This window comes from Salirhabdus euzebyi (genome assembly GCF_014207435.1).
Lineage (GTDB): Bacteria > Bacillota > Bacilli > Bacillales > Alkalibacillaceae > Salirhabdus > Salirhabdus euzebyi.
This window is the reverse complement of record NZ_JACHGH010000008.1, coordinates 57,672-115,342: the sequence shown is the minus strand read 5'-3', so window position 1 is coordinate 115,342 and position 57,671 is coordinate 57,672. Positions and strand designations below refer to the sequence as shown.

The 57,671-nt window shown below is 34.8% G+C and carries 62 protein-coding genes and 7 tRNA genes (2 of these 69 cut by a window edge); 52 read left to right on the top strand and 17 right to left on the bottom strand.

What is annotated here, in order from left to right:
- The 20 genes from HNQ94_RS13770 to HNQ94_RS13675 form a co-directional block, all read left to right on the top strand.
- Nucleotides 1–91: the end of an NfeD family protein gene (locus HNQ94_RS13770; RefSeq protein WP_246199913.1), read on the top strand. Its footprint begins 1,235 nt before the window's first position; the window shows 91 of its 1,326 coding nt (coding positions 1,236–1,326); the start codon falls outside the window, past its left edge; it ends in the stop codon at nt 89–91.
- Between the two features lie 25 nt (nt 92–116).
- Complete coding sequence (gene floA / locus HNQ94_RS13765; protein ID WP_174494750.1) at nt 117–1,121, top strand: flotillin-like protein FloA; 1,005 nt, start codon at nt 117–119, stop codon at nt 1,119–1,121.
- A 26-nt stretch (nt 1,122–1,147) separates the two neighbouring features.
- On the top strand, nt 1,148–1,591 hold the full coding sequence (locus HNQ94_RS13760) for a YqfB family membrane protein (RefSeq protein WP_174494623.1): 444 nt from the start codon (nt 1,148–1,150) through the stop codon (nt 1,589–1,591).
- Between the two features lie 77 nt (nt 1,592–1,668).
- A complete protein-coding gene (yqfC, locus tag HNQ94_RS13755; RefSeq protein ID WP_174494624.1) occupies nt 1,669–1,950 on the top strand; it encodes a sporulation protein YqfC in 282 nt (93 codons plus the stop codon).
- Between the two features lie 23 nt (nt 1,951–1,973).
- Nucleotides 1,974–3,203: a sporulation protein YqfD gene (yqfD, locus tag HNQ94_RS13750; RefSeq protein WP_174494625.1), complete on the top strand. Its 1,230-nt coding sequence runs from the start codon at nt 1,974–1,976 to the stop codon at nt 3,201–3,203.
- A gap of 3 nt (nt 3,204–3,206) precedes the next feature.
- Entirely contained in the window at nt 3,207–4,163 is a 957-nt protein-coding gene (locus HNQ94_RS13745; protein WP_174494626.1) for a PhoH family protein, read from the top strand.
- A 70-nt stretch (nt 4,164–4,233) separates the two neighbouring features.
- Nucleotides 4,234–6,387: an HD family phosphohydrolase gene (locus HNQ94_RS13740; RefSeq protein WP_174494627.1), complete on the top strand. Its 2,154-nt coding sequence runs from the start codon at nt 4,234–4,236 to the stop codon at nt 6,385–6,387.
- Nucleotides 6,387–6,854: an rRNA maturation RNase YbeY gene (gene ybeY / locus HNQ94_RS13735; RefSeq protein WP_174494628.1), complete on the top strand. Its 468-nt coding sequence runs from the start codon at nt 6,387–6,389 to the stop codon at nt 6,852–6,854. The genes HNQ94_RS13740 and ybeY overlap by 1 nt, the downstream gene beginning before the upstream one ends.
- A complete protein-coding gene (locus tag HNQ94_RS13730) occupies nt 6,829–7,215 on the top strand; it encodes a diacylglycerol kinase family protein (RefSeq protein WP_174494629.1) in 387 nt (128 codons plus the stop codon). The genes ybeY and HNQ94_RS13730 overlap by 26 nt, the downstream gene beginning before the upstream one ends.
- 325 nt (nt 7,216–7,540) lie before the next feature.
- The gene (gene era, locus HNQ94_RS13725; protein ID WP_174494630.1) at nt 7,541–8,449 is read left to right on the top strand and encodes a GTPase Era; all 909 of its coding nucleotides are present in this window, start codon (nt 7,541–7,543) and stop codon (nt 8,447–8,449) included.
- A 212-nt stretch (nt 8,450–8,661) separates the two neighbouring features.
- The gene (locus HNQ94_RS13720) at nt 8,662–8,805 is read left to right on the top strand and encodes a YqzL family protein (protein ID WP_174494631.1); all 144 of its coding nucleotides are present in this window, start codon (nt 8,662–8,664) and stop codon (nt 8,803–8,805) included.
- A gap of 32 nt (nt 8,806–8,837) precedes the next feature.
- On the top strand, nt 8,838–9,596 hold the full coding sequence (gene recO / locus HNQ94_RS13715; RefSeq protein ID WP_174494632.1) for a DNA repair protein RecO: 759 nt from the start codon (nt 8,838–8,840) through the stop codon (nt 9,594–9,596).
- A gap of 176 nt (nt 9,597–9,772) precedes the next feature.
- On the top strand, nt 9,773–10,402 hold the full coding sequence (gene ccpN / locus HNQ94_RS13710; protein ID WP_221452574.1) for a transcriptional regulator CcpN: 630 nt from the start codon (nt 9,773–9,775) through the stop codon (nt 10,400–10,402).
- Between the two features lie 21 nt (nt 10,403–10,423).
- Nucleotides 10,424–11,233: a pyruvate, water dikinase regulatory protein gene (locus tag HNQ94_RS13705; RefSeq protein ID WP_174494634.1), complete on the top strand. Its 810-nt coding sequence runs from the start codon at nt 10,424–10,426 to the stop codon at nt 11,231–11,233.
- Between the two features lie 601 nt (nt 11,234–11,834).
- On the top strand, nt 11,835–13,646 hold the full coding sequence (gene dnaG / locus HNQ94_RS13700) for a DNA primase (protein WP_174494635.1): 1,812 nt from the start codon (nt 11,835–11,837) through the stop codon (nt 13,644–13,646).
- Nucleotides 13,647–13,671: 25 nt separating this feature from the next.
- Nucleotides 13,672–14,790, top strand: a complete 1,119-nt coding sequence (gene rpoD / locus HNQ94_RS13695) for an RNA polymerase sigma factor RpoD (RefSeq protein WP_174494636.1) — start codon at nt 13,672–13,674, stop codon at nt 14,788–14,790.
- Between the two features lie 192 nt (nt 14,791–14,982).
- Nucleotides 14,983–15,522, top strand: a complete 540-nt coding sequence (locus HNQ94_RS13690) for a hypothetical protein (protein ID WP_174494637.1) — start codon at nt 14,983–14,985, stop codon at nt 15,520–15,522.
- Between the two features lie 114 nt (nt 15,523–15,636).
- Nucleotides 15,637–16,017 (top strand): cytochrome c550, encoded by a 381-nt coding sequence (gene cccA / locus HNQ94_RS13685; protein ID WP_174494638.1) that lies wholly within the window; start codon nt 15,637–15,639, stop codon nt 16,015–16,017.
- 394 nt (nt 16,018–16,411) lie between these two features.
- The gene (locus HNQ94_RS13680) at nt 16,412–17,119 is read left to right on the top strand and encodes a tRNA (adenine(22)-N(1))-methyltransferase (RefSeq protein WP_221452573.1); all 708 of its coding nucleotides are present in this window, start codon (nt 16,412–16,414) and stop codon (nt 17,117–17,119) included.
- The gene (locus HNQ94_RS13675) at nt 17,112–18,233 is read left to right on the top strand and encodes a Nif3-like dinuclear metal center hexameric protein (protein WP_174494639.1); all 1,122 of its coding nucleotides are present in this window, start codon (nt 17,112–17,114) and stop codon (nt 18,231–18,233) included. The genes HNQ94_RS13680 and HNQ94_RS13675 overlap by 8 nt, the downstream gene beginning before the upstream one ends.
- Nucleotides 18,234–18,288: 55 nt before the next feature.
- On the opposite strand, the gene HNQ94_RS13670 is transcribed toward HNQ94_RS13675, so the two are convergent.
- The gene (locus tag HNQ94_RS13670; RefSeq protein WP_174494640.1) at nt 18,289–19,236 is read right to left on the bottom strand and encodes a 4-hydroxy-3-methylbut-2-enyl diphosphate reductase; all 948 of its coding nucleotides are present in this window, start codon (nt 19,234–19,236) and stop codon (nt 18,289–18,291) included.
- A gap of 168 nt (nt 19,237–19,404) precedes the next feature.
- Here HNQ94_RS13670 and HNQ94_RS13665 point away from each other — a divergent pair, with 168 nt between their 5' ends.
- The gene (locus HNQ94_RS13665; RefSeq protein ID WP_174494641.1) at nt 19,405–20,733 is read left to right on the top strand and encodes a DEAD/DEAH box helicase; all 1,329 of its coding nucleotides are present in this window, start codon (nt 19,405–19,407) and stop codon (nt 20,731–20,733) included.
- 23 nt (nt 20,734–20,756) lie between these two features.
- Nucleotides 20,757–21,650 (top strand): deoxyribonuclease IV, encoded by an 894-nt coding sequence (locus HNQ94_RS13660; RefSeq protein ID WP_174494642.1) that lies wholly within the window; start codon nt 20,757–20,759, stop codon nt 21,648–21,650.
- Nucleotides 21,651–21,688: 38 nt separating this feature from the next.
- Here the strand turns inward: HNQ94_RS13660 and HNQ94_RS13655 are convergent, their stop codons facing one another.
- Nucleotides 21,689–21,970: a DUF2624 domain-containing protein gene (locus HNQ94_RS13655; protein ID WP_174494643.1), complete on the bottom strand. Its 282-nt coding sequence runs from the start codon at nt 21,968–21,970 to the stop codon at nt 21,689–21,691.
- 184 nt (nt 21,971–22,154) lie between these two features.
- Between HNQ94_RS13655 and HNQ94_RS13650 the strand changes: the two genes are divergently transcribed.
- Together HNQ94_RS13650 and HNQ94_RS13645 are read left to right on the top strand one after the other, a co-directional pair.
- Nucleotides 22,155–22,862 (top strand): lytic transglycosylase domain-containing protein, encoded by a 708-nt coding sequence (locus HNQ94_RS13650; protein ID WP_174494644.1) that lies wholly within the window; start codon nt 22,155–22,157, stop codon nt 22,860–22,862.
- Between the two features lie 122 nt (nt 22,863–22,984).
- Nucleotides 22,985–23,446, top strand: coding sequence for a hypothetical protein (locus tag HNQ94_RS13645; RefSeq protein WP_174494645.1), 462 nt, complete (start codon nt 22,985–22,987; stop codon nt 23,444–23,446).
- 45 nt (nt 23,447–23,491) lie between these two features.
- On the opposite strand, the gene ispG is transcribed toward HNQ94_RS13645, so the two are convergent.
- Nucleotides 23,492–24,589: a flavodoxin-dependent (E)-4-hydroxy-3-methylbut-2-enyl-diphosphate synthase gene (gene ispG, locus HNQ94_RS13640; protein ID WP_174494752.1), complete on the bottom strand. Its 1,098-nt coding sequence runs from the start codon at nt 24,587–24,589 to the stop codon at nt 23,492–23,494.
- A 184-nt stretch (nt 24,590–24,773) separates the two neighbouring features.
- Nucleotides 24,774–25,151 (bottom strand): protein YqfZ, encoded by a 378-nt coding sequence (gene yqfZ / locus HNQ94_RS13635; protein ID WP_174494646.1) that lies wholly within the window; start codon nt 25,149–25,151, stop codon nt 24,774–24,776.
- Between the two features lie 90 nt (nt 25,152–25,241).
- Between yqfZ and HNQ94_RS13630 the strand changes: the two genes are divergently transcribed.
- Together HNQ94_RS13630 and HNQ94_RS13625 are read left to right on the top strand one after the other, a co-directional pair.
- Nucleotides 25,242–25,874, top strand: coding sequence for an NfeD family protein (locus tag HNQ94_RS13630; protein WP_174494647.1), 633 nt, complete (start codon nt 25,242–25,244; stop codon nt 25,872–25,874).
- 89 nt (nt 25,875–25,963) lie between these two features.
- The gene (locus HNQ94_RS13625; RefSeq protein WP_174494648.1) at nt 25,964–27,628 is read left to right on the top strand and encodes a methyl-accepting chemotaxis protein; all 1,665 of its coding nucleotides are present in this window, start codon (nt 25,964–25,966) and stop codon (nt 27,626–27,628) included.
- Nucleotides 27,629–27,676: 48 nt separating this feature from the next.
- Here the strand turns inward: HNQ94_RS13625 and HNQ94_RS13620 are convergent, their stop codons facing one another.
- Nucleotides 27,677–28,441 (bottom strand): DUF1189 domain-containing protein, encoded by a 765-nt coding sequence (locus tag HNQ94_RS13620; RefSeq protein ID WP_174494649.1) that lies wholly within the window; start codon nt 28,439–28,441, stop codon nt 27,677–27,679.
- A gap of 241 nt (nt 28,442–28,682) precedes the next feature.
- Here HNQ94_RS13620 and HNQ94_RS13615 point away from each other — a divergent pair, with 241 nt between their 5' ends.
- From HNQ94_RS13615 to phoU, 15 genes are all read left to right on the top strand, one after another.
- The gene (locus tag HNQ94_RS13615; RefSeq protein ID WP_376697751.1) at nt 28,683–30,296 is read left to right on the top strand and encodes a Na/Pi cotransporter family protein; all 1,614 of its coding nucleotides are present in this window, start codon (nt 28,683–28,685) and stop codon (nt 30,294–30,296) included.
- Between the two features lie 231 nt (nt 30,297–30,527).
- A tRNA-Asn gene (locus HNQ94_RS13610) sits at nt 30,528–30,602 on the top strand.
- 3 nt (nt 30,603–30,605) lie between these two features.
- Nucleotides 30,606–30,682: transfer RNA gene (locus tag HNQ94_RS13605), tRNA-Met, on the top strand.
- A gap of 53 nt (nt 30,683–30,735) precedes the next feature.
- Nucleotides 30,736–30,811: transfer RNA gene (locus HNQ94_RS13600), tRNA-His, on the top strand.
- A 10-nt stretch (nt 30,812–30,821) separates the two neighbouring features.
- Nucleotides 30,822–30,898 (top strand) — tRNA-Ile (locus tag HNQ94_RS13595).
- A gap of 19 nt (nt 30,899–30,917) precedes the next feature.
- Nucleotides 30,918–31,010, top strand: a tRNA-Ser gene (locus HNQ94_RS13590).
- Nucleotides 31,011–31,080: 70 nt separating this feature from the next.
- Nucleotides 31,081–31,156, top strand: a tRNA-Phe gene (locus HNQ94_RS13585).
- 377 nt (nt 31,157–31,533) lie between these two features.
- Nucleotides 31,534–32,145: a superoxide dismutase SodA gene (gene sodA / locus HNQ94_RS13580; RefSeq protein WP_174494651.1), complete on the top strand. Its 612-nt coding sequence runs from the start codon at nt 31,534–31,536 to the stop codon at nt 32,143–32,145.
- Nucleotides 32,146–32,278: 133 nt separating this feature from the next.
- Nucleotides 32,279–33,565: an MFS transporter gene (locus tag HNQ94_RS13575; RefSeq protein WP_174494652.1), complete on the top strand. Its 1,287-nt coding sequence runs from the start codon at nt 32,279–32,281 to the stop codon at nt 33,563–33,565.
- An 80-nt stretch (nt 33,566–33,645) separates the two neighbouring features.
- The gene (locus HNQ94_RS13570) at nt 33,646–35,796 is read left to right on the top strand and encodes a peptidoglycan D,D-transpeptidase FtsI family protein (RefSeq protein ID WP_311771632.1); all 2,151 of its coding nucleotides are present in this window, start codon (nt 33,646–33,648) and stop codon (nt 35,794–35,796) included.
- A 403-nt stretch (nt 35,797–36,199) separates the two neighbouring features.
- Nucleotides 36,200–37,207: a PstS family phosphate ABC transporter substrate-binding protein gene (locus tag HNQ94_RS13565; RefSeq protein WP_174494654.1), complete on the top strand. Its 1,008-nt coding sequence runs from the start codon at nt 36,200–36,202 to the stop codon at nt 37,205–37,207.
- A 204-nt stretch (nt 37,208–37,411) separates the two neighbouring features.
- Nucleotides 37,412–38,356 (top strand): phosphate ABC transporter permease subunit PstC, encoded by a 945-nt coding sequence (pstC, locus tag HNQ94_RS13560; RefSeq protein ID WP_174494655.1) that lies wholly within the window; start codon nt 37,412–37,414, stop codon nt 38,354–38,356.
- Nucleotides 38,356–39,234: a phosphate ABC transporter permease PstA gene (gene pstA, locus HNQ94_RS13555; RefSeq protein ID WP_174494656.1), complete on the top strand. Its 879-nt coding sequence runs from the start codon at nt 38,356–38,358 to the stop codon at nt 39,232–39,234. Before pstC ends, pstA begins: the two co-directional genes overlap by 1 nt.
- A 21-nt stretch (nt 39,235–39,255) precedes the next feature.
- Nucleotides 39,256–40,068, top strand: coding sequence for a phosphate ABC transporter ATP-binding protein PstB (gene pstB, locus HNQ94_RS13550; protein ID WP_174494657.1), 813 nt, complete (start codon nt 39,256–39,258; stop codon nt 40,066–40,068).
- A gap of 22 nt (nt 40,069–40,090) precedes the next feature.
- On the top strand, nt 40,091–40,756 hold the full coding sequence (gene phoU / locus HNQ94_RS13545; RefSeq protein WP_221452571.1) for a phosphate signaling complex protein PhoU: 666 nt from the start codon (nt 40,091–40,093) through the stop codon (nt 40,754–40,756).
- A gap of 42 nt (nt 40,757–40,798) precedes the next feature.
- On the opposite strand, the gene HNQ94_RS13540 is transcribed toward phoU, so the two are convergent.
- Nucleotides 40,799–41,269, bottom strand: a complete 471-nt coding sequence (locus HNQ94_RS13540; RefSeq protein ID WP_174494658.1) for an endolytic transglycosylase MltG — start codon at nt 41,267–41,269, stop codon at nt 40,799–40,801.
- 12 nt (nt 41,270–41,281) lie between these two features.
- On the bottom strand, nt 41,282–41,650 hold the full coding sequence (locus tag HNQ94_RS13535) for a hypothetical protein (protein WP_174494659.1): 369 nt from the start codon (nt 41,648–41,650) through the stop codon (nt 41,282–41,284).
- 200 nt (nt 41,651–41,850) lie between these two features.
- On the opposite strand from HNQ94_RS13535, the gene rpmG reads away from it, so the two are divergent.
- The 4 genes from rpmG (at nt 41,851) to HNQ94_RS13515 (ending at nt 44,911) form a co-directional block, all read left to right on the top strand.
- The gene (gene rpmG, locus HNQ94_RS13530; RefSeq protein WP_174494660.1) at nt 41,851–42,000 is read left to right on the top strand and encodes a 50S ribosomal protein L33; all 150 of its coding nucleotides are present in this window, start codon (nt 41,851–41,853) and stop codon (nt 41,998–42,000) included.
- Between the two features lie 82 nt (nt 42,001–42,082).
- On the top strand, nt 42,083–42,649 hold the full coding sequence (locus tag HNQ94_RS13525) for a 5-formyltetrahydrofolate cyclo-ligase (RefSeq protein WP_174494661.1): 567 nt from the start codon (nt 42,083–42,085) through the stop codon (nt 42,647–42,649).
- 443 nt (nt 42,650–43,092) lie between these two features.
- Nucleotides 43,093–43,281, top strand: a complete 189-nt coding sequence (yqgO, locus tag HNQ94_RS13520; RefSeq protein WP_174494662.1) for a protein YqgO — start codon at nt 43,093–43,095, stop codon at nt 43,279–43,281.
- Between the two features lie 70 nt (nt 43,282–43,351).
- Entirely contained in the window at nt 43,352–44,911 is a 1,560-nt protein-coding gene (locus HNQ94_RS13515) for a rhomboid family intramembrane serine protease (protein WP_174494663.1), read from the top strand.
- Here the strand turns inward: HNQ94_RS13515 and HNQ94_RS13510 are convergent.
- Nucleotides 44,882–45,751, bottom strand: a complete 870-nt coding sequence (locus HNQ94_RS13510) for a hypothetical protein (protein ID WP_174494664.1) — start codon at nt 45,749–45,751, stop codon at nt 44,882–44,884. The genes HNQ94_RS13515 and HNQ94_RS13510 overlap by 30 nt on opposite strands.
- 129 nt (nt 45,752–45,880) lie before the next feature.
- Between HNQ94_RS13510 and HNQ94_RS13505 the strand changes: the two genes are divergently transcribed.
- The 5 genes from HNQ94_RS13505 (at nt 45,881) to HNQ94_RS13485 (ending at nt 52,276) form a co-directional block, all read left to right on the top strand.
- Nucleotides 45,881–47,335, top strand: coding sequence for a spore germination protein (locus tag HNQ94_RS13505; RefSeq protein ID WP_174494665.1), 1,455 nt, complete (start codon nt 45,881–45,883; stop codon nt 47,333–47,335).
- Between the two features lie 68 nt (nt 47,336–47,403).
- Entirely contained in the window at nt 47,404–47,622 is a 219-nt protein-coding gene (locus HNQ94_RS13500) for a YqgQ family protein (protein ID WP_174494666.1), read from the top strand.
- Entirely contained in the window at nt 47,619–48,587 is a 969-nt protein-coding gene (locus HNQ94_RS13495) for an ROK family glucokinase (RefSeq protein WP_174494667.1), read from the top strand. The genes HNQ94_RS13500 and HNQ94_RS13495 overlap by 4 nt, the downstream gene beginning before the upstream one ends.
- Before the next feature lie 533 nt (nt 48,588–49,120).
- Nucleotides 49,121–51,022, top strand: a complete 1,902-nt coding sequence (locus HNQ94_RS13490) for an LTA synthase family protein (protein ID WP_174494668.1) — start codon at nt 49,121–49,123, stop codon at nt 51,020–51,022.
- 135 nt (nt 51,023–51,157) lie between these two features.
- Nucleotides 51,158–52,276: a YqgU-like beta propeller domain-containing protein gene (locus HNQ94_RS13485; RefSeq protein ID WP_174494669.1), complete on the top strand. Its 1,119-nt coding sequence runs from the start codon at nt 51,158–51,160 to the stop codon at nt 52,274–52,276.
- Nucleotides 52,277–52,322: 46 nt separating this feature from the next.
- On the opposite strand, the gene HNQ94_RS13480 is transcribed toward HNQ94_RS13485, so the two are convergent.
- A complete protein-coding gene (locus HNQ94_RS13480) occupies nt 52,323–52,499 on the bottom strand; it encodes a DUF2759 domain-containing protein (RefSeq protein WP_246199914.1) in 177 nt (58 codons plus the stop codon).
- Nucleotides 52,500–52,651: 152 nt separating this feature from the next.
- On the opposite strand from HNQ94_RS13480, the gene HNQ94_RS13475 reads away from it, so the two are divergent.
- A complete protein-coding gene (locus HNQ94_RS13475; RefSeq protein WP_174494670.1) occupies nt 52,652–53,281 on the top strand; it encodes an MBL fold metallo-hydrolase in 630 nt (209 codons plus the stop codon).
- Nucleotides 53,282–53,614: 333 nt separating this feature from the next.
- Nucleotides 53,615–54,517 (top strand): SAM-dependent methyltransferase, encoded by a 903-nt coding sequence (locus HNQ94_RS13470; RefSeq protein ID WP_174494671.1) that lies wholly within the window; start codon nt 53,615–53,617, stop codon nt 54,515–54,517.
- Nucleotides 54,518–54,582: 65 nt separating this feature from the next.
- Here the strand turns inward: HNQ94_RS13470 and HNQ94_RS13465 are convergent, their stop codons facing one another.
- The 8 genes from HNQ94_RS13465 to comGC all read right to left on the bottom strand — a co-directional run.
- Entirely contained in the window at nt 54,583–54,825 is a 243-nt protein-coding gene (locus HNQ94_RS13465) for a DUF2626 domain-containing protein (protein ID WP_174494672.1), read from the bottom strand.
- 195 nt (nt 54,826–55,020) lie between these two features.
- On the bottom strand, nt 55,021–55,722 hold the full coding sequence (locus tag HNQ94_RS13460; protein WP_174494673.1) for a helix-turn-helix transcriptional regulator: 702 nt from the start codon (nt 55,720–55,722) through the stop codon (nt 55,021–55,023).
- A gap of 115 nt (nt 55,723–55,837) precedes the next feature.
- Nucleotides 55,838–55,909, bottom strand: a tRNA-Gln gene (locus tag HNQ94_RS13455).
- Nucleotides 55,910–55,962: 53 nt separating this feature from the next.
- On the bottom strand, nt 55,963–56,349 hold the full coding sequence (locus HNQ94_RS13450) for a hypothetical protein (RefSeq protein WP_174494674.1): 387 nt from the start codon (nt 56,347–56,349) through the stop codon (nt 55,963–55,965).
- Complete coding sequence (locus HNQ94_RS13445; protein ID WP_174494675.1) at nt 56,321–56,710, bottom strand: competence type IV pilus minor pilin ComGF; 390 nt, start codon at nt 56,708–56,710, stop codon at nt 56,321–56,323. The genes HNQ94_RS13450 and HNQ94_RS13445 overlap by 29 nt, the downstream gene beginning before the upstream one ends.
- A 16-nt stretch (nt 56,711–56,726) precedes the next feature.
- A complete protein-coding gene (locus HNQ94_RS13440) occupies nt 56,727–57,062 on the bottom strand; it encodes a hypothetical protein (RefSeq protein WP_174494676.1) in 336 nt (111 codons plus the stop codon).
- Nucleotides 57,049–57,576, bottom strand: a complete 528-nt coding sequence (gene comGD, locus HNQ94_RS13435) for a competence type IV pilus minor pilin ComGD (protein ID WP_174494677.1) — start codon at nt 57,574–57,576, stop codon at nt 57,049–57,051. Before comGD ends, HNQ94_RS13440 begins: the two co-directional genes overlap by 14 nt.
- A protein-coding gene (gene comGC / locus HNQ94_RS13430) for a competence type IV pilus major pilin ComGC (protein WP_174494678.1) crosses the window boundary here: on the bottom strand, nt 57,494–57,671 show its 3' portion. 134 nt of this gene lie beyond the right edge of the window; only the last 178 of its 312 coding nucleotides appear in the window; the start codon falls outside the window, past its right edge; its stop codon occupies nt 57,494–57,496. The genes comGD and comGC overlap by 83 nt, the downstream gene beginning before the upstream one ends.

Below are 57,671 nucleotides of genomic sequence, written 5' to 3'. Positions count from 1 at the left end.
GACAGAAGGTGGTTATGTACAAGCTGGAAAAAGTGTTAAAATTGTCAAGGTTGAAGGTTCACGGATCGTAGTAAGAGAATTATCTAGTTAACTTTTAAGGAGGAAAAGAAATGGAAATGACATTAGAACAATTATTGCCAATTATTTTTATTGGTATTATCGTAATTGCAGTTGCAGTACTTTTTACTTTTATTCCAGTAATGCTATGGATTAGTGCCATTGCAGCTGGTGTGAAAATTAATATCTTCTCACTAGTTGGTATGCGCTTACGTAGAGTTGTACCGAGAATGGTAATTAACCCGTTAATTAAAGCACATAAAGCGGGTGTTGATGTAAATACGAATCAACTAGAGAGTCACTACTTAGCTGGTGGTAATGTTGACAGAGTTGTAAACGCTCTAGTTGCTGCTCAGAGAGCAAATATTGAATTAAGCTTTGAACGTGCTGCGGCAATTGACCTTGCTGGTCGTGACGTATTAGAAGCTGTTCAAATGAGTGTAAATCCGAAAGTAATTGAAACACCATTTATTGCTGGTGTGGCGATGGATGGTATCGAAGTAAAAGCGAAAGCTCGTATTACTGTTCGTGCTAATATAGATCGACTTGTCGGTGGTGCTGGTGAAGAAACGATTATTGCCCGTGTTGGGGAAGGTATTGTTTCGACAATTGGTAGCTCCACGAGTCATACAAAAGTGTTAGAAAATCCGGATTTGATTTCCCAAACTGTTTTAACAAAAGGGTTAGATGCAGGTACAGCCTTTGAAATTCTATCGATTGATATTGCTGATATTGATATCGGTAAAAACATTGGTGCAGCATTGCAAATTGACCAAGCGGAAGCTGACAAAAACATTGCACAGGCTAAAGCCGAAGAACGTCGTGCGATGGCTGTTGCGAAAGAACAAGAAATGGCAGCACGTGTAGAAGAAATGCGTGCAAAAGTAGTGGAAGCAGAAGCAGAAGTACCTCTTGCTATGGCGGAAGCTCTTCGTTCAGGAAATATCGGTGTCATGGATTATCAAAACTTGAAAAACATTATGGCTGATACAGATATGCGTGATATGATTGGTAAATTAAGCAAAACAGAGGACGAGGATTCTAATGGTCCGAAGAAGAAATAAGTTGAACAAAGAGAGGGGGCGTTAACATGGACGGTTTAGCTATTATCATTGCGCTCATCATTGGTGCAATTAGTGCCTTTTCAGGTCAAAAGGATAAAGATCAAAAACAACAAAAACCAAGACCTGTTAATCGACCTAAACCAACCCCTACTCCGTCAGGGAGAACCTATCCTGAAGAAGCTTCTCATGAGAAAACCTCTAGGGAAGTGTATCAGGAGCAGGCGAGAACGACACATCAATACAGCGATGAAATCCAATCATTAGAAATTGGTTCAGGTGAAATAACAGATAAAGGGAGAAAGACCCCCCGCAAAAAAGTCGTTCAACAAAAGAAGGCAAGCGCTTCTATATCGATGAAAAAACAGTTAACAAAGAAACGTATCGCCGAAAGTATTATTATGAGTGAAGTACTAGGACGACCTAGAGCTCATAAACCTTATGATTTTAATTATAAAAATAAATTTAAATAATTAAGAGAGAAGCACGAAATGTAGTGATACATTTCGTGCTTTTTTCATACATATAATTCGAGAAGGGGGCCGTTTCGATGAACAAGTGGCAAGGTCGAATGAAACAATGGGTAGTGAAACAGTTTAATCTACCTGAAGACGTGTTATTTGAACTTCCAAGGATCACAACGATAGGCCAATTGCATGCTTATATTGAGAACCATAAGGGCCTCGTAACATTTACCGAGAAGGAAATATTGCTCAAAATGAAAAAGGGATATGTACGATTAAGAGGAGAGAATTTTGTATTGAAAACAATGCTCCAAGAGGAGATTATCGTTGAAGGTAAGATTAGAGAAGTTCAATACTTAGATGAATAAAAGGCCATTCATGGGGGGATAAAATGAAATTCAAACAAGGATTATTTTTTAAAGGGTATATTACGTTTTATGTGGAGGGAAAAAGGCCTGAAATTTTTTTGAATAAATGCCTAGCAGAAAATATCCCTATATGGGATATTCGTAGGATCAAATCGGACAAGTGTGAAGCAAAGGTACATTTAAAACATTTACGGGATGTAAAAAAAATTAGGAGAATGTTAGGGTACAAAATTTCCTTTAAAGATAAATTTGGACTTCCTTTCATCCTCTCGAAATTAAAAATAAAAAAGCCATTAGTAGTGGGACTTTTTTTAAGTATACTTCTTGTATTTATCCTTTCTAATATTGTTTGGCAAGTTAAAATTGTAGGTGTTTCACCAGAAATGGAGTATAAAATTGAGGAAAGACTTGATGCATATGGCTTGAAAAAAGGGATATTTAAATTCTCCATTGGTTCTATTGATGATATTGAACGAAACATAACAAATGAGTTAAAAGATGTTATGTGGATTGGTATAGAGGAAAAAGGGACAACTTATGTTGTCCAAGGGGTGGAAAAAACAATCGCTGATAAAGAGCAAGACAATACACCACAACACTTAGTTGCAAGAGTGGAAGGAAATATTGTGAGAATGCTTGTGGAAACAGGGGCCCCTCAAGTTTCAGTTGATCAATTTGTGAATAAAGGAGATATTCTTGTTTCTGGAATCATTGGACAAGATCAGTCAGACAATGAGGATGATGATGATGAAAAAGAACAGGATGGGAACCAACAATATGTGCATGCAGAAGGAACCGTTATTGCAGAAACATGGTATACAAGTGAAACAACGGTACCATTGACCTATCAACACGAAACACTTACTGGAGAACAAGATAATCAATATCGTTTAGGTATAGGGAATTTATCATTACCTATTTGGGATATTTTTGCTCCTGATTATAGTCATACGTTAGTGGAAAAAGAAGAGAAGCCCCTCTATTTTCTGAATATGAAACTGCCATTTTCCATTTTGAAAAAAACTATTCATGAAAAAGACATAATTAAGGGGGAGCGTACGGAAAAAAAGGCAATTCAGGAAGGAATAGAGCAAGCAAAAAGAGAACTTAAAAAGCATATAGACTTTGAAGCAAAGATTATCGAAGAGAGAATTTTGCACCAAACTCTCGAGAATGGTAAAGTTAAGTTGAATATTTATTTCAGAGTGCAAGAAAATATTGCTGTACCTCAACCCATTTATCAAGGAGAGTAAAATATGCAGGAAGCTTTACACACAATTGATATTCAACTTGACGATTCCAGTGAAGCAATGGCTTTATTTGGTACTGAAGATCGTCACCTAAAACAAATGGAAGAACTATTACCTATTACGATAGTAACACGTGGACAGAATGTACAAGTATCGGGTAAAGAAGATTATATTAAATTGGTGGAAGAAGTTTTACATGCTACACTAAAAGTGATTAGAAAAGGAATAACTGTATCTGAAAGAGATATCATTTATGGTTTGGAATTAGCTAAATCAGGGAAAATGGAGCAATTTGAAGCTTTGTTTGAAGATGAATTAGCTAAAAATGCAAAAGGAAAATCAATCCGTGTTAAGACTCTAGGTCAACGGGACTACATCACTTCAATCAAAACGAATGATTTAGTATTTGGGATTGGACCTGCTGGTACAGGAAAAACATATCTAGCAGTCGTTATGGCTGTTCAAGCATTAAAAGCTGGGAATGTGAAAAGAATTATTTTGACACGCCCTGCTGTGGAAGCAGGAGAAAGTTTAGGGTTTTTGCCTGGCGATTTAAAGGAAAAGGTCGATCCATATTTGCGTCCATTGTATGATGCCCTACATGATGTAATGGGGACCGAGCACACTGCCAGGTTAATGGAGCGTGGAACAATAGAGGTTGCCCCTTTGGCATATATGCGAGGGAGAACACTAGATGATGCTTTTGTTATTTTAGATGAGGCACAAAACACGACACCTGAGCAAATGAAAATGTTTTTAACAAGACTTGGTTTTGGTTCTAAAATGATCATTAATGGGGATATAACACAAATCGATTTACCTAAAGGGGTTAATTCCGGTTTGAAAGCAGCGGAAAGCCGACTTAGAGAAGTTAAGGGAATTGCTTTTTCATACATGAAACAATCAGACGTAGTAAGGCATCCGTTAGTACAAAAAATAATTGCTGCATATGAACAAGGATAAAAATAGAGAGTAAGACCCTTTAACTGGGTCTTATTTCTATATAAAGACAGTTGAACAGGGGAAGAGGGAAATGAAAAAACAATGGTTTAAGCAAATGAAAAAGCAAGTAAATAAAAGACATTCTTTTATGTGGATGGTTGCGATTATAATAATCATTGGATTGTTCTTTTTTATTATGGCAGCACCTAATGTTCAGCCGAAAGCATATGAAATCGAACGTTTTATGGAAGCAAAAGAAACAATATATTCACCTATCACGGTAGAAGATGAAAAAGAAACCAATGCGAAAATACAAAAAGCAGTACAAGCAGTGGAAGAACAGTATACCGTTTCAAGTAGCATTACAGACGAAAGAGTAGAATATATCCATGAAGTTTTTGAAGCAGCAGACAAAGTGATGGAACGTAAGGTAGACGGGGACGCGGAAGAGAATAAAGAGACAGTAACCGTTTTGAGTCCGTCAGAGAATTTAAAAAAATATGAGGAATTACTCTCGGATGAAATAATAACAAACATTAGCTCAGATGTACTGACAACGATATTAATGACCCCTAAACCAGAAAGAGACGAAGCAGAACGATTTTTGGAAGAAAGTATTAAAGCAGTTATGGTTGATGGGGTGAAGAGTGATAATTTAAACCAAAAGCAAATTGAAATGCGAAGAATTATTTTATACTCTAATTTCACAGGTTCACTACAAAAGGCTTTAACCGATATTGGTGTTTTTGCCATTGAAGAAAATGCGTTTTTTGATGCTGAAAAAACAATGCAGCAACGAAGAGAAGCTGCTAGTCTAGTAGAACCAGTTATGATTCGTGCTGGGGATAAATTGGTCGACAAAGGTGAAACAATTACGAGTGAAATATACGAAGATTTAGGATTAGCAGGTGTATTAAAGGATCAACGAAATTATCTACCATACATAGGTCTAGGGCTATTCACCTTACTATTATGTGGTTTGTTATTATTTGAGTGTTTTAGACAAGAGGATTGGGATAAAAACACCCTCTTTACCGTTTTGTTTATTAGTATTGGATCTATTGCAATCATGAAGGTTTTTAGTTATTTTGACACGAATGAACTTCAGCTTTATTTGGCTATACCGGCAGCTGCTTCCGTGATGATCATAAAGTGGCTTGTCAACGAGAGATTTGCCATTGTAATCGCAACTATATACGCACTGATGGGTACAATCTTATTAAACTTTCAAATGCCTGGTTATTTCAATGTGGAGGCAGGGATTTATATATTAGCTTCCCAATGGGCAGGGATTTATTTCTTTAAGAACAGTAAAGATCGAGGGGAAATTTTAAGAGTCGGATTTGGTGTATTTATGGTAAATGCTATTACCATTACGACTTTCTTACTTATATCCTTTACCCAGATAAACATAAGGGAGCTACTTATTTTATTAGGTTTTGCCCTATGTTCAGCATTTTTGTCTACCGTTCTTACCCTAGGATTAATGCCATTTTTTGAAGCGGGACTAAATATTTTATCAGAATCGAAGCTTTTATCTTTATCTAATCCGAATCATCCTCTACTAAGAAAAATTTTAGTAGAAACACCAGGAACATACCACCACAGCATTATGGTTGCAAACTTGAGTGAAGCTGCTTGTGAAGCAATCGGTGCAAATGGTTTATTAGCAAGAGTTGCGTCCTATTATCATGATATTGGGAAATCCGTCAATCCTCAATATTTCATTGAGAATCAAATGGGTGAGAAAAATCCCCATGATTTACTAAAGCCGGAGCAAAGTGCTAAAATTATTATCAATCACCCATATGATGGTGCATTTTTACTAAAAGAATATAAATTGCCAAAGGAAATAATTGATATCGCCGAACAACACCATGGCAAAACGTTATTAAAGTATTTTTATTATAAAGCAAAAGAGAATAACCCTAATGTAAAGGAAGAACAATATCGTTATCCTGGACCTAAACCTCAAACGAAAGAAGCGGCAATTGTTTGTATTTGTGATTCTGTAGAAGCAGCAGTAAGGTCAATGGGTCAACCATCAATGGATAAAATAGAGGACGTTGTAAAAGCGATCATACATGACCGGCTGACTGATGGACAATTAAATGAATGTCCATTGACTTTACAAGATTTATCACTTATTCAAACAGCTGTTTGTGAAATGCTTAAAGGTATCTTCCATTCTAGAATTGAATACCCAGGAGCAAAATTAGATGAAGTGAAGAAGGAGGCTAATTAATGCAAATTGATTTTCGAGATGACACGAAAGAAGTTCATGAAGATCATGTTAACCTACTAGAGCAATTGTTACAGTTTGCCGCTAAACAAGAAAAACTCCCATTAAGTGCGGAAATGTCTTTATCCTTTGTGGATAATGAGCAAATACAAAGTATTAACCGAAATTATCGACAAAAAGATACACCGACAGATGTTATTTCTTTTGCTATGCAAGAAGAGGGAGAAGGAGAAATGGAAATAGTTGGTGTTGACATGCCTCTCGTTCTTGGAGATATCATTATTTCTGTTGATAAGGCGAAAGAGCAAGCCGAGGAATATGGTCATTCTTTTGAAAGAGAATTAGGATTTTTAGCCTTACATGGTTTTTTACACTTATTAGGATTTGATCATCAAACAGTAGAACAGGAAAAAGAAATGTTTGGGAAGCAAGAGGAAATTTTACATGAGTTCGGGCTTAAAAGAAACTAAAAAAAAGAAAAAAGGAATAGGCTTACGTTATGCTTTAAAAGGCGTTAATTTTGTATGGGCTGAGGAAAAAAATTTTAAAATTCATAGCCTTTCTGCTGTGTGCGTTATCCTTTTAGGATTTCTTTTCCGTTTAAGCAATACCGAGTGGTTATTTTTAATGTTTAGTATTACGATTGTTTTCGTGACCGAAATGCTGAATTCAGCTTTCGAAAGTCTTGTAGACGAGTTATATCCTCATTATCATCCTATAGCAGGAAAAGTGAAGGACATTGCTGCGGGTTCTGTTTTAATTGCAGCAATTGGCGCTGCAATTACTGGTTTCATCATTTTTGTCCCAAAAATAATCTTTCTAATCTTTTAAGGCCTTTTTATAAGGTCTTTTTTTATTACTACTATAAAATGGATTGTAAGACGTTATTGGAAGGCTTCATACGACATTGGTGGGACAAAGGGCTCTGTGGTGCACTACAAAGTTTTTTGCGTCTAAGAGGCTCTCTGTAAGTTCTTAGAGGTTAGCTTATTTTAGAATAAATAAATGTACTTGAAAAAAACTAACTTTATCGAAATATATATTCGAGGATAAATTTTGTTCTAAAAAATGGAGATTTTGTCGATTATATGAAATCAGTTTCAATATGGTGTAAAATAAATGTAGACAAGCAAATGAATGCTGGAGGACTTAATACATGGACAATCAAGAATATCGTTCAGGCTTTATTGCAATAGTTGGGAGACCAAATGTAGGAAAATCAACCTTTATGAATCATGTAATTGGTCAAAAAATTGCCATTATGAGTGATAAGCCACAAACAACTCGCAACAAAATTCAAGGGGTTTTAACGAAAAAGGATGCACAGCTGATTTTTATTGATACACCAGGAATCCATAAACCAAAGCATAAACTTGGTGACTTTATGGTTAAAACCGCAGAACACACATTAAATGAAGTAGACGCGGTATTATTTATGGTTAATGCTGAAGAAGGTTATGGAGCAGGGGATCAATATATTATCGAACGTCTTCAATCTGTAAAAAATCCAGTTTTTCTTGTAATAAATAAAATTGACCAAATACATCCTGACAAGTTATTAGGCCTTATTGACCAGTATCGGGGGAAATTTGACTTTGCTGAAATAGTACCTATTTCTGCCTTAGAAGGAAATAATGTAGAACATTTATTAGAGGTTGTAACTGGTTACCTTCCGGAGGGACCACAATATTATCCTGAAGATCAAATTACGGATCATCCGGAGCGGTTTATTATTAGCGAGCTAATTCGAGAAAAAGTATTACATTTAACCCGTGAAGAGATACCGCATTCTATCGCTGTGGTGATTGATTCTATTGAAGCTCGTGAAGATAAAAAAGTTGTATATGTACAAGCGACCATTATTACAGAAAGACCATCTCAAAAAGGTATTATTATTGGGAAGCAAGGTAGCATGTTAAAACAAGTTGGAAAAATGGCGCGGGAAGATATAGAAGCGTTACTCGGTTCTAAGATTTATTTAGAACTATGGGTAAAGGTCCAAAAAGACTGGAGAAATAAAATGAATCAGCTTAGAGAATATGGTTTTAATCAAGATGAGTATTGATTTTCATAATAGAATGGAAAAATTTTTAATTCATGAACCTGTATTAGTTGGTCAACCTATTAGTAAACCAATTTAAATACTTTACATCATTTACTTAGAATTTAAAGTATAGGTAAGCGTGAGTGGAGTCATTATGATTTAGATTGACTCTGGACTGAAACGTTTTCCAACTAAATTTGGTTCAAAAAAGCAGAAAGGGTGGGTTTCGACATATGATTGATTTTACATGGAAGGTATTCAGTCAAACAGGTAATATAGAAACCTATTTGCTTATGAAAGAATTAGAAGATAATCATAAAGGGACGAATGAACCAAACGGTGATAACAATATGGTGGAATTTGACTCAAATTTTTAGTAGTTAATTGAATAAAGCCAGGTGACAAATAAGTGGAAAAAGTCGAAGGAATTATATTAAAAACTAGGGATTACGGAGAAACACATAAGATAATTTCATTATTTACAAAAGAAAAAGGAAAAATAGGAGTAATTGCACGTGGAGCTAAAAAACCACGAAGTAGAATGGCTGCGTTAACGCAGCCATTCGTTTATGGTACTTTTTTAATACAACCTAGTAAGAACTTAGGAACCCTTTATCAAGGTGAAGTAATAGACTCAATGAGAAAAATTAAAGAAGACATTGTGAAGACAGCCTATGCAGCATATTTAGCGGAATTAACGGATAAAGTCTTAGAGAATCATGTCCCCGATTCTTTTCTATGGGAGCAATTTTTACATACGTTAGAGCGAATGGAAACAGAAGAACATCCAGAAATTATCTCGATGATTTATGAATTGAAAATATTCCAAAAGGGTGGGTTTGCACCAGAACTCAGGCACTGTGTTAGCTGTGGAAGAGAAGATAATATCACCCATTTCTCTGTTGTGGAAGGTGGCTTTTTATGTGCAAGTTGTCACCAGTTAGATTCCAGTGCTACGTTTTTAAACGAACGTTTGTTTAACATTCTGCGAACAATTCGTTTTTCGAAAGTAGAAAACATTGGAAAGGTATCGATGAAAGAAGATAACAAAATAAAGCTAAGAATATTACTGAATGATTACTATGATCGTTATGGTGGTTTTTACTTAAAATCTAGGAAGTTTCTCCAACATTTAGATATGTTCCAAATAAAAAACGAAGATGAATAAGCAAAAGCCTGAAACTATATGTCGGTTTCAGGCTTTTATTTATAAATTTACCATGTTTAAAGTAATTGGAAACCTACTATTTACCCTTATATAAACTTTCTTTTGTGACTAATAGCTATTTAAGCTATAATAATGAAATAAAGTATAACATTATTATTGTAATGAGGGTGAATGATATGGAACTAACACCTCGCCAGGAGCAGATAATACAAATTGTAAAAGATAATGGGCCTATTACAGGAGAAAATATAGCAGAGAAACTTAATCTAACTCGTGCTACCCTTAGACCTGATCTTGCCATTTTAACTATGTCTGGTTTCTTAGATGCAAGACCTAGAGTAGGGTATTTTTTCACTGGTAAATCTGGGACAGAGCTGTTAACAGAAAAACTAAAAAAGATTAAAGTAAAAGACTTTCAATCTATTCCGGTAGTAGTAAGTGAGAATGTGTCTGTTTATGATGCCATTTGTACAATGTTCTTAGAGGATGTTGGTACTTTGTTTGTGGTGAATGAAAAATCACATTTAGTAGGTGTCCTTTCAAGGAAAGACTTACTAAGAGCGAGTATGGGCAAGCAAGATCTTTCCGAAATACCGGTACATATCATAATGACGAGAATGCCAAATATAACAATTTGCGAAAAGGAAGATTTATTGTTAGAGGCTGCACAAAAACTAATTGAAAAACAAATAGATGGCCTACCAGTGGTGCATAAAGTAGAAGATGGATGGGAAGTTGTCGGTAGGCTAACAAAAACAAACGTAACAAAAGTATTAGTTAATATTGGGAGAGATGGACTTATATAATTTTTGGTAAGGAGGAATAGTATGCTAAAACCAATTGTGTATGTCGTATCGGATTCAGTTGGAGAAACAGCTGAGCTAGTTGTGAAAGCATCTTTAAGTCAATTTAACAATAGTAGTTTTCATATTCAACGGATACCATATGTTGATGATGAAGGGACAATATTAGAAACTATAGAACAAGCACAAGCAATTAAAGCGATGATTGGTTACACCCTTGTCAAGCCAGAATTAAGGGAATTTATAAGATTAGAGACCCAAAAACGTAATATTGTATCCATTGATATTATGGGACCAATGATTGATGGGATGACAAGACACCTTAACCAAGTGCCTAGGTTAGAGCCGGGGTTGGTACATAAACTAGACGAAGATTATTTTAAACGCATTGAAGCGGTTGAGTTTGCTGTTAAATATGATGATGGTAGGGATCCAAGAGGTATTTTACGTGCAGATATAATATTAATAGGTGTTTCAAGAACATCAAAGACACCCTTGTCACAGTTTTTAGCACATAAAAAATATAAGGTCGCTAATGTTCCGATTGTACCTGAGGTAGAGCCACCTGAAGAATTATTTAAAGTGGATCCGAATAAATGTATTGCCTTAAAAATTAATCCTGAAAAACTAAATCACATTCGTAAAGAGCGACTTATAGCGTTGGGATTAAATGCAACTGCTACTTATGCAAATATGGAAAGAATAAAAAATGAATTAGAATTTTTTAATCGAGTAGTAGATAAATTAGGTTGTAAGGTAATTGATGTTTCAAACAAAGCCGTGGAAGAAACAGCAACAATTGTCCAAGAAATGCTAAGAAACCAAGGACAGTAAAAGAAGTTTGGTTAGGATTATTCCTGCCAAACTTCTTTTATTTATATTAGATGGTAAAAGGAAAATGATAGCTTTTTTCACTTAACTATATTATAATTATTTTTTGTGAAAAAAAGTAATACGTTTAGAATTCATCTTACTCGAATAAAATAATAGTAATTAAAAAATAATGTATAAAGGAAGGAATCAACCTATATTTGTCGAAGTAAATTATGGTATGATGAAAAATCTTGTAAAGATGAAGTGAAAATTGAATAAAAGATTTATGCCTTAGAAACCTTCTATTACCAGTTCACTACATAATATTCAAGCCCTTAACATACTAATAAACATAAAAATCTGTAAATAGAAGTTAATTGGTTATAGTTTTGTTATTATCTTAATTTGTTCCATACAGTTACCTCAATGTTTGTCCATTCAACAGAAAGGGTAAAATAATCAATAAAACGAACAAAATAAGCAGTTATATCGATGAACAACCAGGTCCATCATCTTTAAAAAACATAAATAGTGAAAGTTTTTTCGACTTTTTCAAAAAAAATGTCGATAAATGAAGGGATTTAATTTAATTTCTAGAATAACTTAGAACATGGTGATGGAAATGCCCGAACAAGTTCCTGAAAAGTTTATAGATGAACTTAGGTCTGATAGTGATATCGTTGAGGTTGTAAGTGAGTTTGTACAACTAAAAAAGCAGGGGCGTAACTATTTAGGGTTATGTCCTTTTCATAGTGAAAATACTCCATCTTTTTCTGTTTCTCCTGATAAGCAAATTTTTCGCTGCTTTGGATGTGGGAAAGGTGGTAATGTAATAACTTTCATTATGGAAATAGAAGGAGTTTCTTTTTTTGAAGCTCTTTCCATCCTTGCTACTCAAACAGGAAAGACGATGCCTGAAAATATCGCATCAAATCAAAAACCTTCCTTAAGTGAAGAAGCACAAAATATTTTAGATGCTCATGAATGGGTGTCAAAATTATACCATCATTTACTTAAACATACAAAAGAAGGTAAGCAAGGCAATGAGTACATGAGAAATCGAGGTATTTTAGATGAAACAATTGACGCATTCCAAATAGGTTTTGCTCCAAATGTTGAAAATTTCACCGCCTCATTTCTAGAAAAAAAAGGCTTTCATTTGCAAACAATGGTGAAAGCAGGTTTATTAACTGCTCAGATGGAACAAGTTTATAAAGATAGGTTTCGCGGAAGAGTTATTTTTCCAATTCGAAATCACCAAGGAAAGACAGTGGCTTTCGGTGGCCGAATTATAGATAATGGTGAACCAAAATATTTAAACAGCCCCGAAACAGAAATTTTTCATAAAGGGAAAATATTTTACAACTTTGATCTTGCCCGGAACCATATCCGTAAAACTGGGGAAGTCATATTATTTGAAGGCTATTTGGATGTTATAGCTGCCTACCAAGCAGGTATAAAAAATGGGGTTGCAACTTTAGGGACTTCTTTAACAGAAGCACAGGCAAAATTGTTAAAGCGATATGTTGACACTGTAATCATTTGTTATGATGCCGATCGAGCAGGTTTGGAAGCAACAAATAAGGCAGCGAAGCTTCTTCAACAATCTGGCTGTACTGTAAAAGTTGCAAAATTAAAACAAGGCATGGACCCAGACGATTATATTAGAGCATATGGTAATGAAAGTTTTCATAAACACGTTATTGAAGCCAGTGTAACGTATATGTCCTTTCACCTTGATTATTTAAAGAAAGATTTTAACCTTCAAGTAGATAGTGACCGATTAGAGTATATAGAAAGGGCACTAGATGAAATTGCGAAAATTCAAAAACCAATTGAAAGAGATCACTATGTAAAAGATTTAGGAGAAAGTTTTGAAATTTCCAATGAAGTATTACAGCAGGAAATTGCATATAGAAGAAGGAAGATAGATAAACACAAGGATAAACAGGAAGTTCAAAGACATACTATTGATAAGAAAAATATACGAACTTCTGAAAAATTGTATCCGGCGTACCAAAATGCAGAACGTCATCTTCTAGCATTAATGTTAAAAAATAGCAGCATTGCCGAAAAAGTGCAAAATGAACTGGGAAGCACATTTTCCCTTACAAATCATCAGGTATTAGTTACTTATCTTTACGCATATTATGAAGAAAATCACGAACCAGATGTGAGTCGCTTTATTGAGTATCTCCCTGAATCAGATTTGAAAAATTTAGCCGCACAAATAGCAATGTTAGCCGTTTCTGAAAATGTTTCTGACCGGGAAATTAATGATTATATCAATGCCGTCAAAGGTGAACACCTTAACAAAGAAATACACCTTCTAGAAAAAGAACAAAAAGAGGCAGAAAGAACTAATGATCCGGTTGAAGCAGCAAAAATTGCAATGAAAATACTAAACATCAAAAAAGAATGGAAGCATAGGTGAAGGAAGTTTGGAAGGAGGGGTACCTATGGCAGAAAAGCCATCTCGTTCAAAAGCTGCAGATCAAGAATTGACAGTAGAACAAGTAAAAGAACAATTAGTGGAAGTTGGTAAAAAACGAGGCGTTTTAGCCTATGAAGAAGTGGCAGATCGTCTTGCACAATATGAACTAGATTCCGATCAAATGGATGAATTTTACGAATTTTTAGGGGACCAAGGTATCGAAGTGATAGGTGATAATGAAGAGGATCCTAATATGCAACAAATAGCAAAAGAAGAAGAGTTTGATTTAAATGATTTAAGTGTACCACCTGGAGTGAAAATAAACGATCCTGTTCGAATGTACCTAAAAGAGATTGGCCGAGTTGATTTATTATCAGCTGAGGAAGAAATAAACTTAGCAAAGAGAATTGAACAAGGCCAAGACGAAGCAAAACGTCGGTTAGCTGAAGCTAACTTACGATTAGTTGTTAGTATTGCAAAAAGATATGTTGGTCGCGGAATGTTATTCTTAGACTTAATCCAAGAAGGTAATATGGGCTTAATTAAAGCCGTAGAGAAATTTGATTATAGAAAAGGTTACAAGTTCAGTACCTATGCAACTTGGTGGATTCGTCAGGCAATTACAAGAGCGATTGCTGACCAGGCACGTACAATCAGGATTCCAGTTCACATGGTAGAGACTATTAACAAACTTATTCGTGTACAAAGACAATTGTTGCAGGATTTAGGACGTGAACCTTTACCAGAAGAGATTGCGAAAGAAATGGATTTAACTCCAGATAAAGTTCGTGAAATTTTGAAAATTGCTCAAGAGCCAGTTTCATTAGAAACGCCAATTGGGGAAGAAGATGATTCCCATTTAGGTGACTTTATTGAAGACCAAGAGGCGACATCGCCTTCTGATCACGCTGCATATGAACTCTTAAAAGAACAGCTTGAAGACGTATTAGATACTTTAACAGATAGAGAAGAAAACGTTTTAAGACTACGTTTTGGTTTAGATGACGGACGAACACGCACATTAGAAGAAGTAGGGAAAGTATTCGGTGTAACACGTGAACGAATTCGTCAAATTGAAGCCAAGGCTTTAAGAAAACTAAGACACCCAAGTCGTAGCAAACGATTAAAGGATTTTCTTGAATAAGGATATGATTTTCCTCACAGTCGTTATACAAATTGTTGTGTAACGGCTGTGCGTTTTTTATTTGGTTTTTCGTATCTCGTGAAGTGTTTTTCATGAAATCACGATTAGGAATATACATAAGGCTATTAGGCAATTACCAGTGCCTAAAGGCTAGGAAGCCAGCCAAGTTTTTTTACCTTAAGGGGCGAGAATATGAATCAAGAACGTAAAAAGGTCATTCTTGATGAAATTCAGTACTGGAAAAGTAATCGGCTTTTACCGAAAGAATACTGTGACTTCCTACTTGCACTTTATACGCAAGGTGAAGGTGTGAAAACAAATGCGAAACAAAAAAGTTTTCTTTCCAACAATATCTTTCTTTTATTAGATATACTTTTATTGTTGATTTTGTTACCGGTTTCATTTCTTATTATTTATTTTACTGAAATTAATATCGGTTTGCAAATGGCCATAATATTTTTATTTCTACTCATATCAATCACACATTTTTATTTTTTCAATAAGAAAAACTCAATTTATTCCCAGCTCGCACTTATAGTTACGTTATTAATTTTATTTTTAGTCACTGTTTTTGTTTCCCAAAGATACGTATTGATTGATTTTGTAGTATATGCTACTGTATCTTTGAACTGTATGCTATGGATTTTGATAGGAATGTTGAAAAAGTATTATTATTTAGTTGCGGGAGGATTAATTGGCTTATTGATGCTAACTTTTTTCTTTCTTCAATAAAAATTCATTTATTTTCCCTTTTCTATCTAGAATTTTTCAAGTAAAATATGTATAGTTTGTTAATACTTAAAATGAGTAGGCATACGAGGGGATTACATAAGGAGGAAAACAATTATGAAAAAGAATCCAGTTATACCCTACGCTCTTATTGGTGCATTAGGTATTTTAGCAATGATTGTACTAGCATCTATAGGAGTAAATCAAATGGATGAAGTTCGTGGTGGTCATGGAGAAGAAGAACCTGCTGGAGAACAAGCTGGTGGTGGAGAAACTGATCCTGAAAAAATTTATCAAAATAGCTGCCTTTCATGTCATGGTGGTGACTTAGAAGGTTCTGGTATAGCTCCAGCGTTAAATACCGTTGGTGGTACCTTAAGTAAAGAAGAAATAGAAAATATAATTAATAATGGAGTACCTGGTACTGCGATGCAAGGCGGTTTTGTTGATACAGAACAGGCTAGTATTTTGGCTGAATGGTTAGCTGAAAAGAAATAGTGTTATTAGGAAGAGCTTTCTTTTAAGAAGGCTTTTCTTTTTCAAACTTATAAAAAATAACGTGGTTTACACGAAGAAGCTAACAGGAGATTATCACAACTCGCCACTCGGCGAGTTTTTCTTTTTTGCTTAGGAAATTATAAAATTTTGGACTTGTGGAAAAGTTAGTTGCACGGGGAAGCCACGTCTAGCTCCAGCACCTACCCCCTCGGGACATAAGTCAATCTCTTCTGTGGCAAAAACCGCCACGGCAGGTCTTGTCTTATACCTGCCTTAGGCTGAGCAAGGCGCTTGCGCTTTTGTTCATTTTCACCACATTTCTTTATTATTAGGTTCAGATAGGTAAAATAAAGGGTATGATAGTATAAGTAAGTAAAAAAGTGGGGTAGCAATAATGATAGACATTAACATTTCAAATCGACTTCGAATTGTATCTAAATATTTACCGAAAGAAGCTAACTTTTGCGACATAGGATCTGATCATGCACATTTGCCTTGCTTTGTGTGCCTAAAAGATGAAAATGCTAAAGCTATTGCCGGGGAAATAAATGAAGGTCCCTATCAGTCGGCATTAAATCAAGTTACTAAATTAAACCTTCAAAGTAGAATAGACGTAAGAAAAGGGAATGGGCTTGCCGTTGTTTCTCCAGGTGAAGTTAATCAAGTAGTAATTGCCGGGATGGGAGGGACGTTGATATCTACTATTTTGGCAGAAGGGTTAGATAAACTGGATTCAGTTGAACGAATAATAACCCAACCTAATATTAATGCTCGCTATGTCCGAAAATGGTTATATAAACACAATTATTATTTAGTTGAGGAACAATTAATTGAAGAAGATGGGTACCACTACGAAATCTTAGTGGCCGATAAAAATCGTCATCAACAACAGAAGGAATTGACTGAGAAAGAGTATTATTTTGGTCCAATTTTGTTAGAAAATAAGAGCGGTCCTTTTTTGACCAAATGGGACCTAGTGCTCCAGAAAAAGATAAGAATTGTTCAGCAGATGAAGGCAGCTGCTGAACCAGATAAGGATAAAATAGCGGAGTTTGAACAACAAATTGAGTGGTTAGAGGAGGTTTTACGAAAAAATGAATAACGCAGTTACTGGCCACCATATTATTAAACAACTAGAAAAGTGGGCACCAAAAACGTTAGCAATGGATGGAGATAAAATCGGTTTGCACGTAGGTACACTAAATAAACCGGTAAAAAAAGTAATGGTTACATTAGATGTGCTGGAAAACGTGGTGGATGAAGCAATTGAAAAGAACGTCGATCTCATTATTGCACATCATCCATTTATATTTAAGGCCTTAAAGGTAATAAGTCCGGATAATGAAAAAGGAAGAATAATTGAAAAGTTAATACGAAATAATATTTCCGTATATGTAGCTCATACTAATCTAGATGTAGCTGACGGTGGCATTAATGACATGTTAATGAATGAACTAGGATTTCAAAAAACAAATATTTTAGTTGAAATGTCACGAGAAGAATTATTTAAACTTGTCGTATTTGTACCTGAAACCCATCAAGAAGAAGTCCGTACAGCATTAGGAGACAGTGGTGCAGGACATATAGGCGATTATAGTCATTGTACATTCCAAACAAGCGGTCAAGGCACATTTAAGCCATTGGAAGGAAGTAATCCATACATAGGGAAGACAAATGAACTAGAACGTGTTAATGAGGTTAGAATGGAAACAATCGTACCAAAGTCAAAGCTATCCTTAGTACTTAGCGAAATGGAAAATGCACACCCTTATGAAGAGGTTGCTTATGATCTTTATCCAGTGGAGCTGGAAGGTAAAGTATTTGGCTTAGGTAGGTATGCAGTGCTTGAAGAAAAAATAACGTTAGAACAGTTTGTTAAGCAAATAAAAGAACGTCTAGATGTTCCGGCAGTAAGGGTTGTAGGTGACTTAAAGAAAAAAATTAAAACAGTAGGGATAATTGGTGGGGATGGCAACAAATTTATCCACCAAGTAAAGCGTAAAGGTGTGGATGTTTTAATTACAGGAGATGTATATTACCACACGGCCCATGATGCAATGGGTATTGGTTTATCTATGATTGATCCAGGACATCATATTGAGAAAGTGATGAAAAAAGGCGTAAAGGCATTTTTGGATAAGCAATGTAGAGAAAATGATATGAAAGTGGAAGTGATTACCTCTACCGCAATTACTGAACCGTTTCAATTCTTATAAAATAAAATAAAAAAATGCCGTTGGGATTTTTCGTTTACCCAAACGGCATTTTTTCTTATGATTTTTTTTCTTTAACTTTAGGTAAAATTTTTCTTTTTTCTACCTTTGAACGAATATCCCAGCTATCGGGATTGTTTTGATCATAGCCCTCTAAAAATTTAATTACCTCTTTTGTGATCGGCGTGGGTGTCGATGCCCCTGCTGTAACAGCTACTTTTTGAACTCCTTCTAACCATTCTAGTTTAAGCTCGGAAACATCGGAAATGCGAAAAGCACGTGTTCCTGCAATTTCTTCAGAAACTTGTGCCAAGCGGTTTGAATTATTAGAACGTGGGTCCCCTACGACAATGGTAAGGTCTGCCTCTTTTGCCTGTTCAGCAACTGCTTCCTGTCTTACTTGTGTAGCCATACAGATTTCTTGAACCATCTCTGTTTGGGGAAGCTTTTCTTTAACTTTTTGCATGACGTCATAAACATCCCATTGGCTCATCGTTGTTTGATTAGTAACGATAATTTTCGGTGCATCAAGTGTAAGCTGATCTACATCTTCCTCTGTTTGTACGAGGTGAACGTGACCAGGTGCAACTCCAACAGCGCCTTCTGGTTCTGGGTGGCCCTTTTTCCCGATATAAACAATTTCATAACCTTCTTTTACTTTTTCCCGAATCAAGTCATGTGTTTTGGTTACATCTGGGCACGTAGCATCTAGGACAGTCAAGCCCTTTTTAGCAGCTCGTTCCTTTACTTCTGGTGATACCCCATGTGCCGTGAAGATGACCGTTCCTTCGTCTATATCCTCTAGCAAATCCGACCTATTTTTCCCATCAAGGGTGATAACCCCTTCTTCCTTAAAAGCTTCTGTCACGTGATTGTTATGAACAATCATTCCTAAAATATATATAGGCCTTGGTAAATTAGGGTCCTTTGTGGCATTTTTAGCAATGACCATCGCGTCAACAACTCCATAACAGTACCCACGAGGTGCAATTTTAATGACTTCCATACCGAATCCTCCTCAAACAATCTATTTAAACCTTCATAACATGTATGTTTTTTCCCATTTCTTTTATTATAAAGGGTAAAGGGTCATAAGACAAAATGTTTCACAAAGTGGCATAATTTATCAGACTTTACTATAATGAAAATGCAGTACACAAAGGAGACATTCGCTATGGAACAAAATAAATTTAAAACCTATCAATTTCAACCTTTCATGTATAACGTCTTGGACAAGCTTAAATTCACAGAGCCAACACCTATACAGAAAGAAGTTATTCCAGCAGTAATAAGGAAGGAAAGCTTAATTGGACAATCTCACACAGGCTCAGGAAAGACCCATGCCTATTTACTTCCTCTTTTTAATCGAGTAAAAGAAGATAAAAAAGAAGTTCAATTCGTTATTACTGTTCCAACTAGAGAGTTAGCCATGCAAATTTTTGAAGAAGTGAAAAAGATGATCACCTTCTCAGATAAGGAAGAAGTTTTAAGAGCAAAATTATTAATCGGTGGAACAGATAAACAAAAAATGATGGATAAGCTTAAAGAACCACCGCATATAGTTGTTGGAACCCCAGGGAGAATATTAGATCTAGTACAGGAAGGTGCCCTTGATTTGTATAGTGCGTCCGCAATGGTTGTTGATGAAGCAGATCTATTAATTGATTTAGGATTAATTCAAGAAGTTGATGAGATATTAGTAAAAATGAAAAGACATACACAGTTAATGGTTTTTTCTGCAACCATACCTGTAAAGCTTCAGCATTTTTTGAAAAAGTATATGGAAAACCCGAAGCACATTCATATTAACGATAAAGGTCCTGCGCCTGAAAAAATGGAGCATCGCTTAATTCCTCTGCGTCATCGAAGTAAAGCGGAGTTAATTATGGAAGCAACAAAATTAATTAACCCATACTTAGCTTTGATTTTTGTTAACAAAAAAGAAAATGCGGATGAACTTGCAGGCGAATTGACGGAAAAAGGACTATCAACGGGTATTATTCATGGTGGATTGACACCTAGAGAGCGTAAACGAGTATTAAAAAACTTAAAAAATTTGGATTTCCAATATATCGTTGCGACAGATTTAGCTGCTAGAGGAATTGATATACCAGGAGTAAGTCATATTTTTAATGCTGAACTCCCAAAGGACCCCGAAGTCTATTTGCACAGAGTTGGACGTACTGCAAGAGCTGGATTAGAGGGAACTGCAATAAGTTTTTATAAAGAGCAGGATTTACCTCTAATAGAGAAACTCGAAAAGTCAGGCATTCCATTTACTAATTTTGATGTGAAAAATAACGAATGGGTAGAAATTAAAGATTGGAACCAACGGAAAAAGAGAGAACAAAAAGAAAATGATCTTCAAGAAGAAGCGTGGAAAAAAGTAAGAAGACCAAAAGGTGTAAAACCCGGTTATAAAAAGAAAATGAAGCGCGAGGCAGAACAAATTAAAAATAAAATGAAAAGAAATCAGAACCAAAATAATAAAAGAAAAAAATAGCATAAAAAAAGGGAGAGAACCATATGTTGAAGTTGGGATCGCATGTTTCCATGTCGGGCAAAAAAATGCTACTAGGTGCTAGCGAAGAAGCACATTCATACAATGCTAATACATTCATGATATATACTGGTGCTCCACAAAATACGAGACGAAAGCCAATTGAGGAATTAAATGTTGAGGCTGGTATTGCCCATATGAAGGCAAACGGAATAGAAGAAATTATCGTACATGCTCCTTATATCATTAATATTGGTAATTCAACAAAACCGGAAACTTTTAAACTTGGAGTGGATTTTTTAAAGTCTGAAATTGAGCGAACAGATGCAATTGGCGCTACACAAATTGTATTACATCCCGGTGCTCACGTTGGGGCAGGAGCAGATGAAGGGATAAAGAAGATTATTGAAGGGCTTAACGAAGTCATTGATAAAAACCAAAATGTTCAAATAGCACTAGAAACAATGGCTGGTAAAGGGTCTGAGTGTGGAAGAACTTTTGATGAAATCGCTAAAATTATAGATGGAGTTAAGTTGAATGAAAAATTATCCGTTTGTATGGATACGTGCCACATACATGATGCGGGATATGATATTGTTAATGATTTTGATGGAGTTTTGGAGGAGTTCGACCGCATTGTAGGTATCGACCGCATACAAGTACTACACATTAATGATAGTAAGAATGATCGTGGTACTCATAAAGATCGTCATGAGAACATTGGTTTCGGAAAAATCGGTTTTGAAGCACTTAATTACGTCGTTCATCACCCTCAATTAATGCATGTACCTAAAATATTAGAAACGCCTTATGTAGGGGAAGATAAGAAAGATAAACGACCTCCTTACTTGTTTGAAATAGAAATGTTAAAGCAAAAGAATTTTGATATAAGTCTAAAAGAAAAAATTATTGCTGGATAATCAAAAACGTCAGTTCCAATGGAACTGACGTTTTTCCTTTAAAACATATCTTTAACCCCATATTGCTTGATCATGTCATTGAATAATTTGTATGCTTTTTTGGCAGTTTTTTCATCTGTTACGTGGGATATTTTTTTTAGTAGTTTAAAACGATCACTTTCTTTAAATGGATCTAAATCTTTCTTTTTTACATAATTAATAATTTTTGTGGCCTGTTCTTCTGTTAGGGTAAAATCGTATTGTTGGCCATACTTAATAAGCTCTTTACTCGTAATCGTATGAAATTTTTGTTGTACCATTTGGCGAATTAATTTTTTCATGCTATCAACCTCTATCCATTTTATTCATTATTATTATATGAAGTAGTAGGAGAAAGTGACTTTTATTACTTTTTTTAGGAAAAGAAACCAATATTAGGACAAAATCTTTGCAATAAATGGTATCTTCCTTTACGATAGCTGTTGGTAAAAGGCTACTCAGCTTTTTACAGAAAGGGAGTGCTTTATGCAACAGAAAAAAAGATCTTCTCAGCTAATTTTAATCCTTTCCTATATAACGCTATGTACTGGATTATTGTTTATTTTCTTTTTTGATAAAACAACAACACTTCAACAGGAAAATAAAAAGTTAGAACAGAGAAATGAACAATTAGAATTACAAAACAGCTATGTTTTATCTGATACAGGAAATTTTAATTCTACAAGCGGCTATCTCGGATGGCAAACGATAAATAAAAAAGCAAACCAGTTGGTAAAAGAATCCGGCAATCGGTTTTCTAAAAGTTGGGCTATATATTTAGTGAAGGAAGCGCAAAAATACAATATAGATCCATTTTTAGTGTTTGAATTACTAAAAACGGAGACTGGGGGTACCTTTAATCCTGAGCTTGTAGGTCCTCCAACAAAATTTGGACATGCTTATGGACTTGCACAATTTATGAAAAATACCGCACCTTGGGTAGCAAAGATGGGTAATCTTCCTTACAATGAACAATTACTATTTGATCCTTATTATTCCATGCAACTATCAATCGTTTATTTAGATTTTTTACACAAGAAGTACGAGAACTGGAATGAGGCATTAACTGCGTATCATAGGGGAATGGGTGGATTAGAGACTTTTAAGAAAGAAAATGGACATGCAAAAAGTTCTTATGCTGTTTCCATTCAACAACGCGCAAAAACACATCATAATGCAATAGCAAGCCGTTAAAACGATATTGCTTTTATCTTATCAGTTAGAACCTAACAATTAGTTAAAATATGCCACGTAAAAAGATCACTAAACTACACAAGCTATGATTGTACCTCTTCATGAAAGCGAGGGATAATCTAATGGCTTCACAAGACAGAAACAATCTAAACAAGCAAGGTGAAAGCCCGTTCCCTAAAGAAAATAGGGAAACTGATTATACAGTGAATACCAACTATTTTTTGCAAAGCAATCCAGGTGAAATAGATCACGTTGATGCGCCAGATGATTTCGATATACGTGATCAAAAGCAAGAGGAAGAGTTTGCGGCAGAAACAGCAATAGGAGCCTATGACGTGAGAGATCCTATCCATGCCCGAGAAAGAGAAACAAACATGGAAGAAGGGGTCGAAGCTGGTTGGGGCTGGGCAGCAATTGTGTTGTCTCTACTAGCCTTCTTTATGTGGCCACTCGTAATGGGGATTGCTGGTATAGTAGTCGGTGTCATGGCAAAGAGAAGAGGTGCCGATACGTTAGGTAATATTGCCATTGTTGGTGGTATTGCAGCGATCGTCATAAACTTAATGCTAGCTCCATTTGTTTAACTTGCTCAAAATTAAAACGCCCCCATTTTGGGGGCGTTTTTACATTTAAGCATTTAGCTCTGCTTCTTTTTGTTTTTTATAGTGCTCTTCAGCTAATTTATCAACTTCTTTTTTGAGCTCTTCCACCATGATTTCTTCTGGTACTTTTCGAATGATTTTTCCATGTCTAAAGAGTAATCCTTCTCCACGAGCACCAGCAATTCCGATATCAGCTTCTCTTGCCTCTCCTGGCCCGTTCACTGCGCATCCTAATACGGCTACTTTAATTGGTGCCTTTATTTTGGATATATACTCCTCTACCTCGTTAGCTATAGAAATTAAATCGATTTCGATTCGACCGCATGTCGGACAAGAAATCAACGTAGCAGCATTGGCAGCTAGCCCAAATGATTTTAATAATTCACGAGCTACTTTTACCTCTTCAACAGGATCTGCACTTAAAGAAATACGTACAGTATTCCCTATACCTTTACTTAAAATGGCACCTAGGCCAGCAGCACTTTTTACAGTTCCTGCAAATAATGTACCTGATTCTGTAATACCAAGATGTAAAGGATATTTAATAACTTGTGCAGCTTTTTCATATGCTTCAATAGCCAAATTTACATCGGACGCCTTTAAGGAAACAATGATGTCATGGAAATCTAAATCTTCCAAAATTTTAATATGATGAAGTGCACTTTCCACCATACCATCTGCTGTAGGATAACCGTATTTTTCTAGGATTTTCTTTTCTAGGGAACCTGCGTTAACCCCAATACGTATAGGTATACCCTTTGCTTTAGCAGCATTAACAACAGCTTCTACTTTTTCCTTTTTTCCTATATTTCCAGGATTTATACGAATTTTATCCGCGCCACCCTCAATAGCTTTTAAAGCTAAGCGATAATCAAAGTGTATATCAACTACCAATGGAATGGTAATACGTTTTTTGATTTCTGGAATTGCATTTGCGGCTCTTTCATCAGGACAAGCGACACGTACTACCTGGCATCCTGCTTCAACTAATCGTTCGATTTCAGCAACAGTTGCATCTACATCGTGAGTTTTTGTCGTTGTCATTGATTGGATGATAACTTCATCTTTCCCACCTATTGTAATATTTCCAACACGTACAGGTCGTGTATCTTTACGGTGAATAATTTGAGTCATGTAATGAACGCTCCTTTTAGCAATACATTTAGTGTATGTTTCCTATTAGGAAAATACTTACTAGTGTAAAACTTCGTGTTAAATATAGAGAATATCCAACACTTCCTAATCCATTATAAGTGCTAAGAGAAAAAATGAGAAGTAGATTACTTCGGAAAAATGGACAGATGTTTTCTTATTGTTTATATACAGGGAAAAAATATGTTTCATCTATTTTAATTTGGTGTGGGTCTGTATTTGGATTAAGGTCTTTAAAGTCATCTAACAATGTCTGTATGGAGCTAATTTTTGTGTTTAATTCCTCTGCAATGGATAAAACAGTATCCCCACCCTGGATTTTACGGATAACTACTTCATAAGGCTTTATTTCCTCTTCTAATGGATCTAACTCTGACTGACTAACGTCCTTTTGTACATGATCATTTTTTTCTACATGTTCTTCCTTAGTAGGAGGGGATGCTTGAACGGCTGTTCCTACTGTTAAATCGCTTATTATACTCTTCACGAATAGAATAAGAAAGAAAAATAATAATAATTTTGTATATAATTTCATTACTTTGACCTCCAAATTCTCCAATACAAAGTATAAAATTGAAACTGGAGAAGACTTAAAACCGTATTAAGATTAAAAGGGGTGACGTAGATGGAATTTCTAAGCTCAAGTATTGCTGCATTCCTGCTAACATTTTTAGGAATGATGTTATTAATTGGAGAAATGCTAGTTAAATTAAGAGGGTTTTCAGGATTATTAGGTTTCGGTTTTATTTTGTTATACTTTGGAACACACTTGACCACATTCAATTTAGTTATAATGAGTTCTCTATATTTAGTCGCTTTATTACTGATTATAATAGACGGAAAAGTATTAAATGACGGAACTTTATCATTTATTGGTTTAACGATGATGCTGGTGATTATAGGGCTAACAACTCCAAGTTGGATTACTGGTATTTATGGGGTTATAGGAGTAATTCTAGGTACTTTGTGTAGTTTCCTTTTTTTAAAAGTATTTCCAAAAAGAAATATGTGGGATCGAATCACATTATTTGACCGGTTGTCTACTGAGGCTGGGTATAACTCTATCAACAATAAGTATGAACAACTAAAAAATAAACAAGGAGTTGCGTTAACGGATTTAAGACCTGTAGGAACGATTCGAATTGATAATGAAGAATTCAGTGCTGTATCAAACGGAAAGTGGATTCCGAGGAATAAAAAAATTGTCGTAAATCATGTCGATGGAACAAAAATTTTAGTAGATGAAGTAGAAAATTAATATTTCTTTAATGTGCCCTTTACTTTCTATTTACAAACCAATGTCATACTTGTGTGAAGAAGTTGGTTTGTAAATAGGAGGGGACATTGTTGTTGGAAGATATAAAGAAAAAAGAAATTTCTTTTCAGATGCGATTACTTGTTGTTATTTCTATGTTGTTTTTGTTTACAATCGCAGTTGTTGGAACGATTTCGTATATAAAAGCTAAAGATAGCCAATTATCCCTAGTAAACGAGAGATTAGAACGAGAAGTTTTTATCATGAGGGAAATGGCAAGAAACTTGAAATACGCTTTTGTTAATGATGAAGATCAGTTTACAAAACAACTTCTTCATTCAGTAGAAGATCAAAGAATTAAATTAATGCAGGATAACTATAGTCCAAAACTATTTTTAATTGGAAATGACGAATCACTACAAATGGAAAAGAGAGTTGCTCAACAAGCAAATCTTAATCAAAACATAGTTGGGAAGATAAAGGGAGAGGGGAATTCTTCATTTTTTGCGAAATGGCAGGGGAAGCAATGGTTATTCTCCTTTGGAACAGTGCAAGAATTACAAGGTATTTATGTTATTGCGATACCGAAAAGTGAATTAATGGAATCAGCTAACGAACTAGCTAAGTATTTTTTAACGGCTGGCATCGTAAGTATAGTCCTCATGCTCATTTTTGTTTCTTTTATAATCCGAAAAATGACCTTACCTTTAACGAAGCTACGAAGTGAAATGAAAAAGGCACGGGATGGTAGCTTTGGAAATGTAGAAACAATTAATAGTAGTATTCCTGAAGTACGCTCTTTAAATAAAAGTTTTCAGATGCTTATGGACAAAATATCTGAGTTGTTTCAAAACATACAAGATGCTATTACACAACTTACCGACACGAGTGATGAACTTGCTGTATCTTCTGAGGAGTTATCAGCAACACAGGAAGTGATGAGAACAGATTTACATAAGGTAATGAACAGTGCAGAAAAAACCCAAGGGACATTTAAACAATACGAAGAAATCTTCTATCGACTAAAAAATTTAATGGTACTACTTAAGAATGAATTTGAAGAAATGAAACATAAGCAACAGAAAATGAATCATTCGGTCAAAAGCGGTTCTTCAGATGTGGTTTCCATAGTGGGAGCATTGGAAGAGTTTTATGATGGCGTGCTCCTCATGACAAACAAAATAAGTGAATTTCAATTACATACTAACAATATCCGTAAGGCCGGAACAATGATCCAAGATCTTTCAGAACGGACAAAATTACTAGCTCTAAATGCAACTATAGAGGCAGCTCGGGCAGGGGAACACGGAAAAGGATTTGCAGTCGTAGCAGAAGAAGTTCGTAAGTTAGCTGAGAATTCAAGGAGTGCAGCAATAGAAATAGAACAAAAGGTAGTAGATACAGTACATATTGGAAATTTCTTTTCAGACCAATTTTTAACACTAAAAGATGAGCTTTCCGGTCAATTAAAAATTGCCCAAACTTCAAGTTCTACTTTTTCAACCTTGGCTAATGAAATTAAAGAAGTAGATATGCATATTAATCGTTCAACTTCAGAGGTGATAAAGGCGGAATCTGTTATACCTGAGCTTGAGAGTGCTTTTCAACATTTCTACGCACATATAGAAGAAACGCTATCTTCTTTACAGCAACTTTTTGAGAGTTCAGAAATTCAGCAAAAATCTATGGAAGAGACCGAGGACATGAGAACTCAGTTAGTAGCAATTAGTCAATCACTAGCGTCTATTGGTAAATAAAAAAAGGACAAATCCTCTTTATCTGTTAGAGGATTTGTCCTTTTATAGTTAATCATACTTTTTAGGTGTCGGAATATAGGAAATAATCTTATAAAGCAGGAAAGATCCTAATGCCCAAAAAGCCACGCCTGCATAAGGAATACTTAGTTGTATTCCGTCTATAAAGGATATAATCAATGATGGTAACGTAATAGCATAGGCAGTTAAAATCCATACATGTCGATATTGGATGTTTTTCTTTAATCTAGATTTAATGAATAAACCGATTAAAGCTAATAACGTAATTTCAATAAATTTAACTCCAGTAGAGAAAACATAATAAATTAGAAGATAAATACTGATGATAAAGTATTTGTTCGTATTAATGTCGTCAATAAATTGGATAATTTCATCTTTCGTCATGTTATCAGAACCAAAGGCGGTGTATGGAAATTCAAAGGATAGAACTTTCGTGATAAGCAGAGCTTTATCCTCTAATAAAACGATACCCTCATCTAGTGTTTCTTGCACGGATGCTATTGTTTCATCACTCTCTGGTTTGACAACAAAATAGTCTCCAACATACTGTTCTTCGGCTTGGAGCTTCTCCTCTTGAATGGCGAAGTCAGGGATGTCGGTAAAATTAGTTGTTTGAATTTTGTTTAAGGCACTTGATGTTTGTATACTATAAGAAAGAGCAAAAGGGATAGAAACAATTAGCATAAATAAAAATATATAAGCGATCGTTCTGCCCATTTTCTGCATTCTAAACGCAGATACTTTCTTAAAGTCATAAAGACTATATAAAAATTGTTTAAAAAGATTTACCTTCAAAAATAGTCACGTCCTTTTGTTTTGATCTATTCCATCATAATTCAACATTATTTTTCATAGCAAGCTAAAGTTTATTGTTAGTTTATAGAGGTAAATGTTAAGAGAATGTAAATTTTGTTGAAAATCCTTTACAAAACTTTCAAATTTCTTTAATAATTAGATGGGTATTCTTTTTAATTTTATAGAGATAGATATTTTGGATGATGAGGGGTTGAAAATTTTGGATGCCAATGTTCAAGAAATGATTTTTGAATTTATCGGTGGTCTCGGTATCTTTTTATTTGGTATTAAGTACATGGGAGATGGATTGCAAAAATCAGCAGGTGACCGCTTAAGGGACATCTTAGATAAATTTACGACAAATCCGTTTATGGGTGTGTTGGCTGGTATCGTTGTAACTATTTTAATTCAAAGTAGTTCAGGTACTACCGTTTTAACGGTTGGTCTTGTAAATGCTGGTTTTATGACACTACGACAAGCAATTGGAGTAGTAATGGGAGCAAATATAGGAACAACTGTTACCGCATTTATTATCGGGATCGATGTCGGAGCATATGCTTTACCTATGATTGCACTCGGTTCAGTACTTATATTTTTCTTTAAGAGTAAAAAACTTACTTATTTTGGACAAACTGTTTTTGGATTAGGATGTTTATTCTTTGGTTTAGAGCTAATGTCAAGTGGCATGAAACCTCTTCGTACGTTAGAGGCATTTCATGAATTAACGCTTAGTATGAGTGAAATTCCACTCCTTGGAGTAGTAGTGGGAACAGTATTTACCGTTATCGTTCAAAGCTCTAGTGCAACGATAGGGGTACTCCAAGGTTTATTTGATGAAGGAGCTATAGTTTTAACTGCTGCTTTACCTGTTTTATTCGGTGATAATATTGGTACAACTATTACGGCTGTGTTAGCTGCTTTAGGAGCAAGTGTTGCTGCGAAAAGAACAGCTGCAACCCACGTAATATTCAATTTAATAGGGACATCAATATTTTTAATATTACTTGGACCTTTTACAACGTTAATTGAATTTTTCCAACAGTCATTAAATTTAGATCCAAAAATGACAATTGCATTTGCACACGGAACATTTAATGTAACGAATACACTTATTCAGCTTCCTTTTATTGGCTTCTTGGCGTTTATTGTAACTAAATTAATACCAGGTGACGATTCTGCTGTGGAATATAAACCAAAACATTTGGATCCAATTTTCTTACAGCAATCACCGTCTGTAGCTTTAGGTCAAGCCAAAGAAGAGTCATTACGTATGGGAGAATTAGCACTAAAGGGTCTAGAAGAAACTAGTTTATATTTAAATAATAACCAGCAAAAACATGCTGAGTTAGCCTTACAATTAGAAAGTGCTATAAATAATTTAGACAGAAAGATAACCGATTACCTTGTTAAGATTTCCGGTTCATCTTTATCTGAATCTGAAAGTAGACTCCACTCAGCGGTTGTAGACAACGTCCGTGATATTGAACGTATTGGAGATCACTTTGAAAATATAGTAGAACTGATTGACTATAAAATTTCAAACAAGGTTTTAATAACAGAGCAAGCTCTAGAGGATTTAAATGACATGTTTAACTTAACTTTAATTACGGTTAAGCAAGCTTTAAATTCTTTTGACAACATGGATAGAGAAGAGGCTCTTGAAGTTATACAAAAAGAAGAACAAATCGATCAAATGGAGAGAAACTATCGTAAAAAGCACATTCTTCGTTTGAATGAAGGAATTTGTACAGGATCTGCTGGTATCGTATTTGTAGATATTATTAGTAATCTAGAGCGTATCGGTGATCATGCCTTAAATATTGCTCAAGAGGTAATTGGCAAGGAAAGCAACTAAGCAATACGAAATGAGGCCTTTTCAACTTACAGGGCCTCATTTCTTTATATCCAAGAAATTAGTACAATAATTTAAGAAATCTCTTGAATCAACATTAACAACGTGCTATATTACATTTGTTGTTAAAAAAGATTCTTTTTGAAATAATGTTGACATAACTTTTTAAGCATGTTATATTATATTTCGTCGCTAAAATTGTTTTGCAAAAAAAAGAAACAAGCTTTTCATTATTCCACCGTAGCTCAGTGGTAGAGCAATCGGCTGTTAACCGATTGGTCGTAGGTTCGAGTCCTACCGGTGGAGCCAAATGGCGGTGTAGCTCAGCTGGCGAGAGCGTACGGTTCATACCCGTGAGGTCGGGGGTTCGATCCCCTCCGCCGCTACCATTTTTATAAAGCGTACCCGTATGATACGCCTAGATAAATTTCATACCAATATGGCGGCTGTGGCGAAGGGGTTAACGCACCGGATTGTGGCTCCGGCACTCGTGGGTTCAATTCCCATCAGTCGCCCCATATATATTTTGGACCCTTAGCTCAGCTGGTTAGAGCTATCGGCTCATAACCGATCGGTCGCAGGTTCGAGTCCTGCAGGGTCCACCATTTGAATATCTTGTATTGCGGAGGAGTACCCAAGTCCGGCTGAAGGGATCGGTCTTGAAAACCGACAGGGGTGTCAAAGCCCGCGGGGGTTCGAATCCCTCCTCCTCCGCCATAATACATATTCGGCGGCTCAGCTCGATACGAGTCATTATATGAATCAAGAAATACCGAATAACTAAAATGGCTCGGTAGCTCAGTCGGTAGAGCAACGGACTGAAAATCCGTGTGTCGGCGGTTCGATTCCGTCCCGAGCCACCACTTACATAATGAAAACAGGCAAATGTGCCTGTTTTTTTGTTGTTTTAAAACTTTTTAAAGGTTCAAAATGATAAAATGCAGATTCAACACAAATGATTAAAGGTACATCGGGATTATTTGGAGGGTAGAAGGGTTAATTAAAGGTTCAACGTCATAATTGCTGGCTAAACTAGAATGATTGTAAACTTTTAAGCAAATTTCCCCCAACAATGTTCGACATGTTTTAATAACATAATTAAGGGTAATATTATATATGTGCGAAATATTTGCAACAAAAAGGTGCGATTGTTAGTCTAAACTTGAAGGGATTATGATATTTAGCTAGAATATAATGTATTGTAATCCAACAATTACATATTAATAAGGAGGAATTTTTAATGGGTAAATTTGAATTACCAGAATTACCATATGCTTATGATGCATTAGAACCACACATTGATAAGGAAACAATGAATATTCACCACACGAAGCACCATAATACTTATGTAACAAAGCTAAACGATGCGTTAAATGGACACGCTGATTTAGAAGGAAAGTCATTGGATGAGCTTTTAGGCAATCTTGACGCAGTACCAGAAAGTATTCGTACAGCAGTTCGTAACAATGGTGGTGGACACGCTAACCATAGCCTGTTCTGGACTTTACTTTCTCCAAATGGTGGAGGAGAGCCAACTGGTGAAGTAGCAAGCAAAATCAACGAAACTTTTGGAAGCTTCGATAAGTTTAAAGAAGAATTTGCTGCTGCTGGTGCTGGTCGTTTCGGATCTGGTTGGGTATGGCTAGTAGTAAATAACGGTAACCTTGAAGTAACAAGCACGCCAAACCAAGACACTCCTGTAATGGAAGGGAAAACACCTATCCTAGGTCTTGATGTTTGGGAGCATGCTTACTACTTAAAATACCAAAACAAGCGCCCAGATTATATTTCAGCATTCTGGAATGTTGTGAACTGGGATGAAGTAGAAAAGCTTTACCAAGCAGCAAAATAACAAAATATTACCTTAAGAGACAGAGCGAAATGCTCTGTCTTTTTTGTGTTCTTTTTTCATTTAATCTTTCCTCTTTATTGAATAGTTGAAGGTGTATTGCAAAAAATATAAACAGAGAAATGGGGTTTGCAAAATGAAAAAAGGTTTAAAGTCTGTAATTGGTGAAGTTGATATAAATCGTGATTTAGTTTTGCTGCTTACTATTGGAGGTTTATATTCTATAAGCATTTTCCTTTCAAATACTTTTGTAAATATCTTCTTATGGAAGCAAGCTGGTGACTATGCTACAATTGCTTTTTATAATTTAGCTGTTTATATATTACAGCCTTTCACCTTTATTCTTGCTGGTAAGTGGGCTAAAAAAGTAGACCGGGTCATTGTTCTTCGTCTTGGCGTTTCTTTTTTATCCCTTTTTTTTATGACAGTATTAATTTTGGGAGAGAATGCAGCAAAATACAACATTTTGTTAGGGGCAATACTTGGTGTTGGTTATGGTTTTTATTGGTTGGCTTTTAATGTACTAACATTTGAAATAACCGAGCCAGAAACCCGGGATTTCTTTAATGGTTTTTTTGGATTGCTTCAATCTTTTGGGGGGATGATTGGGCCAATAACAGCAGGTTTTATCATCTCTAAAATGGAAGCGTATACTGGCTATACGACCATTTTTAGTATCTCATTAACATTATTTGTAGTAGCAGTAGTCTGTAGTTTATTTTTAAATAGAAGAAGTGCTGAAGGTGATTTTCGCTTTGTTCGAATCTTCCAAGAGAGAAAAAACAGTAAAAACTGGAGACGTGTTCTACAAGCGAATTATTCACAAGGTATAAGAGAAGGTACATTTTTATTTGTTATCTCTATTTGGGTATTTTTAATTACGGAGAGCGAGTTATCACTTGGTACTTTTAATTTAGTTTTCTCTGCTTTTTCTTTTGTTTGTTATTACTTAGCAACGAGATTTATAAAACCAGTAAATCGGAAAAAGGCAATCTTTATTGGAGGTTCGATTCTTTATTTTTCGATTTACCTGATTATTTTCTTTAAAAGCTTTACCATTTTGTTAATTTATGCCGCGATTATTGGAATCGCCTATCCTATCATCTATGTTCCTTATTTTTCTTTAGCTTATGACGTCATTGGTACATCATGGAAGGCTAAAGAAATGAGGATTGAGTATATTGTCGTGAAAGAATTATTTTTAAATGGAGGGCGTGTATCTTCTATATTATTATTCATTATCGTTACAACTTTGTTTGACACAGAAAAGAGTATTCCCTATTTATTAGCCATTGTGGGAATAGGACATTTCTTAATATACTTCTTTATGCGGGACGTTGAATTTGTTCCCCATGATAAAAAAGAAACAAAGAAAAGTGAACCAATCATTACTAAAGAGGTAATAGAGGAAGAAAATCGGTAATATAAATTTAACGAAAAGTTATGTCGTATCGTGTTATAATGAGGAGAAAAAATCACCTTAGAAAAAGGGAGGGGAGCCCTTTGAACAATAAAAAGAAAACACACTTACCATTGCGTTTAAATATATTGTTTTTTATTATATTTTTGTTATTTTCTTTTCTTATCCTTCAACTTGGGGTCGTACAGATTCTGTATGGTGAATCGGCTCAAAATGAAATCGATAGGACGGAAGATACCATTACGAATATACCTGTACCTAGAGGGGAAATGTATGATCGTTTTGGAAGAATTATTTTAGAAAATAAGCCTTCGTTTTCCATTACGTATACACCTCCAAAAAATGTTCAGCCGAAAGAGAAGTTAGAGTTAGCGGAAAAGCTTGCTCAATATATAGACAAGCCCATTAAAAAGGTAACAGAATGGGATAAGAAAGATTATTGGATTTACTATAATCGAGAAGAAGCATACGGGCGATTAACAGAAGAGGAAAAACTTTTAGATGCAAAGAGTCAGTACTACGCTGTGATCGACAAAGTAACGGATGAGGATTTAAAAGAAATTAACGAGAGTGAAGAAATATTAGAAATTATCGCGATTAAGAGAGAGCTTGAACAAGCTCCGGCATTAACACCACATATCGTTAAGAATGAGGATATTACGGAAAAAGAATATGCTGTTGTTGCGGAGCATTTAAGTGAGCTACCTGGAATAAACGTGACAACAGATTGGAATCGAAATAATGTTTATGGTGGTACATTTTCAAATTTTATTGGAAGTATCACATCCCATGATGAAGGAATTATTGGGGAAAAAGTAGACTATTACTTATCTAGAGATTATAGTCGTAATGATCGGGTAGGTAAAAGTGGATTAGAAGAACAATATGAATCCATATTGAAGGGCCAAAAAGAACAAATCATGCACATCACGAACAAGGAAGGTGTTCTTGTCCGGTCAGAAGTTGTAAGGCAAGGACAACAAGGTAAAACCCTTGTTCTAACAGTAGATATGGAATTACAACAGATGGTAGACAACATTGTTCGAGAAGAATTAGAGAAAATAATTAAAGACAATCCAGTAAAAAATAAATATTTAGAAGACGCATTAGTTGTCATGATGGAGCCGAATACGGGAGATATTTTAGCAATGTCTGGTCAAAGGTATGTAAGAAATGGGGATAAGCCTCACTTTGAAGACCAATCTTTTCGTGTCGTTTATGATGCCCATCGTCCAGGTTCTGCGATAAAAGGTGCTACTGTTTTAGCTGGTTATGAGTCAGGAGTTATTAATGTTGGTGATTCTTTTTACGATTCACCTATAAAGATTGCAGGGACCCCAACAAAAAGCTCTTATGAAAATTTAGGATCTGTTAACGATATAAAAGCACTAGCAAAATCATCTAACGTATATATGTTTTACATTGCAATGAGAATGGGTGGAGAATATAACTATATTAAAAATTCAACCATTCAATTTAATCCCGATGCATTCCGTCAAATGAGAAATTATTTTAAACAATTCGGTTTAGGTGTGGAGACAGGAGTAGATTTACCGTACGAAGCCACTGGATATAAAGGAAGTACTTTAGGTCCAGGTCTACTAATGGACTTTTCTATTGGTCAGTATGATACGTTTACAGCGTTACAGTTAAGCCAGTATATTTCTACAATTGCTAATGGTGGCTATCGTATTCGTCCACACTTAGTAAACGAAATTAGAAATCCAAATTCATCTGAAGAATTGGGATCTTTATACAAAGTTGTTTCACCAGAGGTATTAAATAAAATTGATATGAATGATGGGTATCTAAAGCAAGTACAAGAAGGACTAAGACAAGTTTTCCAACATCCTGATGGAACTGCGGATCATGTCTTTAGTAAAGCCCCTTATAATCCAGCTGGTAAAACAGGAACAGCTGAAAATGAGATTTACAGAGAAATTGATGGAAAAATACAAAAGGTTGCAGATGTTGAGAACCTAACACTAGTTGGATATGCGCCTTTTGATAAGCCAGAAATAGCTTTCTCTGTAGTTGTTCCAAATGTGGGGTTAAAGGCTGGCAATGGTATTAACCTTCAAATTGGTAAAAAAATATTAGATGCTTATTTTGAACTAAAGGAAAAACGTGCTAAAGAAGGAGTTACTTCTACTACGTCAGAAAACGAAGCTACAGAGGAGACCGAAAATCAAGAAGCGGAAGATAATATGGAAGAAGAACAGAACGGACAATAGTCTGTTCTGTTTTTTTTATCGCATAGGAAATTATAAAATTTCGGACTTGTGGATAAGTTAGTTGCACGGGGGAGCCACGTCTAGCTCCAGCACCTACCCCCTCGGGACATAAGTCAATCCCTTCTGTGGCAAAAACCTCCACGGCAGGTCTTGTCTTATGCCTGCCTTAGGCTGAGCAAGGCGCTTGCGCTTTTGTTCTCGCCATAAGAACTCGGCGACAAGCCAAGTTTTTCTAATAAATCTTGCTCGGTTTAAACCGAAAATACAATAATCAACAATTTTATACAACGAATCCCCCATTTTTACATAACCTTTACATTCTATTTATATGCCGTTAACAGATGGGTATTAATATTAGCATTGTAAGAAAAATCAGTTTAAGAAAAGTAGGGGGAAAAACAAAATGCAAAAATTGAAACGTCTGGCATTTTTATTCACTTTTATTTTAATCATCAGCGCTTTAGCAGCATGTGGTCAAGGTGAGGAAGACGCTAACACAGATGCAGGTGACACTAATACAGAAGATCAATCAAATGGGGATAATGGAAACAGTGAAGAAAAGGTATCTGGAACTATTAATCTTGCGGGATCTTCAACAGTTTTCCCAATTATGGAATATGTGACTTATGAATATAACAAAGTACAACCTGATGTAAATACACCATTAGAAAGTATCGGATCTGGTGGAGGTTTCAAACGTTCTACAAAAGGTGAAATTGATTTCAGTAATGCATCACGACCAATTCAAGAAGAAGAAATTGAAATAGCAAAAGAAAATGGTATTGAATTACTAGAAGTGGAATTAGCTTATGATGGACTTTCAGTTGTAGTAAGCCAACAAAATGATTTTCTTGAAAATGTAACTATTGAGCAATTACGTGATATTTTTATCGCAGAACGTGGAAACAAGCTATGGTCTGATGTAAACCCAGAATGGCCTAAAAAAGAAATTAAAATTTTCAGCCCTGGACATGATTCAGGAACTTTCGATTACTTCAATGAAGTAGTTCTAGAAGAAAACCCAATGCGCGAAGGCGAAGGTGTAACACTTTCTGAGGATGACAATCTTCTTGTACGCGGTATTCAAAATGATCCTTACGCAATTGGATTTTTCGGATATGCTTACTACGCTGCTAATGAAGATAGCTTGAAAGTTCTTGGTATAGACAATGGAAATGGGCCAATAAAACCAACTTTCGAAACAATTCAAGATGGATCTTATGAGCCGCTTGGTCGCCCATTATTCACTTATATTAACGCAAAATCTTTAGAAGAGAAAAAAGAGGTTCAAAACTTTACAGAGTTCTTACTAACTAATGCTGGTGCGGCATCTGAACATGTAGGTTACGTTGCATTACCTGAAGAAGAGTACCAATCACAGTTAGCTGAATTAAAAGCTCGTTATCAATAACTAGTTTTAATAGTAAAAGGGGACAGATTAGATTCTGTCCTCCTTTACCTTGTACTTTAAGATTTTAACTTTGTTAAAGGGTCAAAGTATAAGAAAAAACGAAGGCTTTCGTCATGATTTCTTGACGCAAGCTACGTGTTTTTCTCATTAAATAAGATTTTATCAAGTAATGACTATTTTTTATTGGATGAAGGGAGCTTAATCATGAATATCTCGCATGAGGGGAAACAGGGATTAGATATTCAGAAGAAAATTAAGGAGAAAAAAGAAAAGAGAAAACTACTAAAACAAACAGAAAAGGTAGTTCCAATCTTTTTATTCTTGTGTGCACTTTTTTCCGTTATCGCAACACTTGGAATTGTTTTTACATTATTGAAAGAAGCAATAACCTTCTTTAGTGCAGTTCCAATGAAGGAGTTCTTCTTTAATAACACATGGTCTCCTTGGTCTGGAGAATTTGGTGTTATACCTCTAATTAGTGGTACTTTATTAATTACGTGTATAGCAATTGTAGTAGCCCTTCCATTAGGAATTGCTGCGGCTATTTTTTTGAGTGAGTATGCTAGCGATAAAACGAGAAGGATTATTAAACCTACTCTAGAAGTACTTGCTGGTATTCCGACAGTTGTTTATGGTTTTTTTGCCTTAACATTTATTACACCTTTGTTCGAAAAAATCATACCTGAACTTCCCATATTTAATGCGTTAAGTGCAGGGATAGTAGTAGGTGTAATGATAATTCCGATGATTGCATCCTTATCTGAAGATGCGATGAATGCTGTGCCAAACAGTTTACGTGAAGGTGCTTTGGCAATGGGAGCTACTAGATTTGAAGTTGCAACAAAAGTAGTATTGCCAGCAGCATTTTCTGGCGTTGTAGCATCGATCGTATTAGCTGTTTCTCGTGCAATTGGGGAGACGATGATTGTGACAATAGCAGCGGGGCAAACACCTAACCTTACGTTTAACCCAACAGAGTCGATCCAGACGCTAACAGCGTTTATCGTCCAAGGTGCTAAAGGAGATACCACGTATGGCTCAACGATTTATTACAGTATATACGCAGTTGGAATCACTTTATTTGTTTTCACACTATTGATGAACTTTCTTTCACAATATATCGTTCGAAAGTATAGGGAGGAATACTAATGTTACAAAAACAGCAAGAGAAGTGGCAAAAAAGAGTAACAAAAAGAGTGTGGTTAAACAAAGTATTTCATTCCCTATTCTTTGCTGCAACCACTGTTGGACTTATCTTTCTTGCACTTCTTTTATATCGTATATTGACTCAAGGAATTAGTTATTTAGATTTGGACTTTTTACAAGGATTTCCGGCTCCTTACCCTGAAGAAGCCGGAATATTAGCAGGATTAGTAGGTTCCCTATATATCATTACAATCGTAGCGATTTTTGCTATCGTAATTGGGGTTTCTACTGCCCTCTATTTAGAAGAGTATGCAAAAAAGAATCGATTCACAAGATTTATTCAAAGTAATATTCAAAATTTGGCAGGTGTGCCTTCCATTGTGTTTGGATTACTAGGGCTAACGTTATTCGTTTACATCCTGCATTTAGGATACTCATTGCTCGCAGGTGGTTTAACAATGAGTTTACTCGTCCTACCAATCATCGTTGTTGCTTCTCAAGAGTCGATTCGAGCTGTACCGAATTTTTTAAAGGAAGCTTCTTATGGAATGGGCGCAACGAAATGGCAAACGATAGTACGTGTTGTTTTACCTGCAGCACTTCCTGGTATTATAACAGGCTCTATTTTAGCACTTTCAAGAGCAATAGGAGAGACTGCTCCGTTATTAGTTGTAGGAGCAGCGGCAGCAATTTACACACTTCCTGATTCCTTATTAGGCTCTTACACAGCAATGCCAATTCAAATTTACAGTTGGATTAGCAGACCACAAGAGGAATGGCCTCTAGTAGCAGCTGCAGGTATCATTGTTCTTTTAGTTGTCCTGTTATTAATGAACACGATCGCTGTGTTAATAAGAAATAAATTTAAAAAACGATATTAAATTTGGGTGGGAGGATTTAGAATGTCTATTTTTACAAAAGCAGTTATACAAGATACGGAACCAGTCCAAACAAATAAACAAAGCCATGTGTTTGAAATTTCTGATTTGAATTTATGGTACGGAGAAGATCAAGCCTTAAAAGATATAAATATGGATATTGCACAAAACGAAATTACTGCAATTATTGGCCCTTCTGGATGTGGAAAATCAACGTTTATTAAGACTTTAAACCGAATGGTTGAAATGATACCGACAGTAAAAACTTCAGGGACAATTAAATATAATGATCGTAATATTTTTGATCCTAAATTTGCTGTAGAGGATCTGCGTACGCAAGTAGGAATGGTGTTTCAAAAACCCAACCCATTTCCAAAAACAATCTATGAAAATATTGCTTATGGTCCTAAAATCCACGGAATTAAGAAAAAACAAGATTTAGATGAAATTGTAGAAAAAAGTTTGAAGGATGCTGCAATTTGGAACGAAGTCAAGGATCGTCTTCATGAAAATGCTTATGGCTTGTCTGGTGGACAACAACAACGTCTGTGCATTGCTCGCTGTTTAGCTATTGAACCAGATGTTATCTTAATGGATGAACCGACTTCAGCACTTGATCCTATTTCTACTTTGAAATTAGAAGAGCTTGTACAAAATTTAAAGCAAAAATATAGCATTGTTATTGTTACACATAATATGCAACAGGCTGCACGTGTTTCTGATAAAACAGCATTCTTCTTAAATGGAGAACTAATTGAGTATTCTAATACGAATAAATTATTTTCAAACCCTAACGATAAGCGCACAGAGGATTATATTACTGGTCGATTCGGATAATCCATCAAATAGAGGGGAAGAGATGAAAGTGACTATAAGAGAGCATTTTTATGAAGATTTACAAAATTTAAAAGGTTTAATTAAGGAACTAGCTGAAGATGCCGAACACGCCCTGAAAGAAGCAGTTGAAGGATTGTACCAAAAGGACATCGTAAAAGCACAACAAGTAATTGATCAGGATGAGCAATTAGACAAAAAGGAAGTAGTAATTAACGAAAAAGCAATATTATTAATTGCAAAACAACAACCTTTAGCGAAAGACTTGAGAAGATTAATTATTGCGATAAAAATTTCTTCTGACCTTGAGAGAATGGCAGATCACGCCGTTAATATTGCCAAAACAACAATTCGCTTAGGAAAAGACCACCCGTTAAATATCCATCCACAAATTGCCAAAATGGCTGAAAAGGCAAGAGACATGGTCATTTTAGCAATAAAGGCTTTTGAAAATGAAGACATTTCTATGGCAAGAAAACTTGCTGAGATGGACGATGAAGTAGATCATATGTATAGTGCCCTTATTCGAGAAATATTTGAAGAAACAACATCTAACCCACAAATGACACAACATTTAATGCAAATGGCTTTTAGTGCAAGATTCATTGAAAGATTTGCGGACCATATTACGAATATAGGAGAAAATATATTCTATCTAGTCAAAGGGGAAGCATACGATTTAAACGATTAAACGTAAGAAGCACAGGCTAATTGATCAGCCTGTGCTTCTATTTTATTTTGTTATTACTTCAGCAATTTCTTCATGAGTCATATTTTTTCTTAATTCAAATTCACCGATTTGAATTTTCGTACTATACTCGTTTGTTTCCAGAAATTTTCCAAAGGCTACTTGATCATCAATTAGGCCATTTTCATATAAGGCTGTACTAATTTCATGAATAACCATTCCTGGTTCGATAAGTAAAATATAGGCTTCCTCTTCTTCTTGACTGAGTTCTTCCTCTGGTTCTTCTTGCACAATTTGTTCCTCATTTTCTTCGGTTGCTGACAACCACTCATCCTGAGTAAGCACTACAAAACCCTCTTGTTGTAAGAAAGTCGAAGCTGTTTCTATAGAAAGTGGATTCTCTTCTTCTACTGAACTTTCTTTTTTTCGTTCCGTTTCTTCTATATAATAGGTAAAACCGAATAATATAGTAGCAGTAAGTAATCCAATGGAGAATGAACGTAAAACTATTTTCATAAAAAATATCTCCTAATTAAAAGTTTTTGGATAAATTTGATGTAATATTGCTCTTACGTCATGTTCTTGCAATGAGGTTTGTTGGGCGATTTTGTCGGTTGATAGCCCTTGATCATAAAGAGCTTTAATTTGTTTTAATAAAGGTGGTTGTTCTTTAGCCTTAGGAGTAGCAGGCGTATCAAAATGAGTATCTAGAACATCTGACAATAATTCTTCTTCTAATATTTTGATTTTGCTTTTCATTTTATATGTTTCCTGTAGGGAAGAAATAGAAAGTTGCTCTACTTGTTCCTCTAACTCCTTCAATCGATCATTCGTAAAGTAAGATAAGATAAACAAACTAAGACCAACTAGAAGTAATGTAATAATCGTTGAAAACATAATTCGACACCTCTTTTCATTAGTTTAGTTATATCACACATTTTTTCTTGATGAAATATGTCATGAAAAAAAAGAAATAACTAAATAAATTAACGAACGCTTGAATATATACGTAAGATTTGGTATTATGTATAAGTCCAAATATGTGATATTAACGATTTTCTAATGAATCAGTCAGAGAGAAATGGAGGGAATTAATAATGCGTGTACAAGTAACTTTAGCGTGCACTGAATCAGGTGACCGTAACTATATTACAACTAAAAATAAACGAAAAAATACAGAACGTTTAGAATTGAAAAAATTCTGCCCTCGTTGTAACACACAAACACTTCACCGTGAAACGAAATAAGGTAAAAGAGTGGTTTGAGATCCATACTAAGGATTTCAGTCACTCTTTTTTTTCTGAAAAAATATAATAGAGGTGCATGCTCATGGATAATGAAAAAAATTTATTAAGAAATAAAGGAAAAAGTTTATTAGAAAGTGTAAGGGAAGAAAAAAGAAATGAGCTTTCCCTTAAACTCACGAATCATGTTATACATACGAGTTGGTGGAAAGAAGCTACCACTATAGGAATTACGATTTCCATGGAGCATGAGTGGAACACAAGGTATTTAATTGAAGCGGCATGGAAAGAAGGAAAAAAGGTTGGAGTTCCTAAATGTTTTCCAAAAGATAATCATAAGATGGTGTTTTATCATTTTACGGATTTCAAGGATTTAGAAAAAGTGTATTTCGGATTGTTTGAACCGAATCCCAACAAAAGTAAGTTGGTGACAAAAGAAGAAATTGAGTTACTTTTTGTCCCAGGCCTCCTTTTTGATTCTAAAGGATTTAGGATTGGATATGGTGGGGGTTATTACGATAGATATTTAAAAGGATTTGAACAAACTTCCCTTTCTATTGCGATGGAAAAACAAATAATTACTAATGTTCCACGGGATCAGTATGATCAACCAGTCAAACATATTATTACGGAAAATGGCGTTCTATTTTAGTTGGCACGCATATTTTGTTGCGATTGATAGGATAGGTGACTAACTTTGGCTAAATTAAAATAGGTTCTATTCTGCCTACACTGATGTAGATTTTCAGATTTAGTGTAGTGATCGCACGTGAAGTCATTGCGTGTTGGCAAGTATTCTCGTTTGTACAAACCACTTACCTAAGCCGCAGAAACATGCGATACTCCTCGAAAATGAAAGGCAATTTTCTTCGTGCGATGTAATGCTGCCGAAGCGTTCCTTGTCCTATGGGAGAGCAAGAGACTGAAGCCTTGCCAATGGAGAGCGAGTATTTTTCCGCGGCAACGGACTACCACTCATTTTGTAAGGAATGGGCTTCACACTCATAAAGTTACTTCGTAGTAATAAAAGCTTGAATAAACTTCGAGTAGTCACGCATATTAACAATAACACTTGTAAAGGGGTGTTTTTAAAATATGCGATTTTTAATGAATATGGTTCTAATTGGTGTTGGATTAATGGTAATGTATCAACAACGTTTCCGAATCATGCGGTATGTTATTTCAGTAGGGATTTTAAGAAGATTGATGGTCAGAATAGGTATGAATTTACCTGGTTTAAGAGAAAAGTTATTTCAAACAACTTTTTCACGTTCAGCTTTATAAGGCTGAACGTCTTTTTCTGTTCTTTTTTAAAAGCTTCATGGTAAGATGTTTTAGTAAGGAGGACAGCTATATGTTTTATCAAAATGAGTTTTATTTTTGGAAAATATCCCACTATTTAATGGATCAATACGAATTTGATTTAATTCAAGTAGATGAGCGTAATCATGAAATATGGCTTGAGGGTGTTATCAATAAAAAAAGGCACGTGATAAGATTATTTATGCATGATTTTGATTGGACGAATCATCTGAAAAAAGACCTCGCTTATTTAATTGAGAGAATAAAAAAGGTTAAAGGTTTGTTAAGAGGAAAAGATGTTGAAGTACATAACATATATATTTCACAATATCCTCCAGTCGATGATTGGTATTCGGTGAAAAAGCCGATAGTTGTAAAGGAGAGAAAAAACCTTACTATACATACCCATTTTTTTGTTGAAGAAGGAAGAGAAGAAGAAATAGGACAATTTTTTCATTCACTATCATTGGAAAAGCCAAATATTTCTGTCCCTGCAAGTCCTGAGGAAAGTCATGTTACGGTTCAGTACATAAAGCACCGAGTGATTTCACAACATCAAAAGAGGAAAAAAGAAGCCTCGGCTCTATTCAGTTATGGAAAACCTTTTCTTACATATATCTTGCTACTAGTAAATGTTGTTGTGTTTTTATTGATGGAAAATGCAGGAGATAGTACAGATACGTTCCATTTGATTGAATGGGGAGCCAAATTTAATCCATATATTATTGATGGGGAATGGTGGCGAATTGTATCTAGTATGTTCATACATGTCGGATACTTACATCTTTTAATGAATATGCTAGCCTTATATTATTTGGGTAATGCTGTAGAACGAATGTATGGTAGCTTTAAATTTTTCATCATTTATTTTTTAGCAGGAGTATTTGGAGGACTTGCAAGCTTTTCATTTAATACTTCTGTAGCAGCAGGTGCCTCCGGAGCAATTTTTGGTTTGTTTGGGGCATTACTCTTTTTTGGTCTCATAAATAGAAAGCTATTCTTTCAAACGATGGGGAGCAATTTGCTGTTCATTATTGGATTAAATATAGTACTAGGTATTAGTGTACCTAGTATTGATAATAGTGCACATATGGGTGGCCTAATAGGAGGCTTTTTAGCTGCTGCAATCGTCCAAATGCCACGTAAGAGGAATATTTTATTGCAAGTAGCATCGTTGTTGGTATATGTATTTGTAATAGGAAGCCTAGTATATTATGGAACCGAAAATACAAAAAATAGTCATGATCCAAATATCCAATTAGTGTTAGCTCAAAAGGAATTGGATGAAAAAAACTATAGTCAAGCTATTGAATTGTTAACAAAAGGCATTCATTATGCAGATGATTCGAATGAATATTTATATTTTAATCGATCACTCGCTTACATCTACCTTGATGAATGGGAAAAAGCTAAGGATGATTTAGTAAAAGCAGTTACTATAAATGAATCCTTAGCTGAAGGTCACTATAATCTAGCTCTAGTGTACAGTGAACTCGCAGAATATGAAAATGCATTCACCCATGCTGAGAAAGCAGCGTCTATTCGTCCAGATGATTCCCAGTTTCAACGAGTAAAAGAAAAGTTAAGAGAAGTCCGGGATTCGTTGAATTAAACGATGTTTTTGTCCTTGATGATCTTCAAATAATACAAATAAATACTGTCCCTTTTTATCAACTAAAATAAGTGGCATATACGTATTTAATGGTTTTCCGTTAGGATCATCTTGTGTTTTTATCCCAGTAATATAATTTTTATATATTCCTTCCCACAATTGCCCGACAACTTGTTGTGTCTGTTCTACGGTAAGTGTTGGGAAGGCTTTTTCATTAAATTTCCATAATTCCGTTAAAGGGATTTCGAGATAATCGGTTTTGTTTAAATCATAATGCTGCATTAATTGTGTCCAGTAATAATTTAAGTGCTGGTATTTTGTATTATCCAAGGTTTTTTTCCACTCTTTTTCATTCTGTTCTATAGGTTCTTTAAAGGACTCCAGAGCAGAGTGAGGAGAATCAATAATATATAAATGATCGTGGGTCATTAACTGCATACTTTTTATTAAATCATCCGGGTAATGGATTTCTCCATGGTGAAAGGAAATAGCTTCATAATGGCTACTATCCTCTCCGTTGAAAATAGTCTCTTGCTTTAACGTACTCGCCTCTTCCTTCCATTGGTTCAGAATTCCTTTTAATTTTCCATCAACAAAAAGTAGGGATACATCCTGACGTAAGTAAACAGGTTTATCCATAGTGGAGTACATATTCCACCCAATCTTGTAAGAATCCTCATCCGTTTGTGTTAGGAGTTTTAATTCCGTTTTTGATTCCTCAAAGCTTTTTGTTTCATCTAATGGAAAGAATTTAATCACTTTCTGATCCTTTTCTTGGATATTCACAATAATAAAAGAAATAATTAAAGTTAAAAACAATAAATAGAATAAGTTCTTCATTATAGCCCCTCTTTCTAGAAAGCCTGTCTTATTTTAAATGTATGACTTCTTTTTTATTGATATGAAATGTATGTTTAGAAAAAATTAACTCAAACTAAAAAATAGAAATCTTTTAAGATGGGTGAGTATATGACAGAAAAGAAACCTATTATGAATAATTTTGATGAAAATATAAAATACATGAAGGACAGATTAGGAGTGGACAAAAGCTTTGATGTTGTCCATCTTGATTTAAAGTATGCGGGCAAAAGGATGGCTTTATTTTTAGTTGATGGGTTTGCGAAGGATGATATTTTACATTTGATAATGAAGTTTCTTGCAAAACTTGACCCCAAACAACTAGAACCCGACCCATTTGAAAAACTGTTTAAGACAAATTTGCCATACATTGAGCTTGATTACTCAGAGGACTTAAACGAGGTCGCTGATCAAGTATTGGCAGGTCCAACTGCTTTATTTGTGGAAGGTTTATCAAAAGTCTTTATTATTGATGCTCGTACGTATCCAGTCCGTGGGCCTCAAGAGCCCGAGATAGAACGGGTTGTTAGAGGATCAAGAGATGGGTATGTAGAAACAATTGTCTTTAATACAGCTTTAACGAGAAGAAGAGTACGTGATCGTTCTTTGCGAATGGAATATTTACAAATAGGTAGGCGTTCAAAAACAGATGTGTGTGTTAGTTACTTAGAAGATATTGCAGATGATGAAAATGTTCAACACATAAAAAAGAGGCTTGAAGCGATAGACACCGATGGAATACCAATGGCAGAGAAAACGGTGGAAGAGTTTATTGGGGGTAGACACTGGAATCCTTATTCAACAATAAGGTATACGGAGCGGCCAGATACTGCAGCTGCTCATTTATATGAAGGCCACGTTCTCGTTTTTATCGATGGCTCTCCTAGTGTCATGATTACACCTGCAACATATTGGCATCATTTACAGCATGCAGAGGAATATCGCCAAAAGCCATTTATCGGTGCCTATCTACGCATAGTCCGATTTATTGCTGTTTTTGCATCGTTGTTTATCCTTCCTTTATATTACTTATTTGCTAGCGATCCTTCTTTATTACCAGAAGGTTTAGATTTTATTGGACCTAGAGATCCTGGTGTTATTCCGTTACTCGTCCAGTTTGTTATAGCAGAAATAGGGATAGATATGCTCAGGATGGCAGCCATACACACCCCCTCCTCATTAGCAACAGCACTTGGGCTTGTTGCGGCTATTATGATTGGGCAAGTAGCAGTAGAAGTAGGGTTATTTTCAAGTGAAGTCGTCTTGTATTTATCTGTTGCTGCAATTGGTACATTTGCTACTCCTAGTTATGAGTTGAGCTTAGCAAATCGAATTACGAGACTTCTCTTTTTATTTGTAGCAAGTTTATTTGGTCCAACAGGATATGTTGTAGCAATCACAATGTGGATTCTATATTTAACTAACCTGAAAACCTTTAATACACCATATTTCTGGCCTTTTATACCGTTTTCCCCACACGCATTTAGAGACGTGTTACTACGTTCACCGATACCTTTAAAAAATCAAAGACCAACTATTTTGCATCCGAAAGACCCGGACCGTTAACATGTTAACGGTCTCTTTTCTATTTTATTTACAACGTCGCATTGATATAATAGCTTAGGGTGATGATAATGAACACAATATATGATGTACAACAATTATTAATGAAATTTGGTACGATTATTTATATAGGTGATCGTTTAGCAGATTTGGATTTAATGGAAGAAGAAATTAGGGAACTGTATCAATCACAATGTTTATCTTCAAGGGACTATCAAATGGCTATTTTATTACTCCGTCAGGAAGCGGCAAAATTTAGAGACGAAAAACTAAAGGGTGATAAAAAATGAAGAAAAAATATTATATAGGTTGTGACATTGGTGGTACTTCTGTTAAGTTAGCAATTATCAAAGAAGACGGAGTTATTTTCGATAAATGGGAAATACCAACAAACAGTATGAACAATGGAGAGAGTATCCCAAAAGACATCTCAAACTCAATCAAGGAAAAAATGAAAAATCATGCTATTTCAATAGAAGAAATTAATGGAATAGGTGCAGGGGCACCTGGATATGTGGATGTACCGAATGGAATCGTTATTGAAGCGGTAAATATAGGATGGAAAGATTATCATTTAAAAAAGGAATTAGAGGAGCTCTTACACGTACCCGTATTTGTTCTAAATGATGCCAATCTAGCTGCACTTGGTGAGAATTGGTTAGGAGCAGGTCAAGGATCAGATAATCTAATAGCCGTTACGTTAGGTACAGGTGTAGGTGGTGGAATTGTTGTAAACGGTGAAGTAATTAACGGCAGTAATGGAACTGGTGGAGAAATTGGACATATTATCGTTACGCCTAATGAGGGCTATTTGTGCAACTGTGGAAGAAAAGGGTGTATAGAAACGTATGCCTCTGCAACAGGTTTTGTTAAACAAGGATTGGAAGCAATAGAAAACGGATTAGAGACAACTTTAAGTGAAACTTTGCAGTTAAGTGGAAAATTAACGTCAAAGGATATTTTTGAGCATGCTAAAAATGGAGATAACGTGTCGAAGCAAATTATTGAGAAGAACGCAGATCTATTAGGATTAATGCTTGCGAATTTAGCTGTAACGACGGATCCTGATAAAATTATTATTGGTGGTGGTGTAGCAAAAGCCGGCAATCAGCTATTAACCCCACTGAAAGCAGCTTTTTCAAAATTTGTTTTAGGAAAAATAAATGAAACGTGTGAAATTTTCATTGCGCAATTAGGTAATGATGCGGGTGTTGTTGGTGGCGCTTATTACGTAAAACAACAACTTCAAAAATAAGACAATCATGTTTCAGTTGTAACGATTTTCATAAGAATATATTACGAATAAGAATGTGTAGTCTATGGACTACACATTTTTTATTTCTTTGAATAACATTAAATTGATTTAGTATTTTCTTGTTAGGAAAGTCTTGAAATTGGGTAAACAATAGGACAACAATGAAGATAAAAATATCTTGACTAACTTGCCGAACACGTTAGAATAGAGTAGTTAGAAATTTTTTAAGGAATATTTGAATTTTTTATTTTATTTGTAGTAGTCATAAAAGGATTATTCGTTAAATATATAGGAGTTGGAAATCAAAAAACATTTTTATTTTTGAAACATTATAGATAGGTAAAACGTCTATTATGTGTAACAATTTAATTCTTGTAAAAATTATGGTTTAAAAGGGATTTCACTTTCATATACTAAGGCATTTGGCTTCCATTGGAAAAGAGCCAAGTCTATCTAACCTATGAAATTTTGAAAATGTTATAGTTATTTCCATTTCACGATATGAAGTTTGATCAAAGGAGGCACTTTCTATTATGTTACAACGTATAAAATGGCCATTGTTTTTAATCGCCGGATTAATGTTTGGCCTAAAAACATATATAGTATATCGTTTTGTATTTACCATTTCACTTGAAAATATGATGCAGGAAATTATTCTATTCATTAATCCATTTGCAACTGCCTTAGTATTTTTCTCTCTAGCAGTATTAATGAAGCCTGAAACACAAAAGAAGTTTATAAAATATGGTGCACTAATTGGAACATTAGTTATTTATGTTAACTTGGCATACTACCGTAATTTTACTGACTTTATTACATTACCAAGTTTGTTTCAATTTAAGAATTTCTCAGATTTAGGTTCAAGTGCAGCAAGTTTAACACAATTAGGCGATCTTCTATTATTCTTAGATGTCGTTATCTTATTCTATTTAGCTAAAAAAACGGATAACCGTCTAGTTAAAACTTATCAACGTAAAGGAAAACTTAAAATTTTAGCCCTATCCTTTAGTTTATTATTAACTAACGTTGTGTTGGCTGAAATCGAGCGTCCTATGTTATTTTTACGTGGATTTGACCGTGAATATTTAGTAAAGAATATTGGGCTATTTAACTACCATATTTATGATATTGTTATCAATTCAAAAACAAAGGTTCAGCGTGTTTTAGCGGATGGAAGTGAACTAGTCGAAATTGAAGAGTATGTAAACGAAAATATAGAACAAGATACAAAATCTGATATGTGGGGTATAGCAAAGGATAAAAACATTATCTACATCTCACTTGAATCGGTACAAAGTTTCGTTATAAACGAAACATTAAATGGTGAAGAAATTACACCTTTCTTAAATGATTTAATTGAAGACAGTTATTACTTCGAAAACTTCTATCATCAAACGAATTTAGGAAAAACGTCTGATTCAGAGTTTCTAGTAGAGACTGGTTTGTATCCATTACCAAACAGTTCTGTATTTTTTACACACGGACAAAACGAATATAATGCTGTCCCTGAAATTATTAAGGAAAACGGTTATTATTCAGCTGTTTTTCATGCCAATAACAAAAGTTTCTGGAACAGAGATGTAGCATATGAATCTTTAGGTTTTGATCAATTTTTTGCAGAAGAGTATTATAATGTTACAGAAGAAAATTCAATTGGTTGGGGATTAAATGATAAAGAGTTCTTTGAACAGTCCATTAAATATATGGAAGAATTACCAAAGCCTTTTTATACGAAGTTTATTACTTTAACAAATCACCATCCGTTTGAATTGGATGAACAATTTGCTTCTATTGATCAATTCGATTCCAATTCAAACACAGTTAATCAGTATTTCCCAACTGTCCGTTATACGGATGAAGCTGTTAAACAATTCTTTGATTTACTAAAACAAAGTGGATTATATGAAGAGTCTATTATTGTTTTATACGGTGACCACTACGGAATAAGTGAATATCATAATGAAGCTATGGGACAATTTTTAGGTAAAGAATTGACACCTTACGATAGTTTGCAATTGCAGCGAGTACCGTTAATCATTCACATACCAGGTCATGAAGATGATAGAGTGATTGATAAAATAAGTGCTCAAATTGATATGAAACCGACTCTTCTAAACATGTTGGGAATAGAAAACAATAATGACCTAACATTTGGAACAGATTTATTCGCCGAAGATCGTAAACCTTTCATTTCTTTTAGAAATGGCGACTTTGTAACAAATGACTATTTGTTTACAAAAGGTACTTGTTATGATCGTCAAACAGGTGAACCGGTTGATGATGTTAGCGACGATTCAGAAGAAACAACAGAAGAATCACTTTGTGCACCATATAAACAATCAGTTTTAGATGAATTAGGCCATTCTGATGACTTAATTTATGGAGATTTACTAAGATTTTATGATTTTTCAAAGGGAACAACAAAAGAAGAATAATCACAATCAAAATTCCCGTATTACATCGTGATACGGGAATTAATTTACCTACACCTTGAATATTTCCACTAACAATCAACTAAGGATCACCTACAAAACGAATTTCCACTTTATATTAAGAGGTGCCATATTACGATGAAATATCCTCCATTATTTGTTGTTTTGCTACTAGTTTTATCTTTAATAGCTTGTTCAAGTGCTACTTTTGATGACGGTGTAATGAGACCTCATGAAAAAAAAGATCTTTCTATCACCCATAAAAAGGGGTCATCTTCTAGTCATGGAGTTAAAAACTTCGTACCACTTGAGGATAGTGATTTTTTATCCATCAAGTCTTGGTATAGTGATAGTCAGTTTTTATATGTTAGAAGTGAAGCTGAAAAGGCAGAAGTGATGATTTTCGATGTTTATACTGGAGATAAAAGGAAATTTCTTGAAACAATTAATCCGATCACCCAAATAGTTCCTAGTCCAACAAAGGAGTATTTTGCTATTGAAACAAAAGACAACTTTGAAAAGTCGATTGTTTTAATAGTAGATAAACAAGGAGACATACTATTTGAGAAGCCAAAAACCTCGGATTACGTAGAATTTTCTTGGAGCCCTTATGAGGAATCAGACATAATTATCACTTATTATTTGCCAAATTTCACAACATTAATGGAAGTAGTAAACATCGTAACGGATACTACAGAAGTGATAGATGTACAGCCATATGTACAATGGTATGATAAAAATACAGTTGCTCATTTTAAATGGAGTAGCGAGCCTTCATTGTCAGCTCCTATCCATTTATATAATCTGGAAACACAGGAGACTAGTCAATTAGTAACGAATGCATTAGTTTTTACGTCTAATCAAGATTCTTTTATGTATGTACAAGAGAGGGATACTGGCTTATCATTTCATTTTTTTAAAAACGATAGCGAGAACAGCCATGCTCAATTTGAAATACCGAAGTTAGATACTCATGCCGGTTATATTTGGACTCCATTCTTCAAATGGGTACAGTATTCAAATGAGTTTTATACATTCGAACCTAAAGATGGCGGTTCAGTCCTAGGCTATGAGGAAGGCTTTAGCCTTATTTCATTCGATATCAATACGGGAACAAAAAGAGAAGTGGTTGAAGTTGAATCGTTAACTCAAATTGATTGTACCAACGATGGAAAGCTTTGTTTAGTCGGTTATCAACTAGAAAATTTGGTGTCAACTGACTCAGGTAACATAACAAGTATAGTAAAAACAAAATAAAACACAAAAAAAGCCAGGATTAATCCTGGCTTTATACTTGTTTATATTATGAAAATAACTTTGGAAACAATTCATTTAGAATGGTCATAATGGAAAACCATCCGAAGATTAATGTAGAAATACCTGCAAATCCAACGGCAAAGATGTTGCGTTTCTTTGCTTCACGGAAAACAGCAATTAGGGACAAAACTGCTACGAAAAAAAGCATGATACCTGTAACCAACGAGATAACCCCCTTTATACTTATAGGAAATTTGCGTTAAAATAATAATAAATACATTACATAATATGTATCGTCTATTCTACTCTCATACATTTTATAAAAATTTTCTTCGTTTGTCGAGTTTTTTAATAAATTTATAGGAGGAGTAACGAGTGAAGATTAAACAATTGCCTTTAGGTGCATTGCAAACAAATTGCTACATTATACACGATGAAACAGATGCGATTATAATTGATCCTGGTGCTGATGGAAATATCGTAGGTAACTATTTAAAGGAAATGCATGTTCATCCAATTGCAATCCTGTTAACCCATGCCCATTTTGATCACATTGGCGCTGTTGACGAATTACGGAAAGAATTTAATTTAGACGTTTATCTTCATGAAAAAGAACAAAGCTGGCTTGAGGACTCCCTTTTAAACGGGTCTCAATTGTTTGGTGTTACTGCACCAATTAAGACGTCACCAGCAGAAAAAACGTTGGAAGAAGGGTTATTAACATTAGGGAAATTTAAAATGGAAGTTTGCTACACTCCTGGGCATTCACCAGGAAGCGTGTCCTTTCTTTTTAAGGAAGAGGGGTTTGGAGTAGTGGGAGATACTTTGTTTCAAGGAAGTATTGGAAGAACGGATCTTCCGGGTGGTGACCATAATCAGTTATTGCATAGTATTAAGGAAAAACTTCTATCATGCTCCGATGAGCTAACCGTTTATCCCGGTCATGGTCCTCAAACGACGATAGGTATAGAGAGAAAAATAAACCCTTTTTTACAAAGGATTTAGAAACAAGCAAACCCCCTTCTGCTCAGAAGGGGGTTTGGGGGGATGTGCTCTGTTCTTTGTTGGTTAGGGATTAGTTAAGCTACTTTTATTACTATAAAGTTTATTTAACACTATGTCAATAGTGTAAACCTAAAAAAGGAGGGGAGAATAATAAAACACATTATCACATCACACATAGAAAAAAGTGCCCATTTTAGTATAAGATATGATGAATATATCGAGCTAGCACTATACCATCCAACCATTGGATATTACCGTAAACAAAAGGCCCCTTTTGGTAAATCAGGTGATTTTTATACGTCGAGTTTCGTACATGATGTTTTCTGCGAAGCAATGGTAGATTATTTTCTAAGTATATGGGAAAAGTACAGCCTACCGTTTGCTATATGTGAATTAGGTGGGGGAGATGGGACTTTTGCTTTACAGTTTGGAAATATCATGCGTAAAAGAGGAAAGAACAACATCCAATATATTTTTGTTGAGCAAAATGAGTGGGGAAGACAAAATGTTTTAAAAAATCTCCCACGGACTTGGGATGTACAGGTTTTTACTACTATTGATGATTTTATAAATTCGCATAGTCATTTTAATGGGATTATATTCTCGAATGAATTTTTAGATGCTCAACCTGTTCGAGTAATAGAAAAAAGTAGTGATGAAATATATGAAATCTACATAACGATGGATAAGCAATTAAAGTTAACAGAAACAAAAAGACCTTGTTCTGAGGATTTATTATATCTTATAGCAGATTTTGATTTAGAAATAACGAATGGGCAAAGAATAGAAGTCCCCATTTACATCAACCCAATTATGTCGAAAATAAGTAGATTATTAAGAGAAGGATTTGTTATTACGGTAGATTACGGTTATCTGAAGCAAGATTGGGAAGTACCTAGTCGAAGGGAGGGGAGCCTTCGAGGTTATTATAAGCATCAATTAAATAAGAATGTGCTTAACCATGTCGGTGAAATGGATATTACGCATCATGTACATTGGGAACCTTGGATAGCCGAGGGAAATAAACATGGTTTAACATGTAGAGGTTTAGTTAGACAGAATGAATTTTTACTGCACCACTGTAATATATTACAATACTTAAAATCAAATAATTCTACGGATGCCTTTTCTGGGGAAGCAAAGAGAAATCGCGCAATCAGATCTTTAATTCTTGATGATGGATTATCACAGCTTTTCGATGTGTGTATTCAACAAAAGAAAAGTAGTTCGGGTTAAATAATCAAGGAAAAAACCCCATCCAAATTTATGAGTTAGCATAAATTTGGATGGGGTTTTACTTTTTAATGGCTGAAAGACGGTACTAATAGGAAAGAAGTATAATACGTAAATCCTATAAAAAACACCGTTAAATACGCACCAAATATGTACATGTACATACGCTCTGAAAGATTCAAATAGCTTAACGTAATAAATAAAACAGTTTGCGCTAAAAACAAAATGGATGTCTTGGTCATATCACCAACATAGAACATTACTGTGAAAATCCCAGTCCAAAATCCTAGAACACGATACATACGATCCATGGTATCCCCCTCCTTCTACTGGTGATTCATCATCGTTATTATAAACTACCTATTTTAGAAAGTAAATGAACTTTTTACACGTTGAGAAGTATAAAATTTCAGCCCTGAATCAACCGTAGTAGTTAAAATTTCAAGTTTCGATTTATAGTAACTACAACTGTTTTTTCAAAGCTCTCTGTAATAGGTAAGTTTTCATTATGGCTTCATTATAGCATGATACGTACAAGTTTGGCATCCGTCAAGCATGTTAGTATGCTCCTTTAGGCTAATAAGGTTATCAAACAATTCTTCAAACATACCTTTAATAAAAAAACGATGCATCTCACAAATTGTATGAAAATTATCATCAGCTGCTATTTCTTTGAAAGGACAATTGAAAATTTTAAAAATAACTTCATCATTTTTTTCAATAAAATCATATTCGGGATCTAACCCTAACATACTAGATGTCTCATTAAGAATGGTGAGTTTTTGCTCAACATTTAAATCAGTAACTGGTGTATTCGGGTATTTGGACACTAAAAGTTGTTTTCCAAATTTTTTTCCTGTCACTAGTAAGGCTTCTTTTCCTACTTCACCTAAATTAAATAAAGATTCAATCGCCATTTTTGCTAGTAGTTCATAATCTCTATAAGGAAATTGTAATTTAATTACTTCATCAGATAATTTATAAACACGATATGGACGTCCACCTTTTTGGTTTTTTTGGTGGGTAGAAACAATCATACCAATGTCTTCGAGTTTACTAAGATGTAGTCTTGCAACATTCGGGTGAATAGCAAAGCGATCTGCTATTTCCTGAACGTTCACTACATCGTGTTTTTTAGATACATATTCATAAATACTTAATCTTGTTCCATCATTTAAAACATTTGTTATTTTTAGCGTTTGATCCAAAATGAAGCCCCCCGAAAAGAATGTTTACAAGAATATCATACTAGAAGTTATAATAAATGGAAATAAAAAGTGGGGACTAGATATAAAAATACTGGCACATATGTGCCAGTATTAACTGGGCTAGCTGGATTCGAACCAGCGAATCACGAGACCAAAACCCGTTGCCTTACCGCTTGGCTATAGCCCAATGTATTACATTTATAGTATGGCAAGATGTAAAGGACTTATACAAAAAATATGCTATTTTTTTGCGAAGTTTAATGTAATGGACTCTCGAGAATCCTCTAGTGTATTGTAGATAAACTGTCCTTTTATTAGTTCATCACTAATGGGTGTATACAGAATTTTCACATTACCATCTTCATATGTGAAGTTAATTTCACTAGTACCATTTTTTATATGTAAGGATGGTAATGTTCTCCGAAAATCAAAGTAACTAGAAATAAACAAGGTTTCAAGCTTTATCTGCTCTTCTCGCAAATCAACTAATACCCTTTGGTTATCTAACGAATTAAGGGCACTCAATAAAAGGAATATCAGTACAGTAGATAAAAAATATACAAATGGAAAGACAAATCCATTATCATTATTGATTTTTTTAATAGAGCAACGATAACCTCCTTTCATATCTATTCCCTCCAGTCATCTCAACATTGACATACACAGAACCGTTCTCTTCTAAAAAAGTAATACTTCGAACATTAAAAAGTAAAATTTCGTGACCTGTATAATTTACTCTTCTTCTTATAGTGTTTCTGTATAATTCAATAGTAATTACTTCTGATGAATTAGGGTTAATTAACAGTTTGGATTGGGTAACATCGATTTCCTCCCCTTTGAAAAATTCCTTTTGCATGATATGGAAAAATGTTGAAACAGAACTTTCTTCTGGGAAATCTTTATTTTTTATATGAGGAATATGTAAAAGTAAGTTAGTTAGTAAAGGAAGAAGGGAGGCGAAAATAAGAAGTGTAGTTAAAGTAGACAAATAAGTTACACCTTTGTCATTTTTTAACATGGAGGCACGAACTTTCTGTAGCATTTTTAGAGTTATTCCAAGTTATACAACCTGTCCAAGTATTATCTTTTAATGACAACGATATGGTTGCATTTGTGTTACTAATATTGATTGGTTTTGTAATAATTGTTTCCTCTGTTGTATGCAAAATATCAATTATCTCATTATAAAGCGTCTCGATCATTTTAGAACGAACGGAAAGTATATGCTGCTCCAATTTAACTTGATTGATCATCGGTAAAACAAAAAAGAGAATGGTTAATAGCATACTGAAAGACAAAATTGAATCAAAAAGGGTGAAACCTTTATTATTGTTCCGCAACATAATATCTTCCTTTTCCAAATGGAAATGTTAGTTTATATGTTTTATTTTTTATGTGGATGGTAAAAGAACCTGGTTGAATGGGTGTTCCAGAAACATTAAAAGAGAACGGCATATGGAAAGTTCCCAATACTATATGAATGGTTGACGAATAATGTCTTTTAAACAATAGTTTTCCTAGGCCTCCTTCTCTTATTTCGTAAAAATGATCGTGTGGGAAAATGTTTAGTTTTAAAGGTGTTTGTTTGGTTATAGATAAATTTTGCATAAATAGCATATCTGATTCAAACGTCTCAAAAAAATCTCTCGTCGCAATCGATTCTTTCACCCGTTCATTAATTGGTACTGTGATAGTCATTATTGTGGTGAACAGGGTGATTACTAATAGCATCTCTAATAAAGTGAAACCACTATCATCCGTATCCGTTAGCTTAATTTGTTGATGGAACTTCACTACTAACACTACCATCATCAAGGAGGTGTATTTCTGTGCCATTTGGGCATTTTGTTTCACTCAAATAACCCTCTGTAACAAGATCATTAATCTCTACTGGTAATTGACCTTTTTCTATTTTATATACTTGTGTTTGCGATTCAACCAAGCTTTTA

Coding starts and splice junctions, on each gene's coding strand:
- HNQ94_RS13510 (WP_174494664.1), bottom strand. CDS start 45,751: ATGAAGAACTTATTCTATTTATTGTTTTTAACTTTAATTATTTCTTTT.
- HNQ94_RS13495 (WP_174494667.1), top strand. CDS start 47,619: ATGAAGAAAAAATATTATATAGGTTGTGACATTGGTGGTACTTCTGTT.
- rpoD (WP_174494636.1), top strand. CDS start 13,672: ATGGCAGAAAAGCCATCTCGTTCAAAAGCTGCAGATCAAGAATTGACA.
- HNQ94_RS13675 (WP_174494639.1), top strand. CDS start 17,112: ATGAATAACGCAGTTACTGGCCACCATATTATTAAACAACTAGAAAAG.
- HNQ94_RS13740 (WP_174494627.1), top strand. CDS start 4,234: ATGAAAAAACAATGGTTTAAGCAAATGAAAAAGCAAGTAAATAAAAGA.
- HNQ94_RS13665 (WP_174494641.1), top strand. CDS start 19,405: ATGGAACAAAATAAATTTAAAACCTATCAATTTCAACCTTTCATGTAT.
- pstB (WP_174494657.1), top strand. CDS start 39,256: ATGTCTATTTTTACAAAAGCAGTTATACAAGATACGGAACCAGTCCAA.
- HNQ94_RS13705 (WP_174494634.1), top strand. CDS start 10,424: ATGCTAAAACCAATTGTGTATGTCGTATCGGATTCAGTTGGAGAAACA.
- HNQ94_RS13575 (WP_174494652.1), top strand. CDS start 32,279: ATGAAAAAAGGTTTAAAGTCTGTAATTGGTGAAGTTGATATAAATCGT.
- yqgO (WP_174494662.1), top strand. CDS start 43,093: ATGCGATTTTTAATGAATATGGTTCTAATTGGTGTTGGATTAATGGTA.
- HNQ94_RS13650 (WP_174494644.1), top strand. CDS start 22,155: ATGCAACAGAAAAAAAGATCTTCTCAGCTAATTTTAATCCTTTCCTAT.
- era (WP_174494630.1), top strand. CDS start 7,541: ATGGACAATCAAGAATATCGTTCAGGCTTTATTGCAATAGTTGGGAGA.
- pstC (WP_174494655.1), top strand. CDS start 37,412: ATGAATATCTCGCATGAGGGGAAACAGGGATTAGATATTCAGAAGAAA.
- HNQ94_RS13465 (WP_174494672.1), bottom strand. CDS start 54,825: ATGGATCGTATGTATCGTGTTCTAGGATTTTGGACTGGGATTTTCACA.
- HNQ94_RS13655 (WP_174494643.1), bottom strand. CDS start 21,970: ATGAAAAAATTAATTCGCCAAATGGTACAACAAAAATTTCATACGATT.
- yqfZ (WP_174494646.1), bottom strand. CDS start 25,151: ATGAAATTATATACAAAATTATTATTATTTTTCTTTCTTATTCTATTC.
- sodA (WP_174494651.1), top strand. CDS start 31,534: ATGGGTAAATTTGAATTACCAGAATTACCATATGCTTATGATGCATTA.
- HNQ94_RS13525 (WP_174494661.1), top strand. CDS start 42,083: ATGGATAATGAAAAAAATTTATTAAGAAATAAAGGAAAAAGTTTATTA.
- HNQ94_RS13670 (WP_174494640.1), bottom strand. CDS start 19,236: ATGGAAGTCATTAAAATTGCACCTCGTGGGTACTGTTATGGAGTTGTT.
- HNQ94_RS13690 (WP_174494637.1), top strand. CDS start 14,983: ATGAATCAAGAACGTAAAAAGGTCATTCTTGATGAAATTCAGTACTGG.
- yqfC (WP_174494624.1), top strand. CDS start 1,669: ATGAACAAGTGGCAAGGTCGAATGAAACAATGGGTAGTGAAACAGTTT.
- ccpN (WP_221452574.1), top strand. CDS start 9,773: ATGGAACTAACACCTCGCCAGGAGCAGATAATACAAATTGTAAAAGAT.
- HNQ94_RS13535 (WP_174494659.1), bottom strand. CDS start 41,650: ATGTTTTCAACGATTATTACATTACTTCTAGTTGGTCTTAGTTTGTTT.
- HNQ94_RS13450 (WP_174494674.1), bottom strand. CDS start 56,349: ATGAAAGGAGGTTATCGTTGCTCTATTAAAAAAATCAATAATGATAAT.
- HNQ94_RS13540 (WP_174494658.1), bottom strand. CDS start 41,269: ATGAAAATAGTTTTACGTTCATTCTCCATTGGATTACTTACTGCTACT.
- pstA (WP_174494656.1), top strand. CDS start 38,356: ATGTTACAAAAACAGCAAGAGAAGTGGCAAAAAAGAGTAACAAAAAGA.
- yqfD (WP_174494625.1), top strand. CDS start 1,974: ATGAAATTCAAACAAGGATTATTTTTTAAAGGGTATATTACGTTTTAT.
- HNQ94_RS13630 (WP_174494647.1), top strand. CDS start 25,242: ATGGAATTTCTAAGCTCAAGTATTGCTGCATTCCTGCTAACATTTTTA.
- HNQ94_RS13505 (WP_174494665.1), top strand. CDS start 45,881: ATGACAGAAAAGAAACCTATTATGAATAATTTTGATGAAAATATAAAA.
- ybeY (WP_174494628.1), top strand. CDS start 6,387: ATGCAAATTGATTTTCGAGATGACACGAAAGAAGTTCATGAAGATCAT.
- HNQ94_RS13680 (WP_221452573.1), top strand. CDS start 16,412: ATGATAGACATTAACATTTCAAATCGACTTCGAATTGTATCTAAATAT.
- HNQ94_RS13565 (WP_174494654.1), top strand. CDS start 36,200: ATGCAAAAATTGAAACGTCTGGCATTTTTATTCACTTTTATTTTAATC.
- HNQ94_RS13660 (WP_174494642.1), top strand. CDS start 20,757: ATGTTGAAGTTGGGATCGCATGTTTCCATGTCGGGCAAAAAAATGCTA.
- HNQ94_RS13500 (WP_174494666.1), top strand. CDS start 47,404: ATGAACACAATATATGATGTACAACAATTATTAATGAAATTTGGTACG.
- HNQ94_RS13730 (WP_174494629.1), top strand. CDS start 6,829: ATGAGTTCGGGCTTAAAAGAAACTAAAAAAAAGAAAAAAGGAATAGGC.
- phoU (WP_221452571.1), top strand. CDS start 40,091: ATGAAAGTGACTATAAGAGAGCATTTTTATGAAGATTTACAAAATTTA.
- HNQ94_RS13490 (WP_174494668.1), top strand. CDS start 49,121: ATGTTACAACGTATAAAATGGCCATTGTTTTTAATCGCCGGATTAATG.
- floA (WP_174494750.1), top strand. CDS start 117: ATGACATTAGAACAATTATTGCCAATTATTTTTATTGGTATTATCGTA.
- cccA (WP_174494638.1), top strand. CDS start 15,637: ATGAAAAAGAATCCAGTTATACCCTACGCTCTTATTGGTGCATTAGGT.
- HNQ94_RS13720 (WP_174494631.1), top strand. CDS start 8,662: ATGATTGATTTTACATGGAAGGTATTCAGTCAAACAGGTAATATAGAA.
- dnaG (WP_174494635.1), top strand. CDS start 11,835: ATGCCCGAACAAGTTCCTGAAAAGTTTATAGATGAACTTAGGTCTGAT.
- HNQ94_RS13485 (WP_174494669.1), top strand. CDS start 51,158: ATGAAATATCCTCCATTATTTGTTGTTTTGCTACTAGTTTTATCTTTA.
- HNQ94_RS13615 (WP_376697751.1), top strand. CDS start 28,683: ATGATTTTTGAATTTATCGGTGGTCTCGGTATCTTTTTATTTGGTATT.
- HNQ94_RS13745 (WP_174494626.1), top strand. CDS start 3,207: ATGCAGGAAGCTTTACACACAATTGATATTCAACTTGACGATTCCAGT.
- rpmG (WP_174494660.1), top strand. CDS start 41,851: ATGCGTGTACAAGTAACTTTAGCGTGCACTGAATCAGGTGACCGTAAC.
- HNQ94_RS13515 (WP_174494663.1), top strand. CDS start 43,352: ATGTTTTATCAAAATGAGTTTTATTTTTGGAAAATATCCCACTATTTA.
- HNQ94_RS13470 (WP_174494671.1), top strand. CDS start 53,615: ATGGTAGATTATTTTCTAAGTATATGGGAAAAGTACAGCCTACCGTTT.
- HNQ94_RS13645 (WP_174494645.1), top strand. CDS start 22,985: ATGGCTTCACAAGACAGAAACAATCTAAACAAGCAAGGTGAAAGCCCG.
- HNQ94_RS13760 (WP_174494623.1), top strand. CDS start 1,148: ATGGACGGTTTAGCTATTATCATTGCGCTCATCATTGGTGCAATTAGT.